Annotated in this window: 45 protein-coding genes and 1 pseudogene (2 of these 46 running past the window's edge); 14 read left to right on the forward strand and 32 right to left on the reverse strand. The window is 66.1% G+C overall.

Features of this window, described 5'->3' with window-relative positions; all coding sequences use genetic code 11:
- From rplF to rpsJ, 16 genes are all read right to left on the reverse strand, one after another.
- A protein-coding gene (rplF, locus tag ABTV68_RS17235; protein ID WP_433674911.1) for a 50S ribosomal protein L6 crosses the window boundary here: on the reverse strand, nucleotides 1-137 show its 5' portion. 400 nt of this gene lie to the left of the window's left edge; the window shows 137 of its 537 coding nt (coding positions 1-137); its start codon is at nucleotides 135-137; its stop codon lies beyond the left edge, outside the window.
- Between the two features lie 6 nt (nucleotides 138-143).
- Entirely contained in the window at nucleotides 144-542 is a 399-nt protein-coding gene (gene rpsH, locus ABTV68_RS17240) for a 30S ribosomal protein S8 (RefSeq protein WP_231091579.1), read from the reverse strand.
- Between the two features lie 156 nt (nucleotides 543-698).
- Nucleotides 699-1,265 (reverse strand): 50S ribosomal protein L5, encoded by a 567-nt coding sequence (gene rplE / locus ABTV68_RS17245; RefSeq protein ID WP_433674912.1) that lies wholly within the window; start codon nucleotides 1,263-1,265, stop codon nucleotides 699-701.
- The gene (gene rplX / locus ABTV68_RS17250; RefSeq protein ID WP_433674913.1) at nucleotides 1,265-1,624 is read right to left on the reverse strand and encodes a 50S ribosomal protein L24; all 360 of its coding nucleotides are present in this window, start codon (nucleotides 1,622-1,624) and stop codon (nucleotides 1,265-1,267) included. The genes rplE and rplX overlap by 1 nt, the downstream gene beginning before the upstream one ends.
- Nucleotides 1,625-1,626: 2 nt before the next feature.
- Nucleotides 1,627-1,995: a 50S ribosomal protein L14 gene (gene rplN / locus ABTV68_RS17255; protein WP_231091576.1), complete on the reverse strand. Its 369-nt coding sequence runs from the start codon at nucleotides 1,993-1,995 to the stop codon at nucleotides 1,627-1,629.
- 34 nt (nucleotides 1,996-2,029) lie between these two features.
- Nucleotides 2,030-2,320, reverse strand: a complete 291-nt coding sequence (rpsQ, locus tag ABTV68_RS17260; RefSeq protein WP_269143071.1) for a 30S ribosomal protein S17 — start codon at nucleotides 2,318-2,320, stop codon at nucleotides 2,030-2,032.
- Nucleotides 2,320-2,631: a 50S ribosomal protein L29 gene (rpmC, locus tag ABTV68_RS17265; protein WP_433674914.1), complete on the reverse strand. Its 312-nt coding sequence runs from the start codon at nucleotides 2,629-2,631 to the stop codon at nucleotides 2,320-2,322. Before rpmC ends, rpsQ begins: the two co-directional genes overlap by 1 nt.
- On the reverse strand, nucleotides 2,631-3,050 hold the full coding sequence (gene rplP / locus ABTV68_RS17270) for a 50S ribosomal protein L16 (protein WP_433674915.1): 420 nt from the start codon (nucleotides 3,048-3,050) through the stop codon (nucleotides 2,631-2,633). Before rplP ends, rpmC begins: the two co-directional genes overlap by 1 nt.
- Nucleotides 3,050-3,814: a 30S ribosomal protein S3 gene (gene rpsC, locus ABTV68_RS17275; RefSeq protein WP_433674916.1), complete on the reverse strand. Its 765-nt coding sequence runs from the start codon at nucleotides 3,812-3,814 to the stop codon at nucleotides 3,050-3,052. The genes rplP and rpsC overlap by 1 nt, the downstream gene beginning before the upstream one ends.
- A complete protein-coding gene (rplV, locus tag ABTV68_RS17280; RefSeq protein ID WP_231091572.1) occupies nucleotides 3,814-4,209 on the reverse strand; it encodes a 50S ribosomal protein L22 in 396 nt (131 codons plus the stop codon). The genes rpsC and rplV overlap by 1 nt, the downstream gene beginning before the upstream one ends.
- A gap of 21 nt (nucleotides 4,210-4,230) precedes the next feature.
- Nucleotides 4,231-4,512, reverse strand: a complete 282-nt coding sequence (gene rpsS / locus ABTV68_RS17285) for a 30S ribosomal protein S19 (RefSeq protein WP_040162977.1) — start codon at nucleotides 4,510-4,512, stop codon at nucleotides 4,231-4,233.
- A gap of 11 nt (nucleotides 4,513-4,523) precedes the next feature.
- Nucleotides 4,524-5,363 carry a 50S ribosomal protein L2 gene (rplB, locus tag ABTV68_RS17290; RefSeq protein ID WP_433674917.1) on the reverse strand — a complete coding sequence of 280 codons (840 nt, stop codon included), beginning with the start codon at nucleotides 5,361-5,363 and terminating at the stop codon, nucleotides 4,524-4,526.
- A 21-nt stretch (nucleotides 5,364-5,384) separates the two neighbouring features.
- The gene (gene rplW, locus ABTV68_RS17295) at nucleotides 5,385-5,684 is read right to left on the reverse strand and encodes a 50S ribosomal protein L23 (RefSeq protein ID WP_231091570.1); all 300 of its coding nucleotides are present in this window, start codon (nucleotides 5,682-5,684) and stop codon (nucleotides 5,385-5,387) included.
- Complete coding sequence (gene rplD, locus ABTV68_RS17300; RefSeq protein ID WP_231091569.1) at nucleotides 5,681-6,337, reverse strand: 50S ribosomal protein L4; 657 nt, start codon at nucleotides 6,335-6,337, stop codon at nucleotides 5,681-5,683. Before rplD ends, rplW begins: the two co-directional genes overlap by 4 nt.
- A 2-nt stretch (nucleotides 6,338-6,339) precedes the next feature.
- Complete coding sequence (gene rplC, locus ABTV68_RS17305) at nucleotides 6,340-6,999, reverse strand: 50S ribosomal protein L3 (protein WP_231091568.1); 660 nt, start codon at nucleotides 6,997-6,999, stop codon at nucleotides 6,340-6,342.
- Nucleotides 7,000-7,014: 15 nt separating this feature from the next.
- The gene (gene rpsJ, locus ABTV68_RS17310) at nucleotides 7,015-7,323 is read right to left on the reverse strand and encodes a 30S ribosomal protein S10 (RefSeq protein WP_040162964.1); all 309 of its coding nucleotides are present in this window, start codon (nucleotides 7,321-7,323) and stop codon (nucleotides 7,015-7,017) included.
- A gap of 1,669 nt (nucleotides 7,324-8,992) precedes the next feature.
- Here rpsJ and ABTV68_RS17315 point away from each other — a divergent pair.
- Nucleotides 8,993-9,499, forward strand: coding sequence for an endonuclease domain-containing protein (locus tag ABTV68_RS17315; RefSeq protein WP_433674918.1), 507 nt, complete (start codon nucleotides 8,993-8,995; stop codon nucleotides 9,497-9,499).
- Nucleotides 9,500-9,903: 404 nt separating this feature from the next.
- A complete protein-coding gene (locus ABTV68_RS17320) occupies nucleotides 9,904-10,287 on the forward strand; it encodes a hypothetical protein (protein ID WP_433674919.1) in 384 nt (127 codons plus the stop codon).
- 11 nt (nucleotides 10,288-10,298) lie between these two features.
- On the opposite strand, the gene ABTV68_RS17325 is transcribed toward ABTV68_RS17320, so the two are convergent.
- The 4 genes from ABTV68_RS17325 to ABTV68_RS17340 form a co-directional block, all read right to left on the reverse strand.
- The gene (locus ABTV68_RS17325; RefSeq protein ID WP_433674920.1) at nucleotides 10,299-22,031 is read right to left on the reverse strand and encodes a hypothetical protein; all 11,733 of its coding nucleotides are present in this window, start codon (nucleotides 22,029-22,031) and stop codon (nucleotides 10,299-10,301) included.
- Nucleotides 22,032-22,235: 204 nt separating this feature from the next.
- The gene (locus ABTV68_RS17330; RefSeq protein WP_433674921.1) at nucleotides 22,236-22,481 is read right to left on the reverse strand and encodes a hypothetical protein; all 246 of its coding nucleotides are present in this window, start codon (nucleotides 22,479-22,481) and stop codon (nucleotides 22,236-22,238) included.
- A gap of 110 nt (nucleotides 22,482-22,591) precedes the next feature.
- On the reverse strand, nucleotides 22,592-24,454 hold the full coding sequence (locus ABTV68_RS17335) for a DUF4012 domain-containing protein (protein ID WP_433674922.1): 1,863 nt from the start codon (nucleotides 24,452-24,454) through the stop codon (nucleotides 22,592-22,594).
- A gap of 276 nt (nucleotides 24,455-24,730) precedes the next feature.
- Complete coding sequence (locus ABTV68_RS17340; RefSeq protein ID WP_433674923.1) at nucleotides 24,731-26,407, reverse strand: hypothetical protein; 1,677 nt, start codon at nucleotides 26,405-26,407, stop codon at nucleotides 24,731-24,733.
- 688 nt (nucleotides 26,408-27,095) lie between these two features.
- Here ABTV68_RS17340 and ABTV68_RS17345 point away from each other — a divergent pair.
- Together ABTV68_RS17345 and ABTV68_RS17350 are read left to right on the forward strand one after the other, a co-directional pair.
- Nucleotides 27,096-28,211 (forward strand): glycosyltransferase, encoded by a 1,116-nt coding sequence (locus ABTV68_RS17345; protein WP_433674924.1) that lies wholly within the window; start codon nucleotides 27,096-27,098, stop codon nucleotides 28,209-28,211.
- A complete protein-coding gene (locus ABTV68_RS17350) occupies nucleotides 28,208-29,173 on the forward strand; it encodes a glycosyltransferase family 4 protein (protein ID WP_433674925.1) in 966 nt (321 codons plus the stop codon). The genes ABTV68_RS17345 and ABTV68_RS17350 overlap by 4 nt, the downstream gene beginning before the upstream one ends.
- Before the next feature lie 98 nt (nucleotides 29,174-29,271).
- Here the strand turns inward: ABTV68_RS17350 and ABTV68_RS17355 are convergent, their stop codons facing one another.
- The 4 genes from ABTV68_RS17355 to ABTV68_RS17370 form a co-directional block, all read right to left on the reverse strand.
- Nucleotides 29,272-30,339: a glycosyltransferase family protein gene (locus ABTV68_RS17355; protein ID WP_433674926.1), complete on the reverse strand. Its 1,068-nt coding sequence runs from the start codon at nucleotides 30,337-30,339 to the stop codon at nucleotides 29,272-29,274.
- Entirely contained in the window at nucleotides 30,336-31,421 is a 1,086-nt protein-coding gene (locus tag ABTV68_RS17360) for a hypothetical protein (protein WP_433674927.1), read from the reverse strand. The genes ABTV68_RS17355 and ABTV68_RS17360 overlap by 4 nt, the downstream gene beginning before the upstream one ends.
- A 211-nt stretch (nucleotides 31,422-31,632) precedes the next feature.
- Nucleotides 31,633-32,868 carry a glycosyltransferase gene (locus ABTV68_RS17365; RefSeq protein ID WP_433674928.1) on the reverse strand — a complete coding sequence of 412 codons (1,236 nt, stop codon included), beginning with the start codon at nucleotides 32,866-32,868 and terminating at the stop codon, nucleotides 31,633-31,635.
- A 381-nt stretch (nucleotides 32,869-33,249) separates the two neighbouring features.
- A complete protein-coding gene (locus tag ABTV68_RS17370) occupies nucleotides 33,250-33,678 on the reverse strand; it encodes a hypothetical protein (protein ID WP_433677675.1) in 429 nt (142 codons plus the stop codon).
- Between the two features lie 171 nt (nucleotides 33,679-33,849).
- Between ABTV68_RS17370 and ABTV68_RS17375 the strand changes: the two are divergent.
- A pseudogene (locus ABTV68_RS17375) lies at nucleotides 33,850-34,134 on the forward strand (glycosyltransferase); the annotation flags it as partial.
- Nucleotides 34,135-34,404: 270 nt separating this feature from the next.
- Entirely contained in the window at nucleotides 34,405-37,791 is a 3,387-nt protein-coding gene (locus ABTV68_RS17380; RefSeq protein ID WP_433677639.1) for a glycosyltransferase family 2 protein, read from the forward strand.
- A gap of 58 nt (nucleotides 37,792-37,849) precedes the next feature.
- On the opposite strand, the gene ABTV68_RS17385 is transcribed toward ABTV68_RS17380, so the two are convergent.
- The 3 genes from ABTV68_RS17385 to ABTV68_RS17395 all read right to left on the reverse strand — a co-directional run bounded on the left by ABTV68_RS17385 (nucleotide 37,850) and on the right by ABTV68_RS17395 (nucleotide 40,785).
- Complete coding sequence (locus ABTV68_RS17385; RefSeq protein ID WP_433674929.1) at nucleotides 37,850-38,767, reverse strand: hypothetical protein; 918 nt, start codon at nucleotides 38,765-38,767, stop codon at nucleotides 37,850-37,852.
- A gap of 69 nt (nucleotides 38,768-38,836) precedes the next feature.
- Nucleotides 38,837-39,565 carry a hypothetical protein gene (locus ABTV68_RS17390; RefSeq protein WP_433674930.1) on the reverse strand — a complete coding sequence of 243 codons (729 nt, stop codon included), beginning with the start codon at nucleotides 39,563-39,565 and terminating at the stop codon, nucleotides 38,837-38,839.
- Nucleotides 39,566-39,576: 11 nt separating this feature from the next.
- The gene (locus ABTV68_RS17395) at nucleotides 39,577-40,785 is read right to left on the reverse strand and encodes a hypothetical protein (protein WP_433674931.1); all 1,209 of its coding nucleotides are present in this window, start codon (nucleotides 40,783-40,785) and stop codon (nucleotides 39,577-39,579) included.
- A gap of 245 nt (nucleotides 40,786-41,030) precedes the next feature.
- Here ABTV68_RS17395 and ABTV68_RS17400 point away from each other — a divergent pair, with 245 nt between their 5' ends.
- The 3 genes from ABTV68_RS17400 to ABTV68_RS17410 all read left to right on the forward strand — a co-directional run bounded on the left by ABTV68_RS17400 (nucleotide 41,031) and on the right by ABTV68_RS17410 (nucleotide 44,362).
- Nucleotides 41,031-41,885, forward strand: a complete 855-nt coding sequence (locus ABTV68_RS17400) for an ABC transporter permease (protein ID WP_433674932.1) — start codon at nucleotides 41,031-41,033, stop codon at nucleotides 41,883-41,885.
- Nucleotides 41,886-42,006: 121 nt separating this feature from the next.
- Nucleotides 42,007-43,599 (forward strand): ATP-binding cassette domain-containing protein, encoded by a 1,593-nt coding sequence (locus ABTV68_RS17405; RefSeq protein ID WP_433674933.1) that lies wholly within the window; start codon nucleotides 42,007-42,009, stop codon nucleotides 43,597-43,599.
- A 61-nt stretch (nucleotides 43,600-43,660) separates the two neighbouring features.
- Nucleotides 43,661-44,362 (forward strand): acyltransferase, encoded by a 702-nt coding sequence (locus ABTV68_RS17410; RefSeq protein ID WP_433674934.1) that lies wholly within the window; start codon nucleotides 43,661-43,663, stop codon nucleotides 44,360-44,362.
- A 250-nt stretch (nucleotides 44,363-44,612) separates the two neighbouring features.
- On the opposite strand, the gene ABTV68_RS17415 is transcribed toward ABTV68_RS17410, so the two are convergent.
- Nucleotides 44,613-46,964, reverse strand: a complete 2,352-nt coding sequence (locus ABTV68_RS17415) for a glycosyltransferase (protein WP_433674935.1) — start codon at nucleotides 46,962-46,964, stop codon at nucleotides 44,613-44,615.
- Between the two features lie 363 nt (nucleotides 46,965-47,327).
- Here ABTV68_RS17415 and ABTV68_RS17420 point away from each other — a divergent pair, with 363 nt between their 5' ends.
- The 3 genes from ABTV68_RS17420 (at nucleotide 47,328) to ABTV68_RS17430 (ending at nucleotide 52,020) form a co-directional block, all read left to right on the forward strand.
- Complete coding sequence (locus tag ABTV68_RS17420; RefSeq protein WP_433674936.1) at nucleotides 47,328-48,884, forward strand: DUF222 domain-containing protein; 1,557 nt, start codon at nucleotides 47,328-47,330, stop codon at nucleotides 48,882-48,884.
- Nucleotides 48,885-49,276: 392 nt separating this feature from the next.
- A complete protein-coding gene (locus ABTV68_RS17425; protein WP_433674937.1) occupies nucleotides 49,277-50,443 on the forward strand; it encodes a nucleotide sugar dehydrogenase in 1,167 nt (388 codons plus the stop codon).
- 68 nt (nucleotides 50,444-50,511) lie between these two features.
- The gene (locus ABTV68_RS17430; protein ID WP_433674938.1) at nucleotides 50,512-52,020 is read left to right on the forward strand and encodes a sugar transferase; all 1,509 of its coding nucleotides are present in this window, start codon (nucleotides 50,512-50,514) and stop codon (nucleotides 52,018-52,020) included.
- 9 nt (nucleotides 52,021-52,029) lie between these two features.
- On the opposite strand, the gene ABTV68_RS17435 is transcribed toward ABTV68_RS17430, so the two are convergent.
- Together ABTV68_RS17435 and ABTV68_RS17440 are read right to left on the reverse strand one after the other, a co-directional pair.
- On the reverse strand, nucleotides 52,030-52,545 hold the full coding sequence (locus ABTV68_RS17435) for a VanZ family protein (protein WP_433674939.1): 516 nt from the start codon (nucleotides 52,543-52,545) through the stop codon (nucleotides 52,030-52,032).
- 180 nt (nucleotides 52,546-52,725) lie between these two features.
- On the reverse strand, nucleotides 52,726-53,265 hold the full coding sequence (locus ABTV68_RS17440; protein ID WP_433674940.1) for a VanZ family protein: 540 nt from the start codon (nucleotides 53,263-53,265) through the stop codon (nucleotides 52,726-52,728).
- A 133-nt stretch (nucleotides 53,266-53,398) separates the two neighbouring features.
- Here ABTV68_RS17440 and ABTV68_RS17445 point away from each other — a divergent pair, with 133 nt between their 5' ends.
- A complete protein-coding gene (locus ABTV68_RS17445; RefSeq protein ID WP_433674941.1) occupies nucleotides 53,399-55,447 on the forward strand; it encodes an acyltransferase family protein in 2,049 nt (682 codons plus the stop codon).
- Here ABTV68_RS17445 and ABTV68_RS17450 read toward each other — a convergent pair.
- Together ABTV68_RS17450 and ABTV68_RS17455 are read right to left on the reverse strand one after the other, a co-directional pair.
- Entirely contained in the window at nucleotides 55,444-56,247 is an 804-nt protein-coding gene (locus ABTV68_RS17450; RefSeq protein ID WP_433674942.1) for a PaaX family transcriptional regulator, read from the reverse strand. The genes ABTV68_RS17445 and ABTV68_RS17450 overlap by 4 nt on opposite strands.
- Nucleotides 56,244-56,726 (reverse strand): YqeB family protein, encoded by a 483-nt coding sequence (locus ABTV68_RS17455; RefSeq protein ID WP_433674943.1) that lies wholly within the window; start codon nucleotides 56,724-56,726, stop codon nucleotides 56,244-56,246. Before ABTV68_RS17455 ends, ABTV68_RS17450 begins: the two co-directional genes overlap by 4 nt.
- Before the next feature lie 69 nt (nucleotides 56,727-56,795).
- On the opposite strand from ABTV68_RS17455, the gene ABTV68_RS17460 reads away from it, so the two are divergent.
- A protein-coding gene (locus ABTV68_RS17460; RefSeq protein WP_433674944.1) for a GNAT family N-acetyltransferase crosses the window boundary here: on the forward strand, nucleotides 56,796-57,671 show its 5' portion. 186 nt of this gene lie beyond the right edge of the window; only the first 876 of its 1,062 coding nucleotides appear in the window; it begins with the start codon at nucleotides 56,796-56,798; its stop codon lies beyond the right edge, outside the window.

The raw sequence follows: 57,671 nt of genomic DNA on the forward strand, positions 1-57,671 counted from the left end.
TCGACCTTGACCTCGATCGGGCTGGCCACGGAGAGCGACAGCTCACCCTTGGGGCCCTTGACGGCGACCTCAGAGCCCTCGATGGTCACAGTGACGTTCGAGGGGATGTCGATGGGAAGACGACCGATACGAGACATCGCGGGTCACCACACGTAGGCGAGGACTTCCCCACCCACGCCCTTCTGGTCGGCCTGGCGGTCCGTAAGGAGGCCAGACGAGGTGGACAGGATCGCGATGCCCAGGCCGCCGAGAACGGTGGGCAGCTCGGTGGAGCGTGCGTACACGCGCAGACCGGGCTTCGACACGCGCTTGATGCCGGCGATGGAGCGCTCACGGTTGGGTCCGTACTTGAGCGAGAGGGTCAGCGTCTTGCCGACGCGTGCGTCCTCGACGTTCCATCCGGCGATGTAACCCTCCTTCTGGAGGATCTCGGCGATGTGCGTCTTCAGCTTGCTCGACGGCATCGACACGGAGTCGTGGTGCGCCGAGTTGGCGTTGCGCAGACGGGTCAGCATATCTGCGACCGGGTCTGTCATTGTCATATGAATTTTCCTTCGTTCACCAGGTTTCGACGCCGCTGGCAAGCGGGCCGACCTGTGGTGGAGATACCCAAAGATCGATCCTCTCATGCCGACTCCCCGCGCACAAAACGCAGGGAGTCGGCAGAGAGGTGATCTCAGGTGGGCGTTCCCGCCGGATTACGCCTGGGCGTCGTCCGACTTGAACGGGAACCCGAGCTGCTTGAGCAGCGCGCGTCCCTCGTCATCCGTCTTCGCGGTGGTGACGACGGTGATGTCGAAACCGCGAACGCGGTCGATCTTGTCCTGGTCGATCTCGTGGAAGACCGACTGCTCCTGCAGACCGAACGTGTAGTTTCCGTTGCCGTCGAACTGCTTGTCCGACAGGCCCCGGAAGTCGCGGATACGCGGCAGGGCGAGCGAGACCAGGCGGTCCATGAACTCCCAGGCGCGGTCACCGCGGAGGGTGACGTGCGCACCGATGGCCTGGCCCTCACGCAGCTTGAACTGCGCGATGGACTTGCGGGCCTTGGTGACGACCGGCTTCTGACCCGTGATCGCGGTGAGGTCTGCGACCGCACCCTCGATCACCTTGGAGTCACGAGCCGCCTCACCGACACCGGTGTTGACGACGATCTTGACCAGACCGGGGATCTGCATGACGTTCGGGTAGCCGAACTCCTTCTGCAGCGCCGGTGCGATCTCGGACTTGTACTTCGCCTTCAGGCGGGGCTCAGCCGTTGCCATCAGAGGTCCTTACCGCTCTTCTTCGCGTAGCGCACGCGAACGGTGCGCTTCACGCCGTCCTTCGTCTGCTCCTCGACGCGGTGACCGACCTTGGTCGGCTTCTTCGTCGAGGGGTCCACGAGGGCGACGTTCGAAATGTGGATGGGGGCCTCGATGGTCTCGATGCCACCCGTCTTGGTGCCGCGCTGCGACTGGCCGACGCGCGTGTGGCGCGTCGAGTAGTTCACACCCTCGACGACCACGCGGTTCGACTCGGACAGGACCGCGAGGACCTTGCCCTGCTTGCCGCGGTCGCCGCCCTTGTCCTGCTTGCGACCCGTGATGACCTGAACCAGGTCACCCTTCTTGATCTTCGCCATGATCAGATGACCTCCGGTGCCAGCGAGACGATCTTCATGAACTTCTTGTCACGAAGCTCGCGACCGACCGGTCCGAAGATACGGGTGCCGCGGGGCTCCCCGTCGCTCTTCAGGATGACGGCAGCGTTCTCGTCGAACTTGATGTACGAACCGTCAGGACGGCGCGTCTGCTTCTTCGTGCGGACGACGACGGCCTTGACCACGTCACCCTTCTTCACGTTTCCGCCCGGGATGGCGTCCTTGACGGTGGCCACGATGATGTCACCGAGACCCGCGTAGCGACGGCTGGAGCCACCGAGAACGCGGATGGTGAGCAGCTCCTTGGCACCGGTGTTGTCGGCGACCTTGAGGCGGGATTCAGTCTGAATCACTTGTTACTCCTTGGATTCCAAGCAAGCCGAGGGCTTACTTGGCCTTCTCGAGGATCTCGACCAGGCGCCAGCGCTTGGTGGCGCTCAGCGGACGGGTCTCGTTGATGAGAACCAGGTCGCCGATACCGGCGCTGTTGGTCTCGTCGTGCGCCTTGACCTTCGAGGTGCGGCGGATGACCTTGCCGTAGAGGGGGTGCTTAACGCGGTCCTCGACCTCGACGACGATGGTCTTGTCCATCTTGTCGCTGACGACGTAGCCACGACGAGCCTTGCGGTAACCGCGCTCGAGCTCGGGGGCCACCGTCTCGTCCTTCTTGTCAGCCATTACTCGGCCTCCTCCTTCGGCGCGTCAGCCTCAGACTTCTTCGCCTTCGTCGCCTTCTTGGCCTTGGGGGCCGCCTCGACGGGAGCGGGCGTGGCACGGATGCCGAGCTCGCGCTCACGGATCACGGTGTACAGACGCGCGATGTCGCGCTTGACGGCGCGGATGCGGCCGTGGCTCTCGAGCTGACCCGTTGCGGACTGGAAGCGCAGGTTGAACAGCTCTTCCTTGGCCTTACGGACCTCCTCGAGGAGGCGCTGGTCTTCGAAAGTGTCGAGCTCGCTCGTGGCGAGCTGCTTGGTACCGATCGCCATTATGCGTCGCCTTCCTCGCGCTTGATGATGCGTGCCTTCAGGGGCAGCTTGTGGATGGCACGGGTGAGGGCCTCGCGTGCGAGCTCCTCGTTCACACCCGCGACCTCGAAGAGGACGCGACCCGGCTTGACGTTGGCGACCCACCACTCGGGCGAACCCTTACCGGAACCCATGCGGGTTTCGGCCGGCTTCTTGGTCAGCGGACGGTCGGGGTAGATGTTGATCCACACCTTTCCGCCACGCTTGATGTGACGGGTCATCGCGATACGAGCTGCCTCGATCTGACGGTTGGTCACGTAGGCCGGGGTGAGCGCCTGGATGCCGAACTCACCGAACGACACCTTGGTGCCACCGGTGGCCTGGCCCGAGCGACCCGGGTGGTGCTGCTTACGGTACTTGACCTTGCGGGGGATGAGCATTACGCCGAAGCTCCTTCCGCGACCGGTGCCTCAGCGGCTGCGTTGTTACGCGGGCCACGACGGCGGTCGCCACGGTCGTCACGACGAGCCTTGGGCGCGTTGGCCTGCTCGCGTGCGAGTTCCTTGTTGGTGAGGTCGCCCTTGTAGATCCAGACCTTCACGCCGATGCGGCCGAAGGTGGTCTTCGCCTCGTAGAAGCCGTAGTCGATGTTCGCGCGCAGCGTGTGCAGCGGCACACGACCCTCGCGGTAGAACTCCGAACGGCTCATCTCGGCGCCGCCGAGGCGGCCGGAGACCTGGATGCGGATGCCCTTGGCGCCGGCGCGCTGAGCGCCCTGCAGCCCCTTGCGCATCGCGCGACGGAACGCCACACGAGCAGAGAGCTGCTCGGCGATGCCCTGCGCGACCAGCTGAGCGTCGGCCTCGGGGTTGCGCACCTCGAGGATGTTCAGCTGGATCTGCTTGCCGGTGAGCTTCTCGAGGTCAGCGCGGATGCGCTCGGCCTCAGCACCACGACGACCGATGACGATGCCCGGGCGCGCGGTGTGGATGTCCACACGCACGCGGTCGCGGGTGCGCTCGATCTCGATGTTGCTGACGCCGGCACGGTCCAGCTGCGTCTGCAGAAGCTTGCGGATGCGGATGTCCTCGGCGACGTAGTCGGCGTAACGCTGTCCCGGCTTCGTCGAGTCCGAGAACCAACGCGACACGTGGTCGGTCGTGATTCCGAGGCGGAAGCCGTACGGGTTGACCTTCTGTCCCATTACTTGCTCGCCTTCTTGCTGGAGCCGGCAGCCGTGTCAGCGGCCTCCGGCGTCGAGAGCACGACCGTGATGTGGCTCGTGCGCTTCTTGATCTGGAAGGCGCGACCCTGTGCACGGGGCTGGAAACGCTTGAGCGTCGTGCCCTCGTCGACGTACGCGTTCTTCACGTACAGATCGCGCTCGTCCAGGAACTCGCCGTTCTTGTCGGCGGTGACCCGTGCGTTGGCCATGGCCGACGCGACGAGCTTGTAGATCGGGTCAGAAGCCGACTGCGCTGCGAACTTGAGGATCGCCAGCGCCTCCTCGGCCTGCTTGCCCTTGATCAGTGCAACGACACGACGAGCCTTCTGAGGGGTCACGCGGATGTGTCGCACACGTGCGATGGACTCCACCATTTTTCTCTCCTCTGCGTCGCCTTAGCGGCGACGGCCCTTCTTGTCGTCCTTCACGTGACCGCGGAAGGTGCGGGTGGGCGCGAACTCGCCCAGCTTGTGGCCGACCATCGACTCGGTGACGAACACCGGGATGTGCTTGCGGCCGTCGTGCACGGCGATGGTGTGACCGAGCATGTTCGGCACAATCATCGAGCGGCGCGACCACGTCTTGATGACGTTCTTCGTCCCAGCTTCGTTCTGCGAGACAACCTTGCGAAGCAGGTGCTCGTCGACGAAGGGGCCCTTCTTAAGACTGCGAGGCATCTTCTTGACTCCTACTTACGCTTCTTGCCAGCATTGCGGCGACGGACGATGTACTTGTCACTTTCCTTGTTGGCGTGACGCGTACGGCCTTCCTTCTGACCCCACGGGGTCACAGGGTTACGTCCACCGGAGGTCTTACCCTCACCACCACCGTGCGGGTGGTCGACCGGGTTCATCGCGACACCACGCACGGTCGGGCGAACGCCCTTCCAGCGCATACGGCCGGCCTTACCCCAGTTGATGTTCGACTGCTCGGCGTTGCCGACCTCGCCGATCGTCGCGCGGCAGCGGACGTCGACGTTGCGGATCTCACCGGAGGGCATACGCAGCTGGGCGTAGGGGCCGTCCTTGGCGACGAGACGCACCGAGACACCAGCCGAACGCGCGATCTTCGCGCCGCCGCCGGGGCGGAGCTCGATGGCGTGGATGACCGTACCGGTGGGGATGTTCTTCAGCGGCAGGTTGTTGCCCGGCTTGATGTCAGCCGAGGGACCCGACTCGATGATGTCGCCCTGCTGGACCTTGTTCGGAGCCAGGATGTAGCGCTTGGTGCCGTCCACGTAGTGGAGCAGCGCGATACGAGCGGTGCGGTTGGGGTCGTACTCGATGTGAGCGACCTTGGCGTTCACGCCGTCCTTGTCATTGCGACGGAAGTCGATGACGCGGTACTGACGCTTGTGGCCACCACCGATGTGACGGGTCGTGATGCGGCCCTGGTTGTTACGGCCACCGGTCTTCGACAGCGGACGAAGCAGCGACTTCTCGGGCGTCGATCGCGTGATCTCAGCGAAGTCGGCCACCGACGAACCGCGACGACCCGGGGTCGTGGGCTTGTACTTGCGAATAGCCATGTTTCTCTACTCCTCCGGTCCTCAGCCGACAGCCGTGAAGATGTCGATGGTGCCGGACTTCAGGGTCACGATGGCGCGCTTGGTGTCCTTGCGCTTGCCCGTGCCGAAGCGGGTGCGACGGGCCTTGCCGACGCGGTTGAGCGTGTTGACCGACGCCACCTTGACCGAGAAGATCTTCTCGATGGCCAGCTTGATCTCGGTCTTCGACGCGCGGGGGTCCACCTCGAAGGTGTACTTGCCCTCGTCGATGAGTCCGTAGGACTTCTCCGAGACGACCGGCTTCAGGATGATGTCGCGCGGGTCCTTGTTGATCGCGGTCATGCCGAGACCTCCTCAGCGGCGGACTTCGAAGCGACGAACGCGTCGAAAGCGGCCTTGGTGAAGACGATGTCGTCGGAGACGAGCACGTCGTAAGCGTTGAGCTGGTCGAAGTACAGCGCGTGCAGGTTGGCGAGGTTGCGAACCGACAGGGCGCTGATCTCGTCGTCACGGGTGAGCACGACGAGCGTGTTCTTGCCCGGGAACGAAGCCAGCAGCGCGGCAGCCTTCTTGGTCGAGGGGGTGCCCTCGATGCCGAAGCTGTCGACGACGTGCACGCGCTCGCCACGAACACGGTCGCTCAGCGCACCCAGCAGGGCGGCGGCGATCATCTTCTTGGGGGTGCGCTGCGAGTAGTCGCGCGGCTTCGGTCCGTGGACGATGCCACCACCGGTCATGTGCGGAGCACGGATGGAGCCCTGACGAGCGTTACCCGTACCCTTCTGCTTGAACGGCTTGCGGCCGGCACCGGAGACCTCACCACGACGCTTGGTCGAGTGGGTGCCCTGACGCGCGGCAGCCTGCTGCGCGACGACGACCTGGTGGATCAGCGGAACGTTGGTCTTGACGTCGAAGAGCTCGGCGGGCAGGTCGACCGAACCGGCCTTCTTGCCTGCAGCGCTCTGAACGTCGAGCTTGAGAGTCGTGTCAGCCATGCTCACGCGCCCTTCACTGCGTTGCGGACGTAGACGATGCGGCCACGTGCACCGGGGACGGCGCCCTTGACGAGCATGAGTCCCTTCTCGGCGTCGATGGCGTGCACCGTGAGGTTGAGGACGGTCACGCGCTCGCCACCCATACGACCGGCCATGCGCATGCCCTTGAAGACACGGCTCGGGGTCGAGGAAGCACCGATGGAACCGGGCTTGCGGTGGTTGCGGTGAGCACCGTGTGATGCCGAAACGCCCTTGAAGTTGTGGCGCTTCATCACACCCGCGGTGCCCTTACCCTTGCTGGTGCCGACGACGTCGACCAGCTGGCCGGCCTCGAAGACGCCGTCAACGGTGAGCTCCTGACCGAGCGTGTACTCGGCAGCGTCAGCGGTGCGGATCTCCGTCACGTGGCGGCGCGGCGTGACGCCGGCAGCCTCGAAGTGACCGGTGAGGGGCTTGGTGACCTTACGCGGGTCGATCTGACCGGCGGCGATCTGAACGGCGTTGTAGCCGTCACGCTCGGCCGAGCGGACCTGGGTGACCACGTTGGGTGCGAGCTCGATCACGGTGACCGGGATGAGCTTGCCGTTCTCGTTCCAGACCTGGGTCATACCGAGCTTGGTGCCCAGCAGTCCCTTGGAAACCTTGGTGTTGATGTCAGTCATGTTCGATACCCGGCCTTACAGCTTGATCTCGATGTTGACATCGGCAGGCAGGTCGAGGCGCATCAGCGAGTCGACGGCCTTGGGCGTCGGGTCGATGATGTCGATGAGGCGCTTGTGGGTGCGCATCTCGAAGTGCTCGCGGCTGTCCTTGTACTTGTGGGGCGAGCGGATGACCGCCACCACGTTCTTCTCCGTGGGGAGTGGAACCGGACCCACGACGGTAGCGCCCGCCCGGGTCACGGTGTCGACGATCTTGCGCGCCGACGAGTCGATGACCTCGTGGTCATACGACTTCAGTCGGATGCGGATCTTCTGTCCCGCCATCTTTATCTCTCTTTCCGCGTCGTACCTCTGGGGCATTGGACGCACGGGGCGCGGGTTGCGCCTCTGGCACTCGCACACGACTCCTGGCCGTGCGATGCTGCACCACTGTTCTGCTGTCATCACCGGCGTGAGCCGGCTCCCGATGGCCGCACGAAAGCAGGGCCCTCATGCGAGTATCGGATTGCGTTCTGCTACCCGCGGCCCAGAACCTGACGCTCTCGCGCCGCCTGTGCACTGCCGTGGTAGTGATTCCGCGCTGTCATGAGGACATGACGGCACGCAGAAATGTGGAACCTCACTAGTTTGCCACCCCGGGAACGGTACTGCAAACCCGGGCGTGTCGCGCTCGGGCGATTCCCGGTTTCGGGTGCGTTTTCGGGGTTTCGGGGGTACTTGCGGCACCGGGCGGGGCGCAATCGCGGGTGCGGGTGCGGGTGCGGGTGCGGCTGCGGCGGCGGCGGCGGCGAGGGCGCCAAAGTAGGGCAGAGCATCGAAAGTAGGGCGCTGTCTGCATGAGAGCCCTACTTTCACGACCGACTCCTAGGCTCGTGCCGCTAGGCCCGCAGCGGGTGCGAGGCAGGTCGCGTTCGCCCGCCCGACCGCTTCGCGGGCATCCCGCGTCCGCACGCGAACCTGCAGGGCGGTCAACAGTGCATCCGTTAGCGAGCGCACACGGCGAAGCCGGCACCCACTCTCGACGACCGTCACGAGATGAGGACCATGACGCCGATGTAGGACCGGTGACCGCCCGCGATCCTAGATCTGCGACTCCGCCCTACATTGGCGAGAAGGCCGTCCCAGCACCGCGAGCACACCTTGCCGGCCAACCAGCATCAACGTGCGCCACACGTCGCGAGATGAGGACGATGAGGCCGGAATAGGACTGGTGAACGCCCGCGGCCCGAAATCCACGACGCTCCCCTCGGTTGGCGACAAGGCCGCCCGACACCACTGATCGCAACCGGCCCACCAACCAGCATCAACGGGCGCCACACGTCACCAGATGAGGACGAGGACGCCAATGTAGGACCGGCGACCACTCGCGCCCCGAAATCCACGGCTTTGCCCTGCATCGGCGACAGAGCCGCTCCGGCACCACGGAGCGCAACCTGCCTGCCGTCATCGAGGCACGCTTTGCATCAAATGTGCGCCGACATCAGACTCACGCGCCGCTCCGCCCCTCGATTCGCAGCGTCTCCTTCGGTGACGCAGTTACCTCGGCCACGCGCCACCCCTCACGGACAACGAGATCTCCCCAAGCCGGAGATCCCGACATCGACTCCCCAATCACGCCCCGGCGAGAGCATGGAGGAACGACCCCGGCGAGGATCCTGGGATGGAATTGGCAATCTGGCTTCGAAATCATGGCGGCATCGCGCACCGGCGGGTTACGAGTGCCGCGGGATTCCACCCGCGCCGTATCAAACGCGACGTCGATGCCGGCCTTGTCAGAACGATTGGCCGTAACTGGCTCGCAGTCGCCGGCGTGCACGAAGATCTCATCGCAGCAGCTCGCGTGAACGGGCGCGCAGCCTGTGTCACCGCGGCAGGACTCCGACGCTGGTGGCTGCCCGAGTCCGCACCGCGTGAACGGCACCTTCACATGGCGGCCAATTCACCCGTGCCTCCTCCCGACGCACGCATTCACCGCAGTCAACCGCTCGTTCCCATGGCGCGTGGCCAGCTGATCGAATCCGTTGAAGACACCTTGCAGCATGTCGCTCTCTGCTGCGATCTGACCACCGCGACCGTCATCTGGGAGTCCGCATGTCGCGTCGAAGGTGTCTCGCCAGAGACTCTGCACCAGATCGCTTGGACCTCGACGGCTGCCCGCTTGCTTGCGGCAACGGTGACTGGCCTGTCTGACTCCGGGCTGGAGACGCTTCTCATCCGCGGACTCGCGCATCTGAACTGCGAACTCCGAGCCCAGGCGTTCGTCGCCGGGCACCGAGTCGACCTGCTCATCGGAGATCGACTCGTGCTCCAGGTCGACGGTCAAGAGTTTCACTCCAGTGCCGCCGAGCGGACCCGTGATGCAGCGCACGATGCCGAACTGACGCTACGCGGTTACACCGTTCTGCGCTTCACCTACGCGCAGGTGATCCACGACTGGCCCAGGGTCCTGGCGACGGTCTCCCGAGCCGTCGCGCAGCGCCGCCATCTCCTGCCCCGTTGACCCGCCGCCGGGGCTCAGGTCCCGCATCGCCCACTCCCCGCAGTACCACCGCGCTGGACCGGGCTCCTCCCCTTCACCGTCCATGCCCCGCAGGATCAGTGAGCCGTATCGGTGCCCCTTTCTGCGGCGCACACGCCCCGCAGTCTTAGCGAGCCTTATCGGTGTGTCCCCCGCGCGCGGATTCGAGTCTCGACGCCGGACCGCGACCCGGGAAACAGTGGTCGGTCAACAGCCCAGAGCCAACCATTGCCCGCGAAACTTGCGTCTGTGGGCGAGAATCATCGCAATGCGGCGATTGTCGCCCACATAAGGAAGTCTCGCGGTGATCGCCACCGCCGAATATCCGACGGTGATGCCGCGTCGCGAATATCCGACGGTGATGCCGCGTCGCGAAACTCCGTGCGGTGATGCCGCTCGCGCGAACGTCCCGCGCCGGTCCCGCATTCGGGGACGTCGCCCCATTTGCGAACGTCTCCCCGTTCGCGGATGTCGTCCGCACACGCCATCGTCGTCTCCGCTCACAAGCACCGTGCACTCGAGGACCCAGCGCACCGCGGGCAGCGAAACGCAACGGCAACGGCAACGACAACGACAACGACAACGACAACGACAACGACAACGGCAACGGCAACGGCAACGGCAACGGCAACGGCAACGGCAACGGCAACGGCAACGGCAACGGCAACGGCAACGGCAACGGCATACCGTGGGGTGGCCCGGCGTCTCAAGACGCGGCGAAGCCCTCCGGAGCGGGGCTCCGGAGGGCTTCGCATTACTTCAGGTCGTGAAGCAGATCACCTCATCGTCGCGACTGCGCACGGCGGCGCAGCACGAGCAGCACGCCACCGGCGACCAGCAGCATCACGGCGATCGGCGCGGCGTAGCCGAGGGAGACACCGGTGACCGACAGGCCCTCGACCTTCACCGTGCCGCGCGCGGACGCGGTGGGCGCTTCGTCGTTGCTCATCGAGCCGGACGACACCGACGCGGTGTTCACCAGCTCGCCGCGAGCACCACTGTCGACCGTCGCGGTGACGGTGATCACGCGCTCCTCACCGACCGCGAGGCCGGGAAGCGCGCACGTGATCGTGCGGCCCTCGGCACCGCACGCGTCCGAGGCGCCGTCCACCGACACCGACGCGAACGTCAGCCCGGCGGGCAGCTCATCGATCACCGTGACCGGACCCGGATCCTCGGTCGGACCGCTGTTGCCGACCGTGATCTCGTACGTCGCCGTGCGACCGGTCACCAGCTGGCCGATGAGACGCTTCTCGATCGTCAGCGTGCTGAGGGCGGGCACCGGCGACGTCACCGTGGAGGTGTTGTCCCCCACCGTGCTCGGATCCTCCGGCGTGGCCGACGTCACCGTGGCGGTGTTCTCCACCGACGGATACGCGGCAGCCGACACGGTGGCCGAGACCGTCACCGTCGCGGTGGCACCGACAGCGAGCTCAGGCAGCTGGCACGTGACCACGCCGCCGTCGCCGACCACGCAGGTCCAGCCCTCGCCTGCAGCCGTGACGCCCGTGAGGGATGCCGGCACGGCGTCGGTCACGATCACACCGCGAGCGACGGACGGTCCCGCGTTGGTCACCTGCAGCGTGTAGGTGACGCTCTCGCCGATCATCGCCTCGGTCGCCGTCTTCACGATCGAGAGGTCCGCCACCTCGCCCACCGTTCCGGTGACCGTCGACGTGTTGTTCGACGGGTCGGAGTCGGGGGTGTCGGAGCCCACCACGGCGGTGTTGACGACGTCGCCACTCAGCGAAGCGGATGCCTGCACCGTGATCTCAATCACGGCCACCGCACCGCTCGCCAGTGTTCCGAGCGCGCAGGTGACAACCTGACCATCCGCATCGCACGAGCCGTCGGAGCTCACGAAGGTGAGGCCTGCGGGCAGCTCATCGGTGACGACCACGCCCATGGCGTCGGACGGACCGAGGTTCGTCACCGTGAACCGGTACGCCCCCTCCGTGCCCGCGGTGAAGCTCTGCGACACCGTCTTCACGATCGAGACGTCGGCAGCGGCGATCACCGGAGTGACGCTCGTGGACGAGTCCGGTCCCTCGTCGCCCTCGGGCTGCGGCGTGCGGCCCGGCGTGACGCTGGCGGTGTTGACGAGCTCGCCCACAACCCCCGACGCCACGTGACCCGTAATCGTGATCGGCGCGGCAGCACCGACCGGCAGATCGGTTACCAGCTGGCACACGACGGTGCCCTCAGCGCTCGCCTCGCAGGTCCAGCCGTCACCGATCGCCGAGACGAACGTCACGCCGGCAGGCAGCGCATCGGTCACGGTGATGGGGTGCTCCGCGTCGGCGTGCGACACGGAGGGGCCGTTGTTGGTGACCTGAACGGTCCACGAGAAGTCCGCACCGGCGGTCGCGGAGTCGGCATTCGCCGTCTTCACGATCGACAGGTCGGCCTCCGCGGAGACGGTCACGGTGTCCGTGCTCTCTCGCGGCTCCTCGTCGGGCAGCGGCGTGATTCCGGGAACCACCGACGCGGTGTTGACGATGTCGCCCTCCAGATCGCCGGCCAGCTGCACCGGAACGGTGAACGACACGGCATCACCCGACGCGAGAGTCGACGTGATGAGGCACGTGACGATCTGACGACCGTCCTGCTCGCCCGCGACGGCGCAGTCGGCTTCCGGTGCAAGCGTCACGCCCGCAGGCAGCACATCGGTCACCACGATCGGATGAGCCTCGGTGGCACGCGAGTCGCTCGGACCGTTGTTGGTCACCGTCAACGTCCACGCGAACGACTGACCCGCGACAGCGCGCAGCTCGGGAGCGTGCGACTTCACGATCTGCAGGTCCGCAACCTCCGCGACCGTTCCCGTCACCGTGGAGGTGTTGTCCGACGGGTCAGGATCGGTGGTGTCGGAACCGACGGTCGCCGTGTTGACGATGTCGCCGGTCACGGCCGCGGAGGCGCTGACGGTGATGTCCACCACGACCTCCGCACCCGCGGCGACCGTGCCCAGCACGCACGTCACGACCTGACCGTCGACCGAACAGTCAGCATCCGAGCCGACGAAGGTCAGACCCTCGGGCAGCTCGTCGGTGATGACCGCGTTCACCGCGTCGGAGGGACCAGCGTTTCGGACGACAAATCGGTACGTCCCCTCGACACCCGCGGTGAACGACTCACGCACGGTCTTCACGATCGACAGGTCGGCGATCGCCTGCACCGGCGTCGTGACCGTGGACGAGTCGGGCTGCGTGTTCTCCGCCGGCTGCGGGGTGAGGCCCGGCGCAACCACGGCCGTGTTCACGACATCAGCCGTCACGTCGCTCGTGACCAGACCCGTCACCGTGATCGGAGCAGCAGCCCCGACCGGCAGATCGGTGGACAGGTCACAGGCCAGCAGACCGAGGAGATCCACATCACAGCTCCACCCGTCACCCGACGCGGAGACGAACGAGACGCCGGCGGGAAGCAGATCGGTGATCGGGATCGGGTGCTCAGCATCCGCATGGGACACCGACGGACCGTGGTTGGTCACCGCGATGGTCCACGAGAACTCCTCACCCGCGGTCGCGGACTCGGCGTTCGCGGTCTTCACGACCGACAGGTCCGCCTGCGCAGACACCGTGACGATGTCCGTGCTCTCGCGCGGTTCCTCATCCGGCAACGGGGTGATCCCCGGCGTGACCGACGCGGTGTTCACCACGTCGCCCTCCAGATCCGCCGCCAGCAGTACCGGTACCTCGAACGACACCGAGTCGCCCGGAACCATCGTCGACGTGATCAGGCACGTCACGATCTGACGCCCATCCTGCTCACCCGTGACCGCACAGCCGACGGCACCCTCAGCGAGCGTGACCCCCGCAGGCAGCACGTCGGTCACCGTGATCGGGTGCTCCTCGGTCGCACGCGAGTCGCTCGGACCGTTGTTGGTGACGGTCAGCGTCCAGGCGAACGCCGTGCCGGCAACGGCCGACAGCTCCGCGGCGTGTGTCTTCACGATCCGCAGATCCGCGACCTCCGCGACCGTGCCGGTCACGGTCGAGGTGTTGTTCGACAGATCGGGATCCGTGGTCTCCGAACCCACCGTCGCCGTGTTCTCGACATCGCCCGCTGCATCGGCGGAGGCGGTCACCATGATGTCGACCACGACCTCCGCACTGGCCACGACCGTGCCGAGCACGCAGGTGACCAGCTGGCCTTCCGCCGTGCAGGAGGAGTCGGAGCCGACGAACGTCAGCCCCGCGGGCAGCTCATCCGTGATCACCGCGTTTACCGCATCCGACGGACCAGCGTTGTTCACGACGAAGCGATACGCACCCTCGGTGCCTGCGGTGAACGACTCGAGCACGGTCTTCACGATCGACACATCCGCCACCGCCACGGTGGGCGTGGTGGCCGTCGACGAGTCGGGCTGGGTGTTCTCCGCCGGCTGCGGGGTGAGACCCGGAGCGACCACGGCTGTGTTCACGACATCGGCCGTCACGTCACTGGCGACGAGGCCCGTCACCGTGATCGGCGCCGCAGCACCCACCGGCAGATCCGCCGTCAGCTGGCACACCAGCAGACCCACGAGGTTCACATCACAGGTCCAACCATCACCCGTCGCGGAGACGAACGAGACACCGGCGGGAAGCAGATCCGTGATCGTGATCGGGTGCTCGGCATCCGCATGCGACGCCGATGGACCGTGGTTCGTCACCTGGATCGTCCACGAGAACTCCTCGCCCGCGGTCGCGGACTCAGCGTTCGCCGTCTTCACGACCGACAGGTCGGCCAGCGCAGCAACCGTGACCGTATCCGTGCTCTCGCGCGGCTCCTCATCCGGCAGCGGAGTGATCCCGGGAGTGACCGACGCGGTGTTCACCACGTCGCCCGCCAGATCGGCGGCCAGCAGCACCGGCACCTCGAACGACACGGAGTCGCCCGGAGCCAGAGTCGAGGTGATCAGGCACGTGACGATCTGACGACCGTCCTGCTCGCCCGTGGCCGCGCAGCCCACGGCGCCATCGGCCAGCGTGACACCTGCAGGCAGCACATCCGTCACCGTGATCGGCGTCTCGGCGTCGGCACGCGACTCGCTGACGCCCTCGTTGCTCACCGTCAGCGTCCAGGCGAACGGCGTCCCGGCGACCACGGGGGCATCGACATCGTGCGTCTTGCTGATCCGCAGATCAGCGCGCGTGATCACCGTCACGTCGGCGGAGTCCTCGTCACCCGCGTCGCTCGGCGAGGTGACCACGGCGGTGTTGGTGATGGTCTGGGCATCCAGGCTCGGGGCCGTCGACGTCACCACGGTGAGGAAGGGGGCGCTGGTGTTCGCGGGCAGCGTCACCTGCTCGCCATCGACCCCCACGAGCACGCACGTGAGCGTGCCGTCCGTCACCTGGCAGTCCCAGGTGATGGGACCCGATCCGGAATCGGCGCGAACGAAGTCCATGCCGGCGGGAATCGCATCCGTGATCGTGAGCGGCAGTGCGGCATCCGACGGACCGTGGTTCTCCACCACGATCTCCCACGTCGCGTAATCGCCGGCGTCGATGGTCGGTGTGATGGCCTTCTTGTGGATCTCCAGGCCGCTGACCGCGTCAGTCACGATGGTCCCGCTGCCCGGGTAGGGCACGCGCTCACCGGTGGTCTCGTCCACAGACGAGCCCGTGGTGGCGACCGCGGTGTTCGTGATGCTGGTGGCATCCACGACCCCAGTGCCGACGTGAGTGGTCACGCGCACGGTGGCGGTGGCGTTCAGCGGGAGATCGGCGAACGAGACGGTCATGCTGTCGGCGTCGAAGCCGACGACGCGGCTGCCGGCCGGAGCGTCACCGAGCGTGACGTCCGTGATCGTCAGGCCCTGCGGCATCTGATCGACGAGCTGCGTGTCGTAGGCCGTCGACGGGCCGTCGTTCGTCACGACGATCGTCCACGTCACATCGGTCCCCGACACCACCGTGGTGGCGTCCGGCGTCTTCACGACGGACAGTGCTGCCTTCGGCGTGAGCTCGATCGGAGCGAACGACACGTTGTTGTCGAGCTTCGTGTCGTTCGAGGTGGAGACCTCGGCGCCGAGCTCGATGGTGCCGTTGACGTTCGGGGCCACCTGCAGCGTCAGGGTGAAGTCGTGCGACTCCCCCGGCGCGTAGGGCGTCGGACGCGTGAGCGTCTGCTTGCCGTCGACGGTGCTGACGGTCCAGCCGTCCACCACATCGCCGTCCTGAACCCCGCCCGCGAGCGTCGTGCCCGCAGGCAGCGTGATCACGGTGACACCGTCGTGCGAGGTGGACGGACCGGCGTTCGCGATGTTCAGCGTCGCCGGGAACGGGTCACCACCGGGGACGACCTTCGCCGGCACGTCGGTCCAGGAGACCGACATGTCGATCTTCGCCTGCACGCCGGCGGGCGCCTCGACGACGTTCGTGCGGTCGCCGTCGGAACGGGCCTGCGCCGCGTTGACGATCTTCGCCAGCGCCTCCGGGTCGGTGATGGTTCCCGTGGTGGCCGGATCGATGTCCACGACGTAGACCAACGTCGCGGACTCGCCCGCGGCGAGATCGCCGTACGTGAAGGTCACGTTGCGGCCGCTCGCAGACGCGGTCCAGTCATCCATGCCATCGCCGAGGCGGGCGAAGGTGGTGCCCTCCGGCAGCACGTCGGTCACCACCACGTTGCGCGAGTCGGACGGACCCTGCGCCTGCACGGTGACCTCGTAGGTCATCGTTTCGCCGGGGGTGACGGTCACGACGCCGTTCTCTGCGGCCGGGTCGACGATCTTCTTGCTGATGCTCAGCTTGTCCGCCGTGCCGATGACGACAGGCGCCGATCCCGAGTTGTTGTCGGTGTCGGGGTCTGTCGTGATCTCGGGAGTCACGGTCGCCGAGTTGGTGATCGTGGTACCTGAGACGACCGACGCGGCCACGCGCGTCTGCAGCGTGATCGTGATGGACTCGGTCGGAGCCAGGTCACGCTGGATCTCACACGTCAGGTCCGACGCGGTGAGAGAGCAGTCGACGCCGCTGCCGCTGGTCACCGCGACGCTCGCCCCGGACAGGCCCGCGGGAAGGACGTCGGTCACGACGATCGGCTTGTCCGCAGAGCCCCGAGACACCGACGGTCCCTGGTTGGTGACCGTGATGGTCCACGTGGTCAGCTGACCGGCCGTCGCGGAGCCCTGGCCCGACTTCACGATGGCGAGGTCCGCCTGCGTGCTGACGGTGCCGGTCGCCGAATCGGTGTTGTTATCCGGGTTCGGGTCGTACGGGTAGACGTCCGATCCGGGAGCAGCGGGCGTCGACACCGTGGCGGTGTTGCGCACGTCGGTGCCGTTCGCCACATCCGCGGCGATATCGGCGACGACCGTCAGCTTCCAACTCGCGCCACTGGCGAGCGCGGCGCCGTCGGTGCGGGTGCACGAGTACGTATTGCCGTTCAGCGTGCAGTTCCACCCCTGCGCCGCAGCGTCCGGAAGGCTGCGCAGCGCGACACCGGGCACGTCGTCCAGCGTGTCCTCCAGCAGAATGCCGCTCACTGCGTCCGGCCCGTTGTTCGTGACGGTGACGGTCCAGGTTCCGGTGCCGCCTGCGACGAAGTTGTTCGGCACGTCGGCGACATCCTTCGTCACCGACAGATCCGACTTCGGGACGCGAACACCGGCACTGCCGTCCGAACCGAGGTAGGAGTTGGCGTTGGAGCCGATGCGGTCGTACCCGCCGTTGTCCGTCACGGCGATCGGGCTCACCGTGTTGACGTGACGCACACCGAGTCCGAGGTTGTCCGCGTTGTTCGTCAACACGTCACGGACCGGCTTCGCCTGATAGGTGAACGACACCTGCTGTCCCGGGGCGAGGCGGCCGCCGGGCAGCGTGACGCTGTTCCAGGTGAGCGCCGTCGGAGTCACGGACGGCTCGCTCGCACCCTGGGTGGAGCCCGCGACGTACACCCAGCCGGAGGGCAGGAGATCCCGCGCTCCCGCGGTGAGGGCGTCGCCCGTTCCGGCGTTCGTGAGGGTCACGCGGAACGTGACCGGCTGGTTCAGCAGCGCGACGGAGTCCGCGCCCATCGTGGGAACCGGGTCGATGACAGCCTTGGTGGCGTTCACCTTCGGGGTGCGCGGGGTGACGTCGACCGTCTTCGTGGCGGTCGACGTGTAGGTGTAGCCGTCCGTGCCCGGCAGCGACTTCCACGACGGAGCCGACACCGCGTTGCGGATCGCCGCGGTGGTGATGTCGGTGGACGGCGCCAGCTTCACATAGAAGGTGCGGGTCGTGCTGGTCTGCGGGGCGATCGTCGCGATGTTCCACGTGATCGTCGACCCACTGACCTGACCAGCCTGCTCGCCCGCATTCGGGCTCGCCGTGGTGCCGCCCGTGATCGGGCTCCCATCCGCGTTCACGAGCACGACGCCCGCAGGCAGTGTGTCCTGAAGCACGACGTCGTAAGCCGGGACGGAACCCGTCGAGGTCGCGGTCACAGTGTACGTGAACACCTCACCCGGCTGCGGGGTGGCCGTGCTCACCGACTTAGCGACGGCGACGGCCGGCGCGCGGAAGGTGGTGGTCGCCGAGGCGGGTGCACTGGTGTCGCGGTTCGGACCGGAGACGGTCTTCGGCGTCAGGTTCCACGCGATCGTGGCGTTGTTGGCGAGGCTCGTGCCGTCGGCGAGGGTCGCGTTCTTCGGGATCGTCGTGCGCACGGTCACCGTGACGACGCGAACCTGGCTGGACGGCGCGACGTGACCCGACGGGTCGATGCCACGCAGTTCGACGATGCTCGCCGCGCCGCTGGTGGAGGTGTTGCCCAGCGTGAAGCCGCACGGAAGCGATGCACCGGTGGCCTGCGAGGTGCACGAGAGGCTGTCCGCGTCCCACGTCACACCGGCAGCGCCGCCGAGACCGCTCGCCGCGGTGTCGGTGAGGATCGCGTCATACAGCCAGGCGTTGGCGGGAATCGTGGCGGTCAAGGTCCAGGCGACGGTCTCGCCGGCGACCACGTTCTTCTGGGTGGTGCTCTTGGTGAGCGATGCGGGATCCACGCGCACGACGGCCTGCACCGGCCCGGCGTCACGCTTCGCGCGATCGGCGGTGTTGGTCGGGTGCGTGTAGCCGCTGATCGTGGCGGTGTTGACGTAGGACGAACCTGCGGCGGCCGTGTTCGGGATCTTCAGCGTGTACTCGGCGCTCACCGACGCGCCTGCCGCGAGCCGGCCCTCGCCCTTCCAGGTGTAGGCCGTGGTGCCGGCGGCACAGGTCCCCTCGGCGACGAAGGTGCCGGATCCCGTGGTGGTGAAGCCCATCGGAGTGCCGAGCTCGACGGGGATGCAGTCCACGACGCTCCAGTCGTAGAGCACCGAGCCCGTGGTGTTCGAGGCCTTCAGCGTGTACGTGGCGGTCTCCCCCGGTGACACGGCACCGTCCGCGGGGCTCTTCAGCGTCTTCTCGATCTTCGGCGTCGGGCGGACCACGCTGATGCTGGCGGCTGACCGACCGATCTCGACGGCGGTTCCGCCCTCGGCCGGAGCGGCGGAGAGGGTTGCCGTGTTGTTCTGGGTGCCGGTGGCCGTGCTCCGCACGATGGCGAAGTACGTGACAACGAAGGTGGCCGGGGCGTTGGAGGTGTTCCGCCACGTGGCGGGGAACTTCAGCGCACCGTTCGCGCACAGGGTGACGTCGACGACGGCACCGGTGCAAGTGGAGTTCGGCTGCACGGCCAGGACCGTGTTCTCCGGCCCGGTGGCGCTGACCGGACGCGTCTCGTCCTGGCGCAGACCCGCACCGAGGATGTCCGCGGTGGAACCGCCGAAGATCGTCGTCTGCGCGGGGACGGTGACGGTGTACTTGTACTGCACCCACTCGCCGTTGGTGGCCTGGGACTGGGCGTTGTTGCCGGTCTCGGTGAGGCCCGTGGCCACGCGCTCCTTGATGATCGTCGCCTTCGGCGTGGTGATCGTGGCGCTGTCGTTGGCCGCCGGAGCGTTGGGGGTGTAGCCGGAGCCCGCGAACGGGTTGCCCTGCGGGAACATCTGCTCCTGCGTCGTGTCACTGTCCGTGCTGTCCACGAAGTACGACGTCACACCGGCGGTGTTCGTGTGGCTGGTTCCCTGGCCCACCGTGGCGGGCATGGTCATGTCGTAGGAGATGCGTGTGGTCGCGCCGGGAGCGAGGGGTCCGGGGATGACCCACGTGATGATCGTCTGGCCGGCGAACGGGGAGCCCGCGGGTGCCACCTCGGAGACGTAGGCCCCCGGGGTCACGGCGGTCACGTTGTCGATGGTGACCCCCGGCGGCAGCGCGTCGCGCACGGTGATCTTGCTGACCGGCTGGTCGGTGGCGTTGGCCGCCGTGCCTTCGTTCTTCACGTCGATCGTGTAGCGGAACGCCTTGCCTTGCGTGGCGTCGGCGTTGCCCGTGACCGGGGTCACGTTCTTGTCGAGACTCAGCGGCACGACGGGGGCGATGGAGAAGTCGGCGGATGCGCGCGCGGAGAACACCTCGCCGTCGGTGTTCTGGTAGCGCAGCTTCGCGAGGTTGCCGAGCACGTCCGGCTTGGTGGTGAGGTTCGTCTCCGTGATCTTCGCGACCACGAGGAGTTCGAGGTGGGCACCCGGCTTCACGTAGGAGGCGCCGCCGCTCGGGGTGCCCAGCAGCCAGCTGAGGCTGTCGCCCTGCTGCCAGGTGGTGTTCGTGACGCCGGGCACGGCCACGTTGTTCGCGGCAGCGGGAACCACTTCGACGGCGGTGGTGCGCGGCGGGATGAAGTCGGTCAGGCGCGCGTTGCGGGTGTCGACTCCCGCGGGGAAGTCGATCGAGATGCGGAAGCAGATGAGGTCGCCGAAGCGGGCGACCGGGCCGCCCGTGGACGACCAGTTGGCGGCGTCGCTCAGGTTGCAGTCGCTCGCGCCGCCGATCGGGGCGCGGTTCGGGTTGGTCCACGCTTCCTTGACGACCGTGACCTGCTCCGTCTCGAGCGTGTGCGACGACGTGTTGGTCGAATCGATCGGGCCCTGGTCCACCGTGTTCTCAGCGATGGGCGTCGTGGTGCCGTCCACCCGCACGTTGTTGGTGAAGGAGTCACCGGCGACCGTGGGAAGCGTGTTGCGCGCGTTGCTGCCGTAATCGGTGCGCTGCACCACGCGGTAGCTGAAGGTGGTCTCCGACGACGCCGCCATGTCGGACACGGCGAAGGTCAGCACGAAGAGACCGTCCGCGTTGGTGGTGACGGACGTCAGGGTGACACCTGCGGGCAGCGTGTATGGTGCGGCGTCGTTGTCGCAGGACGCCGGCAGGCTCACCGCGGGGCCACCCGTGGGGATGACGGGGCAGAGACCGTCAGGGAGGGTGTCGGTCACCGTGATGCCGCCGGCGCTGACGTACTCGCTCGTGCGCACGGTCAGGGTGTACGCCCGAACCGCGCCCTCCTGGAACACGCCGCTGTCGCCGCCCTTGAGGATGCTGAGATCCAGCACCTGCACGCTGTGGCTGTCCTGCACGTCCACCGTGCGCGAGGCCTCGTCCTTGACGTTGCCCAGGTAGCGACCGGTGGCATGCGCGGTGTTCTCGCTCCAGTAGCCGTCAACCGGCTCCGTTCCGACCGGACGCGTGGCGCTTCCCGTGAGGCTGCCGTCCGCGGCGACGTGGTTGAGGTCGACGTGTGCGACGTACTTCAGCACCAGCTCGTCGCCGGCGTCGAGAGTGCCGAGATTCCACGTGATCTGCGTGAAGACCTGACCGTTCTCCTCGATGATCGCGGTGGTGCACGGGTACTGGGGGTCGCAGCTGTCAAGCGTCATGACGCCCGGAAGCTTGTCGACGACGACCACGTTCTCGGTTCCCGCGTTGGCGGCGGCGTTGCGCACGGTGAGCTCGTAGTCGATCGGCTGGCCACGCAGCGCTTCGCTCTCCGGCGTGTTCGTGGTGGTCTTGGTGAGCTTCAGCGGAACCACCATGATCGGCTGGTCCTTGACGCCGCTGCTGGTGGCACCGGTCACCGTCGGCGCACCCACGGCGGGAACCTGCACCGCGGGAACGGTGCGCTCATTGGCGTTGGCGTACACCCCGACGCCGACGTTGAACTCGGACCCGACCGGGTGCTGCGCGTCGTTGGCGGAGACATCGAACGAGACGGTGAGGCTCGACCCGGTGACCAGATCGGAGATGTTCGGCCACGTCAGCACCACACCGCACGAGGCGGGGTCGTTTGCGACCGCGCACCACGGGGTCGACGTGGGCGCGGGCAGTTGCTTGCCCTGTCCGTCCACCGCTGGTCCCACGAAGCTCACGCCGGGAGGCAGCACCGCCACGACGGTGGCGTTGTACTGATCGGGGCCTGCGGAGTTGGTCGCGGTGACCTTCACATTGGCTGTCTCACCAGCGAGCAGCTGGTCGCTCTCCACGGTGAGCCCCAGGGTGGTCGGTGTCGACCCAGCGGGAACCGTCACGGGTACCGTCGCGAGGGCGGCGGGGGCGACGGCGAGTCCCGCCACGAGTGTGGCGACCACCACGATCACCAGTCGCGCGAACCAGGATCGCAGGGTTGTCGGGGCAGCGTGATGCGAGCGCACAAAAGACACGGGTATATCTCCGGGGGAGGAGTCCTCGAGTCGGAATCGGGACTCTGGCTTGGGGGTAAAGCGCATCGGCCTCGGGTGGCCTCATCCCAACCTAGCCCGACACGCCCGGCCCCTACCCAGGTGCTTCCCAGGTTCGCGAGGACGGCTCACAAAAGCCGAACGCCCGGCCCCTGAGGGGCCGGGCGTTCGTCGGAGTCGAGTGGATTACTCGTTGCCGACCTGCTTGTCCACGTTGTCGCGGATCTCATCGATCTTGTCGGCGGAACCCGGAGCGACCTTCTTGGCGAGGTTCGCGACACCGTCCAGGACCGAGTCACTGATGCCCTCGGCCTGCTCCGAGTGGAGGGCCTCGTCGACCTTGTCCTTGTTCTGCTCGTAGAGCTCCTTGGCCTTGTCAACGCCTTCGCTGAAGGCTTCCTTGCCCTTGTTCACCACGTCATCGATACCCATGGGTGCTCCCCTTCGGATTGGTTTCCCGGCCCATGTGAGCCGCGTTCATTCTGCTACGTCTACGGTGTCGAGCAACAGAGCCGAAACCGTGGGACTTAGTCAGTTCACAGTCAGCCCGCCGGAACCGTGGTTCCGGGGAACATCGACATGCAGCTCTCCTCGATGGTGACCGGGGTCTTCGAGGTGGTCGGCGTCCACCGCACGCTCAGCGGAGTGGTGGCGTCTGCCGGCACCGACGAGGTGAACGAGAACGTGCGCGTCTCCCCCTGGCCGATGGCTGCCGTCAGGCTCTGCGTCTGGCGTCCGTTGTAGACCCCGGAGCGGTCTTCATAGCTGATGTCGCCTTCGCCGGGATCGGTGCCGACCAGCTCGCCGCCGGGGATCGCCATGCCGATCACGTCCAGCGTGATCGTGTTGTTGGCGTAGCCCCACTGGGTGTTGCGGCGACCCAGCGTGTACGTGCTGCCGATCGAGTCGGGGATGGTGTTGGTCATCGAGACGCTTGTGGTGACGGTGCGGGCGTCGGCGTTGCAGCTGACGGCCATCGTGGTGCCCAGCCAGTACTCGAGCTTCGAGTACGACGTGTCGTTGAGGTAGATGCCCGTCTGCACGGTCTGCGAGTTGTCGCTGGTGATTTCGCCGTCGAGATCCAGCTCGTGCGACATCGCCTGGGAGGCCTCGTCCGGGAACCAGAGGTAGATGCGCTGCTCCGCCGCGGCCGCCTTCAGCTGGTCCAGCATGGCGAGGGGATCCCACCCGCCGGCGGAGACCTTGTCGAAGACGGCGGATGCGGCCTTGCCGAAGTACCAGCTGGCGGCGAGGCCGTCCGCACCGAAGCGCTCGTAGGTGTCGCTGAGCAAAAGCTTGACCGCGTTGTCGGCAGTGATCTGCTCGTCCTCGCCGTCCACCGTGACCGGTCCGGTCACGCGGAGCATGTAGGACAACGCCACGGGGTCGAGGCTGATGATGCCCTGGATCGGAGTGTCGCTGACATCCGTCCACAGTTGCGACACCACGTTCGCCGTGTCGCGGAAGTCGGGGTAGCGACTGAAGTTCTGGCTGTTGTTCCAGGTGTCGTTCTCGAAGAGCTGGGCCTTCTCGGCGGGCTCGATCGGAGCGAAGCCGGTGCCTGCCAGTCCGCGCGCGATGAAGGCTTCAGTCTCCCAGTCCTCGCGCATTTCGATCTTGCCGTTGTCGACGTGCAGCACCGCGGCATTCGAGGGGTTGCCACCGGTGGAGCGGATCTCCGCGTTGTTCTGGAACAGCAGGATGTAGTCGCGCGGGCCGTCTGCACCGAGCATCGCGAGCATCGTGGGCAGGTACTGCTCAGCCAGATCAAACGCCGGCGACGCCTCGTCGATGATGTCGACGAGCTGGCCGATGTTGTCCTTCACGAACGGGAGGATGGCGTCCTGGTCGATCTTGTCGACGTGCGATTTCGCCTCCGCGAACGTCGCCGCGAGTGCCGGGATCTGCGGCTGAGCGTCGCGGAACGGCTGCAGGTTGAAGCCGCCGCCCTGCAGCGTCAGGTTCTTGAGGTCGAGCGCCGCGATCAGGTTGAGACCCGTGGGCAGGGCGTCGCGTACGAGGATGTGCGTGGCCTGGGTGGTCTCGCTGACCGCGGCGACGTTTGCACCGACCACGGGCACCTTGGCGGCGAAGTCCCAGAGCTCTCCCTGGACGATGCCGTCGGCTTCCTTCGTGAGCGCGAGTACCTCTTCGGCGATCGGCTGGATCTGCGCGATGTCCCCCGACTGCACCAGCGGCATCACCGCGGTGACCTTCTCCTTGGTCTGCTCCAGGAGGTCGCGGACCTTGATGGCTTCCTTCACGAACATCGCCGCGAACACCGCTCCCGCGATCAGCACGATCAGCAGGGGGAACACCACCCAGGGCCACCAGCGCCGGCGCCGCCGCTTCGCCGGCGGACGCTCGCTGCCGGAGCCACCGGACGACACCGGTCGCGTCGCCACGGTGGTGTCGTCGACGACGGCACCCAGCTTCTCGGTGGGTTCTCCGGACTGACTCAGCTCGCGTGCTTCGCGGCGGCTGCGGGGCGCGTGGGGGTCGATGACGATCTCCTTAGGTCGTCGGAGATCATAACGTTCGAGTCTGAGGAGCAGCAGCTACCGAACCGTCGCGTCCGCTGCAGAGGAGCACGCGGCGAATCGATGACCGCTTCGCCGCATGCTCGCTCATCGCCGTGCCGCGGTCCTCGGTTGCGCCCTCGAAGACGCGGGCGACGACTGTCATCGTGCCGCGATGGCCACCGATGCGGAGGTCTTCGACACGCTCGTGTACCCGGTCTTGGAACCTGTCACCGTCACGGTGATCTTGTGGCCCTTGTCAGCCGTGGTCAGCCGATATGTCTGCGCCGTGGCGCCGGAGATCGCGACTCCGTCCCGCCTCCACTGGTACTTGAGCGTGACCGGTGACGGCTTCCACGTCCCCGGCGTGGCCGTCAACGTGCTTCCCGCCTTCGCCGTGCCGCTCACCGTCGGCGTCGGTGTTGCCGAGAGCTTCAGCTTGGGTACGGTCGCGGTAGCGGCCGACGTCTTCGACACGCTCTTGTATCCGCTCTTGGAGCCCGTCACTGTCACGGTGATCTTGTGACCCGCGTCGGCCGCGGTCAACCGATAGGTCTGCGCCGTGGCACCCGAGATCGCGACCCCATCGCGCTTCCACTGATACTTCAGCGTCACGGGCGACGGCTTCCACGTGCCCGGCACCGCCGTCAGCGTGCTCCCGACCTTCACTGACCCGCTCACCGTCGGCGTCGGCGTCGCGGTGAGGAGTTGGTCGACACGCAGGGTGTATTGCGCACCCCACGATGGCTGGTAGCTGTAGCCCCGCACCTGCAGGTAGAACGTGCCCGCGGTGAGGTTCACCGTGCTGGGCATGCCGGCGCCGTTGCCCGTGATGTTCCAGCTGCCCAGTCGCGAACCGTTCACGTCGGTCAAGACCACGTCGTATGCCGACCCGGTTCCCAGCCCCGAGGCCACCCCCAGAGAGATCGCGTATTTCGCTGTCCTCGGCGCGGTGATGCGGAAGTAGTCGGAATCGGAACTGCTCGCACCGAACGTCGAACCCTTGACCGGCTTCCCGAACGCGACGGTGTCCGCCTGTGCGGACGTGTTGTTCCGCTCGGTCTCCACCACTCCCGGCGTCACACCGACCTTCAACGAATACGGCGCACCCCACGACGCGTCGTAGCTGTACCCCTTCACACGGATGAAATAGTCACCAGCCGCGAGGAACATCGCATACTTCGACGCCCACGCACCCGAATAGTCGCCGCCCTTCAGGGTGAAGACATACAGATCGTTCCCCGAAGCATCAAGCACAGAGAGCAGATACGCAGCCCCCGTCCCCAGGTTGCTCGGGAACGAGAAACCGAGCGATAGCTGCCCGTCCTTCGGAGCCGTGAACCGGAAGAAATCACTATCAGAACTAGCCGTCCCCAGTGCGGAACCCTTCACCGCCGTTCCAAGCACGAGGGCATCCGCCCGCGAAGAAGTGTTGTTCCCCTCGGTCTCCACCACTCCCGGCGTCACACCGACCTTCAACGAATACGGCGCACCCCACGACGCGTCGTAGCTGTACCCCTTCACACGGATGAAATAGTCACCAGCCGCGAGGAACATCGCATACTTCGACGCCCACGCACCCGAATAGTCGCCGCCCTTCAGGGTGAAGACATACAGATCGTTCCCCGAAGCATCAAGCACAGAGAGCAGATACGCAGCCCCCGTCCCCAGGTTGCTCGGGAACGAGAAACCGAGCGATAGCTGCCCGTCCTTCGGAGCCGTGAACCGGAAGAAATCACTATCAGAACTAGCCGTACCGGATGTGGATCCGCCGATCGTGGTGCCCAGGGCCAACGGGTCCGCCTGAGCGGTGGTGCCGTTGGGTTCTGTTTCATACACCGAGGCGATGAGCGCCCGCGTCGACAACCGCGCCTGCGGCGAGGCCTCGGTGGACGAAGAGGCAGAGGGCGACGGAGCGGGTGCGCTGGATGGTGCCGCCGGGGACGGAGTCGCGCTGTCTCGTGGCGCTGGCAGCTCGGACGCGCTCGGAGCGGGCGAGCTTGTTGCGGTCGGGGCGCCGGTGGGGCCGGTCGCCGGGCCCGCGGACACGGAGACAGCAGGAGACGGTGCCGACGACGGAGCCGGGGACACCGAGGGAGTGACGGCAGGTGCAGCGGGAGACTCGGGCCGAGGCGTCACGTTCGGGGCGAGCGATGGACTGCTCGACGCGGAAGGCGTCGGTGACGGTGCGGGAGCAGCGTGGGCTGCAGAAACGGGGAGCAGCGCCAGGGACGCTACGAGCACCGAGGCGATGATGCCCCCACCCGCTGTTCGAGCAAGACGAGTGAAGCCGGCCATAGCTGCCCCCAGATCTTCGGCGCGCTTTACCGTGCGTTACCACCCTCTGAGCACGCGAATCATTAGAATCGTTTCATATATACCATGCTGTGAATCTGCTGTGCACGGCTGTTTCGGTGAACGTCGACACACTGTTTCGGTACAGCAGTTGTCAGTCCCGGCCGTCCAGATCATCGTCCGCGGCCCCTGATAGCGTTGCAGGGGTCGGAACACGCGGGGGAGGTGCCAGGTGTCGGGCATTCTGGTACACGAGTGGCTCGCCCGCCACGGCGGTTCGGAGAACGTCTTCGAGGTGCTTTCCGACGTCTTCCCGTCGGCCGAACGCTTCTGCCTGTGGAACGACAGCGACGGACGGTTCGCCGATGTCGAGGAGACGATGCTTGCGCGCACGCCCCTGCGTCGCAGCAAGGCCGCCGCACTCCCCTTCATGCCGTTCGCCTGGCGTCGCCTGCCGGCGCGCGAGGCCGACTGGATTCTGTGCAGCAGTCACGTGTTCGCGCACCAGGCGCGGTTCGCCGGGCCTGCGCGCGAAGCCCCGAAACTCGTCTACGCCCACACCCCCGCGCGCTACGTCTGGACGCCGGAGCTCGACGGGCGCGGATCCGGCGCTGCCGCTCGACTCGTGTCGAGCATCCTGAAGCCGCAGGATCGTCGCCGCGCCGCCGAGCCGGTTGCGATCGCCGCCAACAGCGCGTTCATCGCCGATCGCATCGCACACACCTGGGAGCGAGAGGCGACGGTGATCCACCCTCCCGTGGACGTCGCCGCGTTCGCATCTTCCCCGCAGGCCTCGGAGGATGAGATGGCACGCATCGACGCCCTTCCCACTCCCTTCCTGCTCGGGGTCTCCCGATTCGTCCCGTACAAGCGTCTCGATCGGGTGATCGACGCCGGGATCGCCGCCGATCTCCCCGTCGTACTCGCCGGCGGAGGCCCCGATGAGGACCGTCTTCGCGCGCACGCCAAGGCTCATCGCGCGCGGGTGAAATTCGTTCACAACCCGTCGACCGCGATGCTCGCCGAGCTGTATCGCCGCGCGCTGGCCCTCGTCTTCCCCGCCATCGAGGACTTCGGCATCATGCCGGTGGAGGCGATGGCAACCGGAACCCCGGTGGTGGCAAGTGCCATCGGCGGCACCGCGGAGACCGTCGTGGACGGCGTGACGGGAGCGCTGGTGCACGACTGGACCGGTGACGAACTGCGCACAGCCGTCGAGCGTGCGGCTGCCGCGGATCCCGCCGCCTGCGCGGCACGCGCGTACGAGTTCGATACCGCCGTGTTCTCCGAGCGCATCGCGGAATGGGTGGCGAGCACGACCGGTTCACGTGCCGTCGGGGCGGCATGAGCACCCTCTACGTCGACGACCGCTATCGCGGCGCACACGGCATCGGTCGCTACGCCCGCGAGGTGCTCGCGCGACTCGAGCCCGAATGGCGACCTCTGGGCCTGACCGGTACGCCGTACTCCCCGACCGACGCTTTTCGGGGACTGCCCGGTGTGGGCGAACGCGATGTGGTGTACTCCCCCGGCTACGGCGCGCTCGTGCGCGCACCCCGCCAGATTCTGACGGTGCACGACCTGATTCAGCTGCGATCGCCGTGGCCCGGGCGGGCGAAGTTCGCCGCCTACTACGCGGGCCCGGTGCGTCACGCAATCCGTCGCGCGGGCGTGGTGCTCACAGTGTCGGAGACGTCCGCTCGCGATATCCGAGCGTGGCTGCGCGACGACAACGTGCGTGTCGTCAACGCGGGCAACGGGTGCTCCGCGGCGTTCCGTTCCGACGGCCCCGTGCATCAGGACACCGAGCCGTACGTCATGTATGTCGGCAACACCCGCCGCCACAAGAACCTCGAGGTCGTCGTGCGCGCTCTCGCGCTCGTACCTGACCTGACGCTTCGCGCGGTTCTCCCGGAGTCCGAGATCGAAACCGCCACGGTGTGGGCGGAGGCCGCAGGCGTCGCATCGCGTGTGGATCTCCTGCACGGGGTGAGCGATGACCGGCTCGCCGAGCTGTACCGGGGCGCCGTCGCGACCGTGCAGCCGTCGACCGACGAGGGCTTCGGACTTCCTGCTCTCGAGTCGGTCTCCTGCGGCGTTCCCGTCATTTTCTGGCCCGGATGCGAGTCGGTGGCCGAGATCGTGGGTGATCGGGGCTGGGCCGTGCCCGAGGCACACGATGCATCCGCGTGGGCCGCCGCTCTGTCCGCCGCGGTCGATGCCCGCCGCCGTGTTCAGCCGCCCACCGGCTATGACTGGGACCGCACCGCCGCTGTCATCTCGGATGAGCTTCGGCAGGCTCTGGCCTGAGTTCCCACGGGGCTGAGAAGCCGGCCTCGTCTGGACCCTCAACGCCGCGAGACGAAGCGGCCCGATGAGTCAGGGCTGGCACGCCCCGACCGATTGCCTCACCGCGGCGCGAGCCCCAACGCGAACCGCTGGAGCTGCGCCGTCTTCGCGCCCCATCCCTCATACGCGGCCCGTCGCACGCCAGCGGCATTCGGCGACGGATGCGCCAGCGCACTCCGCAGTGCCGCGTCTGCGTCACCGGTGTCCCGATACGTGTACACCCCGGACTCCGCATCGGCATGAAGCACCGGAGTCTCCCGGGTCACCACGGCGGTTCCGGCCGCGAGGTATTCGTAGAGCTTCATCGGGCTGCGTCCCTCATTGAGGGGATCGTCCGAGAGCGGCAGCAACCCCACGCGGGCCCGGTGCAACAACGCCGGCAGCTGGTCATACGCGATGGCACCGAGCATCTCGACATTCGACGGAAGCACCGCCGGTGCCGCTCCGGGCCCCGCGACGACGAAACGCACGTCTGGGTGTCCTCGTCCCCACGCGCCCAGCTGCTCCCAGTCGAATCGGCCGTCGAGCGCGCCGACGTACACGCATAGCGCCTCGCGCACCCCGTTCCCCTGCGGGGCGGCGAACCGATCCGCGTCCACTCCGTTCTCGATCACCAGGGTCGGTACGCGGAGGTCGCCCAGCGCATCCAGCACGGCAGACGACGTTGCGAGAACCCCGTCCGCCGCGGCGATGATGCGCTCCTGCAACCCGTGTTTGACGCCGTCGGGGTACATGTCCGTCGGGCGGTACACGAGTCGCTCCGTCAGCGAGCGCACCGAGTCATGCCAGAGCAGCGGCTGGTCGATCAGTACCGCATCGAACCGCTCCGCGATCCCGTGCCGCCGCAGTGCTCGGTCAACACGGAACCGTCCGTACGGCACAGGCACGAGGGTTCGAGGGACCAGGTGCGTCACGCCCGCCGCATCGCGCACCGGCCCGCGTGGCAGCGTCGCGAGCGTGGCCCTGTCGATGCGCCCCGTCACCCGATGCGCCGCTGACACCGGAGTCGACAGGTGCACCACGTCGGCCCCGGATTCCGCGAGCGTACGTGCATAGTGGTGGCTCCCTACGCGAAACGGACCGAACGCGTGGCTGTGGGACAACAGCAGGATGCGCGGCGCGCTCATCGCCGCGCCCGCCGAACGGCTTCCCGCATGCGTGACTCGACGTGCGCGACTCTGTCCGCCGCACCGGCGACGGCAGCGACGACCTCGTCCCGTCGCCCCAGCTGCTCATTCAGTACGTGCGTCAGTTCAGCGGCGTCCACGTGAGAGGAGTCATGGCTGACGCCGTGCAGCCCGATCACCGCGAACGCCGCCGTGATCTTCCCCGTGGGCGAGGGCACCAGCTCGATCGGCACCGCGCCGCTCAGCGCTGCGAGGACGAGGACGTGCATCCGATCGCTGATCACGATGCGCGCATTGTCATATCGGTCGCGCAGCACGCACTCCTGCGTCACCGCGTCGATGTCCCCCCAGGCGTCGAACTCGCCGCCGAGTGCGTCCGCCAGCTCCCGCGAGCGCTCTTCGTCTTCCCGCACCTGGACGACCGTACGGATGCGCAGGCCCTGCGCGTCGGCGAACGAACGGACCGCGTCAATCCAGGCCGGCGACGGCATCGGCCGCGCACCGCGCAGGCTGATGATGAGCTCGTCGCGTGCGGCCCAGGGAGATCCGGGGCGAACCCCGGCCGCGAAGCCGATATCGGGAACCACCTGCTTACTGCCCGCGAGCGCGGCACTTTTCTCGTCCCGCCACAGGGCCACCTGCGACAGCCGGGCCGCGAGCGCATGCAGCCAGAGCGCCGGGTTCGAGGGAGCGCGGATGCCCCGCGGCGGCCGCACCACGACGCCCCGTTTGAGCCGAACGATCAGCGTCTCGGCGAGGAAGACGAGCTCGCGCAGCCCGTTGCCGCGATCCAACGGCACCTCTCCCGCCTCCAGCACCAGCACTGGTCGTCCTGGAGCCGTTGTCAGGAGCCACAGCCACCGCGGGACGCTGCGCTTGGTCCGCAAGACGATGGTTCCTGCGGGAACGCCCAGCTGATGCAGCCACACGTCGGGTGCTTCGCCCACGTACGCGACCAGTTCGTCGGAGGTCCCCCGTGCCCAGCTCAGGGTCTCCCGGCGGATCAGCGCGTCACCGATGTTCCCCGCCGGCCCCGTGAGGGACACGAACGTGCGGGTGGGACGACGACGGGAAGGGCTCACGTCTTCAGGCTATTGCACGTGATTTGCGCGGGGAGATACGACGACCCCCTCACCGGGCCGGAGCCCAGGCAAGGGGGTCATCTGCGTGGGTTGTGAAGGGCCACACGGTTCAAGTGTCGCCTGCAGGCAACGCCGAGTCCAGCCGCAGCCCACGCAGCGTCACAGAGACTCCGGCAACAGCGACGTCGGATTGCATCGGGCGGTCTCGAGGTCAGCGGGCGCGGAACTTCTTCAACGCGAAGAACGCGAGCTGCGCATCCGGGCGCCCGTCGAGGGCCTTCACCTCGGCCAGCTCGGACGGCGTCAGCGAGGCGACTTTCTTGGACGCACCGTCGAAGACGCCGTAGACGACCTCCGCGATCATGTCGGTGACCTCGGGCGGGAACTCACGATCCTGGATCTCACGGACCATCGCCACGTAGCTGAGGAAATAGCCGATCACCGACCGTGCGTCATGCAGTGTGGTGATCGTGGAGCCGGGCCGGATGCGCCGTGCGTAGATGTCAGCGTCCGTGTGAGCGACTCGTTCCGCGTTCAGCAGGAGGGCGAACGTGTACGGGTTGTCTTGGTGAATGATGCCCGGAATGAAGCGCGAGGCACTCTCTCGTACGAAGGCGGTCCGCGCGATGTACATTCCGACGTGCGGGCGGTAGTCGCGATTGCGTCGCATGTCCGCGATCATCTGAGGTCCGGGACGGACCTCACTGTAGGCATGCGAGCGCTGGTAGTAGGTTGAGTACCGCTTCCAGGTAGCCGCCGCCACTGTTCCGTCGAGGAACGCGTAGCAGTCGAACATCAACACGTCGAGGTTCTGTTCGTCGGCGCGACGAACGAGACCGGCGAGAGTGTCATCCGGCCAGAAGTCATCGCTGTCGAGATAGATGAGATAGCGTCCCGCCGCGGCGTCCAGGCCGGCGTTGCGTCCGACCGACTGGCCCTGGTTGGGCTGGTCGATGATGCGGACTCGAGCGTCCTGATCCGCAAAACGCTGCAGCACGGCGCGCGAATCATCGGTGGATCCGTCGTTGACGCAGATGACCTCGAGCGAGACCCCGGTCTGAGCGAGCACGCTGGAGATGCAGTCGTCCAGCCAGGCCTCTGAGTTGTACACCGGGATGACCACGGTGACGTCCGGGTCCGCAATACGGGCCGGCGGAGTGGTTCCCTCCGGCGCACGGAACGGGGTCGGCTGTGTATCGCCGGAGACCAGCGGACCGCCATCGGGTCGCGCCCCTTTTCTTCCTCCTGACGTCAACCGCCGCCGCGCGCCCTTCACCTTGCGAGGAAGCCATGCGAGTCTGCTGCCCAGCCGGTACGCCGCGGAACCCTCGAGGTCACGCGTTGCCCGACGCGCCGCGTCGCGTTGGGCGCGTGCCAGATCGAGTTCCTGTTCGAGTCGTTCGACGAGCGCGTCCGAGGCGCCGGCGTCGGACTCAGAACTGGCCACGGCTGCGGGGGGAGGTCGGGAATGCGGGCATCCTTGATTGTTTCATGAACGCGCGGTGCATCGCTGACGCCTGGAGGCGCATCGACGCTGACCCACCGCGACACCATGTTTCGCGAGAGGAATCCCCCCGTGATCCGGCTGATTCCTGTCGGGTAAGCTCATTCTGTGAACCAGCCCTCTCCGAAGCCCGCATCCCGGATCTGGCATACCGACGACCTTCTCATTCGTCTGGTGGAAGGCGAGAGTGTGGGCTCGGGTGATGCGCTCACGTCTCCACGCTTCGCCGAGGTTCCCAACGCGACTGATGTCGAGTACGGACGGGCGACGCTCACTCTCGTCGCGAACGATCCTGATCGCTTTGAGCGCTACTCCGTCTTGCGCTCAAACGCCTTCAAGGATGATGATCTGATCCCCTTTGGTGCACGCGCGCGATCGCTCTGGGCTCTGAACGCCCTCGTCGGGCGCAAGACCAACAAGAGCCACGATTGGCCGTCCTTTCGCGCTGCGGTCTTGGAGGACGAGAGCGCCGTGACCTCCCCTGACGAGGTACTCACGAAGGTCCCGGTTGACGGACTGTGGAGCATCTGCACGCTCATCCACGAACGAAACCTTGCTCCAGACGTGGAATTCAGGTTGCTGCGTGCCATGGCTGCGCGAGTTATCGCGGGCGAGAGCATCCGCAAGCAGACAATCCCGCTCCTGGTGGAACGGCTCCTTCAGGCTGACCTTGTCGAGGAAGCACGTGCTCTGCTTCCACGAGTTACCGAAGCAAGCTGGCTGCGACACGCCTTCACGGTGGAGCTTCGCCACCCGAGGTTCGGCGGAACATACGACTCGATGTTGCGAGCTCTTAACGAACCGTATCGGCAGCTCGCGATCGAAGAGGTGTCTCTGTCTGGCGACACAAACGTGCCGCCGTTCCATCAGTTGAGCTCGACGCCTGAGTCCACCTCGGGATCTGGCCCACTCGTGACGATCATCATGACGTGCTGGAACCCTGGCGTCGAGATCTTCACCGCCGTTCGGTCGATCATCGACCAGACCTACCAGAACTGGGAACTCATCGTCACAGACGACGCGTCTCCGAACGACGTCGACGCTGTGCTCGCAGAAGTCGCAGCTCTTGACTCCAGGATTCGAGTCGTCCGCAATGACGTAAATGCGGGGACCTACGTCCGGCGGAACGAAGCGATCGATCTCGCCAGGGGTGAGTTCGTGACGATGCAAGATTCCGACGACTGGGCACACCCTCGCAGACTCGAGATCCAGGCGAACGATCTCTCTCGCAACCCGCTTCGCCTCGCCAACGTGGTGAGTGCTGCACGTATGACAGAGAACCTGTCGCTGGTTAGTCGCCGAGGAGCGAAGCTGTTCCTGGCCGAACCAGCCCTGATGTTCCGTCGCGAGGCTGTCACGAGCGCCATCGGGTACTACGACTCCATCCGTAAGAGCGCGGACACTGAGTTCCGCAAGCGGCTGGAATCCGTCACCAAGCGTCCTATCCCCACTCTCCTACCCGGAGTTCCGCTCCAGTTCATGCTCGCTGACGAGGCGAGCCTCTCCGGCGCGGACTTCGGCACAAACATCTGGAACCACCCCGACCGCCTCATCTATTGGAGTGCTACACGGCGGTTCCTGTCGCGCATCGAGTCGGGGCAACAGGATCCATTCATCCCGTTCCCCCAGACTTCCCGCGCATTCCACGCCCCGCGACGGTGGATCTCCAGCAGCAGCGAACGGCTCACGTTCGACCTCGTCGTCGTTCTGGATGGACGCGACTCTGCGCGCCTGTCGAGCTTCCACACGACCGTCGCAGAAGAGCTGAAGGTCGCGGCCAATTCTGGCCTGCGCATTGGGATTCTCCAGTCCGATTCCCTGCAGGGCCCGCGAGGAATGGCGTTCTTCCCCCTTGAGCTGCAGGCGCTCGTCGACTCAGGGGCAGTAGACCGAATTGGCTTCGACGACCCCGCCGACGCAGGTTTGGTCGTCGTACGCCATGCGGTCGCTGCACAGGGCCATCCGCAGGAACGATCCGGAATCACCGCACGCCGCGTCGTCGTCGTCGAAGACGCATCAGCAGGGGATGTGAGAGGCTCCACGATCGCCAAGCCCGACGTGGTGGACACCGTGGCGAGCTGGTTCGGGGTAGCCCCTGAATGGGACGTTGCTCCTCCCACCTTGCCGGTACCTGCCGTCACGGCCTTTGCCACAAGCGGTGACGACGTGACTTTGACGATCAGCACCGAGGCGCCTTCGATCGTTCGACAGGTGCGTCTCGTTGCCTCGGAGTCCGATATTCAGCTCACGCTCGCCGCCGTGAGCACGCTGGAGCTCACGTGCACGACCACGCTGAAGCCAGATGCGGGCAGTGAGTGGACGGTTTGCGTCGACTACGACGCCGGCGATGATCGAGTCGTGACTCGCACGGCCGCGACCTCGCCCAGAACTGTCTTCTGGAACCAGAGCGATCGACTGGCACTTCGCACAGACGCTGGTGGATTCCGAGTTCTCTCTCAGACCGCAACTGCAGATCAGCCCGCGAGCCGACAGTTCGCACGGGAGTATGCATCTGCTGCTATCTCCAGAGCGGCTGTGGTCGCGGAGCAGATCGAGCTGACGATCTCCGAGGCCCACACTTCATCGATTGCCGCCGTGTACGCACTGCGGAAAGTCGACGATTCGGTCATCCGGCGCCGCGATTTCGCCATCTCCACGAGTGCTGATGGAGCTCGGATCTGGCAGCGGCCGTTGACGAAGTTCGCCGACTCGCGGTGGCAGATCTTCGGCTCCTTCCGCACTCCCCTGGGCCTCGTCGATTTTCCGATCAGCTTCGAACCAGAGGCCACGCTGTCCGGCACGGGTGATTGGCAGCCCCAGATGTTGTCCGGCGGCCGTCTCCTGGTTGCCTCGCCCCAGCCGTCCAAAGCCGTGCGTGTAGGGAAGAGGCTCAGCCGCGAGATCCAGAGCCGCCTTCGAAACCTCCCGCGCCTGCCGTTGCGTGCAGGGGGGAGTGCGGCCCACGCCCCTGCACATCGTGAGCGTCAGCACTTCGGCCCCAGCTTTGGTCTGCCACGCGTCGAATCCGCGCCCGTCGTGTCGGTCATCATGCCGGTCTATAACGTCGAGCCTTATCTCGACGCCGCAATCAGCTCGGTCCTCGAACAGGACTTCACCGATATCGAGCTCATCCTGATCGATGACGCGTCCACTGACAACGGGCGCCGCATCATCGCAAAGTACTGGAAGAAGGATCCGCGAGTGCGAGTGTTCGCGCTCGATCACAACACCTTGGGAGGAGCAGGTGTCCCCAGCAATGTTGGCATCCGCGCCGCCCGAGGTGAGTACGTGGCGTTTGCGGACAGTGACGACTACGTCACCAAGTCTGGCTTGGCACGGATGGTACAGCTAGCCGAGACCCATGACGCTGAATTGATCATCGGCGACTTCCAGACCTTCTCTGACAAGCTCAAGGAAGGCGGCCGGGCATATGATCACGCGGTGTGGAATGAGTTCCCGCTCAACACACCCATTTCGGCCTTCACTCATCCTGATCTGTTCCGTCTCTCGCCCGTCCCGTGGCGCAAGCTCTACCGTCGGAGTTTCCTGCAAGCAAACGGGATCCTGTACCCCGAGGGCGACTACTTCTATGAGGACAATCCTCTGCACTGGTTTGTGCTTTCGCGCGCACAGCGGGTAGTCGCTTGTGATGAGGTCATCAGCTTCCACCGTCAAGAGCGCGAAGGCCAGACGATGGGAGCACAGGCCTACAAGCTCGGTTCCTTCGTCAACCACGCGAACACTGTCTTGAACTTCATCACGGAGAGCACCGACGAACGACGCGACGTTCTCTTCGAGGCTTTCTTCAGCTATCTCGACCGGAGCAACTGGACGGTCAAGAGCCAGACACAGGCATCTGCGGCCGCTTTGATCCGCCGCGGCCTCGGCGATATCTATGAGCGAGCGATCGCCGCAGCTCCGAACGTGGTGGTGCCTCCGCTCATTCGGTCTCGTCTGGTCACGTATCGCTCGGCATACCCCGACATCGATTTGACCATCGTGATCCCGGTCTTCAACAGCGCCGATCTGCTCCGAGAGACGCTGGACTCCGTGCTTGCGCTGAGTGGGCTGCGATTCAACGTGCTGGCAGTGGACGACGGGTCGACAGACGACTCGCTCAACGTGCTCAAAGAGTATGAAGCCAGCCACACGAACGTGCACGTTTTCGCGCAGGGCAACCGGGGGGCCGGCCGAGCGCGGAACTCCATCATTCCGCTCTGCACAGGCCGTTACACCTTCTTCCTCGACGCCGACGACGTGATCGACGCCGATGCCTTGGCCGCTGCAGTTACTCAGGCCGATACCGAATCGGCGGACCTTCTGTTCGTGAAGTATCGGATCGATTTCGTCGACGAGGGCCGCTCTCAGGCGATGTTCAACAGCGATCGGGAGCTCTGGGCGCAGCTGCCCGAAGCAACCCGAAACGATCAGCGGCGAGCCATCTTGGCTCAAGTGATCAACTATCCGTGGAATCGCATCATCCGGACGTCGCTGCTGCACGACGCGAACATCTTCTTCGGTGCCACGGTCGTACATAACGACGTCCTCTATCACTGGCACTCCGTCGTCGGCGCGCAGAGCATCAGCTATCTGGATGTAGAGGTGTGCGCGCACCGCAAGTTCGCGACGCGCAGTCAGGTCACGAACATCAGCGACTCCCGGCGGCTCGCCGTCCTCGAGGCCCTTCGCAGCACTCACGAGCGTATCTCGACACTCGAGGCATTCCCGGAGGTCCAGGACCAGTGGCGAGCGTTCGCGCTTCACCTCCTGGAGTGGGCTCGCGATCGCGTTCCCGCAGAGCTACAGGAGACCTACGACCGACGCCGTCACGAGCTGATTCCTCTCCTCACCCGCGAGACATCCTGACGCCAGCGGACGCGGAAAGGGCCCCTCGGCATCTGCCGAGGGGCCCTTTCCGTCTCACCTACGCCAGACGCCTGAAGTGTCGCGAAGGGAGAACCCTGATCATCGGATACTGGCGGCCGCGAAAGCGAACATCCTGGAGGAGCGTGTAGTCTTCCCGCACAACGACTTCCCCTGCAACGACTACGCCGCCCTTGGGAACCGGAACCAGAAGCTCCTCAGGCATCCGAGCAGAATGCGCTGAGAACCCCTTGAGGAACGTGTCGCGATTCGCCATCCAGTGAACTTCCGCGGCAGGCGCGGGTGCATGTTCCAGGTGGGGAAGGAGCCGCCGAGCCCAGTACGCCGCCGCCAGCGGCACATGCATGTGATGATCTTCCGCCTTCGGGTTCCGAAGGCGATTGCTGACGACTCCGGTTGTCGGGTCGAGCACGTCCTCCGAGATGTCGACGAAGGACAAACCACGTGCGGAGGCCCGTGCAGCAAGAGCACGGTTGTACTCCAGCGTCAGTTGAGTGCGCTCGATCATGGATGCTGTGATCGAGCTACGTGCCAGCACCACCTCGCCCACCTGGTCGTCATCTGTGATGGTGGGGAGAGTGGCACCCGTGATGATAATTCGGGAGAACCCCGCCGCGAGCAATTCGTCGACGAATTCGAAGTAAGCGTCGAGAGACTCTCTCATCTGAGTCTCAACGGGCTCCTGATATCGCTCGGACCGATACCAGATGACGTAACCGCAATCCACTTCGCCGAGATGCAGCAGAACTTCTGAGTCGCGGTCTTTGTCGGACACCCAGCGGCGAAACCTGCCGATCGCGTCAGTCTTGGAGTTCGGGTTCCGCATGCCCACGGCGGTCGCGCCACCGACTTCGAGACTGTCCGTCTGATAGGGGTAGAGCAGGTCGTAGGCAGCAGCCTTCGCGAAGTAGCGAATATGGCTGTCTCCCATCAACAGGAGGGACGGCGCGCTAGTCATGACGAAATCGTAACTGACGCCAATCGACCCGCTCGTGCAGCAGTATGCAGCAGATCGATCGCGCGGCGATCAGCGGTCGACTGCCGCAACCCACTGGTCGCGGAGCGCCTTGTACCTATCGAAGTACCGCTGGAGGTTCTCTTCGGTCTTCGGTCCGCCATGGTTGTAGAAGTGAGGACCGTAGATCCAGCTCCGGTCGATTCCCTTCAGCGTGTACGGGGACATCGCAAGCCAGTACGACAGCAGCGACTGATCGTAGACCGGCCAGCGCACCAGCATCCCATCTCGGGTCCAGTGCCGCCCCACGTCGACCTGCATGTCCGCAACGTCAAGGACGCCCCGCAGATACTGCCGGAATTCTCGCGACATCAGCAGAATGGCACCATTGGCGTAGCTCTTCAGGTAGCGTTGCGGGTCAGGAAACTCCGACTTCAGCCAGCCGTCGGTGAGCCGCAGCTTATCCTGCGAATGGTTCTGGTTGTTCGCGGCAACCACCGCACCCGCGTATTCCTCGAAGATGTTGGGAGCGTCCGCAGAGATCAGAATATCCGTGTCGAGATACAACACGTAGTCGTAGACGTCGTACTTCTCGTCCAGCAGCTGAAAGCGCTCGATAGCAGGCCCGCCGTGGTAGCCCTCGGACCACCAACGCGAGTGCGAGGCGATCTGATACTCCGCACCGTGCTTCATCGCGTAGAGCGTGGCAAGCTCAGCTGAGGCCATCGCCATCTTCTTGCGATCGGGGCCGTCGTACGTGCGGTTGGCGTCGACATGGTACTGCCAGATGAGATTAGTCACTTGTCTCTGCCTTACTTTGCTTCAGCTTCGAGTCGCTCACGAGCGACGAGAAGGTCGTCCGCGACCTCGCGCGCATAGAGCTCACGGACCGCCTCGGGAGATTCGCCGCTCAAGATCGCGTCAATGAGCACTCGCATGATCCCGGAGATGCGTTCCCGCATCTTGTCGCGTGGAGGTTCGTTCTCGCCGATCAGCCCCACGAACCGCCGGTCCTTCGGATCGCGAGGCTGCCATTCGATCACGAGACCGCACGATTCAGCAGGCAACGCCGTGTGCAGCCGCGAAGTGACGATGCGCGAGAAATCATTGCGGTAGCGGTTCATCCGGTCGATCGCCTGCGTCATCGACTGCGCCAGAGGGCGCGTGCGCAGACCATCATCCAGGTTCTTCAACCGAACGATGCCCGTGGCCCCTTCCGGGGCATTCGCGTCCACATAGGCGACAGGCTTCGACGGATCGATTTCTACAGCGGGGAAAAGACCGCCCACAGTGGTCGTCATGCAGCCAGAGAAGTAAGCGGGGATGCCCTTGTCGTGCAGCAGACGGACAGTGTGCCAGTCGCGACAGCCCACGGGCGCGTTCGCCTTGAGGTACTCGACAGCAGCAGGAGTGAGGAAGCGAGCGTGGCTGATGTGGAACGAGATGAAGAGTGGGATGATGCGATCGTTCAGCGGGAACTGGTCGCGACCGCCGTAAACCTGCTTCATGTACCACCCGAACACGAAGGTCCACGTGTGCTCGGGCAAAGAGTCGTAGAGGGTCGCATCGCGGTTGACTTCCACCAAGTGGAGTCGCCCAGCTGGTCCCGCCAATTTGTTCTCGTCCGGCACATTGTCCTGAACCTCACCGAGAACGCGCACGAGATCTTCGTCGCCGGCGAGCTCGATCGCGGGACGGCGAAGCACATGCGACATCATCGACAGTGTCTGCACCCAGTCGCCGATGTTGCGCGACGTCTGAATGGGATCAGGGGTGTGGTAACCCATCACGCCGAACGCGATGTCACCCGACGCCACCTCTGGGGTGGGTGCCGGCGCGGCGTTCGGACCGACCCAGGGCGCGAGTTTAACAAAAGCTGCTCGCTGAGCCGGAGTCCACTCCGGACGGTTCACAAGTCGCTGGTACAGGGCCCCGGCAAGCGGCGAGCGCACTGAGACGAGGTTCGCCAATGCTGTCAGCCATGCCTCGGGTACGCCGGTCTCCACTGCGCTGTTGTCCACGATCTACACTTCCGTCGGGTCGGGGCGGTTGACGCTGCAGTGAATGTGTTCGAGAGTTCGGCACTCACGTCGAGATTGCGCGCATTCTGAGTGCCCGCTGTCAGCCTGCAGCCCGACCCAAGCCTACTATGCGATGCGGGCATCATGTGACCGCTCGGACATGACGCGCTACCCCCGGGGGTAGAATCGTGCGGGTGCTCCGCATCCCTGGCGCGGAGCGCTCAACTCAAGGAGACAACCAACCGATGGCCGAAGCACACGCAGCGCCCGTCCCGGGCGACCTGTACGAGGTGGGGCAACGGCCGCCCTTTCGGACCTACATCGCAGAAGCATGGCGCCGTCGGGGTTTCGCCCTACGTCATGCAAGCTACCATCTCGTCGGCGGCCTCCTAGAAAACAGGCTCGGTATCCTGTGGATCGTGTTGAAGCCGCTGTTCACCGCGGTGATCTACGGCACGATTTTCGGCGCGGTGCTCGCGAGTTCCGCGAAGCCCGCTGACTGGGTGCCGTACCTTCTGACGGGCGTGTTCACGTTCGAGTTCTTCACGGGGTCGTTCATGAACGGCTCACGCGCCATCACAGGAAACGCGAAGCTCGTGCAGAGTTTGGGGTTCCCTCGCATCCTCCTGCCGGTGTCAGTCGTGATCGAGCAGACGATCCGCATGATCCCGATGGTTGTGCTGATGGCGGTCCTCCTCCTTGTCTTCGGGATACCCGCAAGCTGGTCCTGGTTGCTCGTCATCCCGGTACTCGCTCTGATGGCCGTGTTCAATCTCGGTGTGGCACTCATCGTGGCGCGCATGTCCGTATGGCTTCGCGACGTCCAGCAGTTCATCCCCGTGATCAATCGCGTCCTCTTCTACGGAAGCTCGATCTTCTTCCAGCTCGATGTCGTTTTCGCCGACAAGCCGGTGATCCTGACCATCGCGCATCTCATCCCGACCTATGACTTCATCGCGCTGGTGCGCGGTGTGATGCTCGAATCGCACCCGGCTCCGACCCTCGCTGTGATCGCGGCACCCATCTGGGCGATCAGCGCCTTGGTCATCGGAGTCATCTACTTCTGGCGGGCGGAGGCGCGGTATGGCCTCGGTGATTGAGCCGGGTACTGGCGTCTCTGTGGCGCCCCTGGCAACCGCTCCCAGACCCATGATGGTCGTCGACGATGCACACGTCACGTATCGGGTTTTCGCATCAGGCAAGCGGCTGAGCGCTCGAGACATGATGCTCAATCTTCGCTCCTTCCGTGGCGGACGTGAGATCAAGACGGTGCCCGCTCTGCGAGGCGTCTCCTTCACGGCGAACGAGGGCGAAACGATCGGCGTCGTCGGCCACAACGGATCGGGCAAGTCGACGCTTTTCCGCGCAATGAGTGGCCTCCTGCCGACCTCGTCGGGGAGCATCTGGGCGGCGGACCGTCCCGTACTCCTGGGAGTCAATGCAGCTTTGATGCCTCAGCTGTCCGGCGAGAACAACATCAAGCTGGGCCTGCTCGCGATGGGATTCACCGCACAGGAAGCCGCAGATCGTGTCGACGAGATCGCCGATTTCGCTGAGCTGAACGACTTCATCACCCACCCCATGCGCACCTATTCGTCTGGAATGGGTGCGCGATTGAGATTCGCGATCGCGTCGTCGAAGGCGCACTCCATCCTCCTTGTCGATGAGGCACTGGCTGTCGGCGATCGACGCTTCAAATTGAAGAGCGAAGAGCGCATCCGCGGACTGCGAGACAGCGCCGGTCTCGTGATGATCGTGAGCCACTCCGTGGGGTCTCTGAAAGACACTTGCGAGCGCTCACTCTGGATACACAAGGGTGAACTGCGTGCCGATGGGCCCACAAAGGATGTGGTCGCCGAGTACACGAAGTGGACGAAGAACCCGGCCAGCGTCGCAGTTGGAGCAGCTCTTCAGCCCAAGCCGATCAAACCTCCGCTGGTCGACAAGCTGCGGGACTCCGTGTCTGCGAAACCGAAGATCGCAGGTGAGATCACGGCCCCCGTGTCGACTGCCGGTCTCAAGGAGAGTGCTCGCGATAAGGCCCGACGCGAACGCTATCTTGAGGCGACACGACAGAAGAAGCGTCGCAAGGTCATCGCCGCCGTGGTTACCGGCACAGCAGTGATCGCCGCTGTCGGCGCGGGAGCAGCGATCGCGCTCGTGTCGAACGAAGCTGAGAGAACCGAGCTCACCGAGTTGCGAGCTGTCGTGTCGGCGGCACCCACTCCAACGCCCCTCCCGACTCCCGTGCTACCTGTCATCGCAAGCTTCGCGCCACTCGCAGCAACCGTGTTCTGCGAGTCCGTAGATGGGTCGGGCGAAGCGCAGCTGAGCTGGGAGGTGAGCGGCGCAACGCGCGTCAGCCTGACTGGTTCTCCCGACGAGGCCAACCCTGCCGGCGTCCCACTTCTGACGGATCTTCCCCCATCTTCTGCCGGCCAGGGACTGCCGTTTGCGTGCAGCGTTGAAACTCAGACCTACACGCTCGTCGTGGAAAACGCCGCAGGCCAGCAGGTGAGTTCTGCGGTCAGTGTGAGCCGGGAGCTGCCGCCAGAACCCGAGATCACTGTGCCGGATGAGACCGAGACCGAGACTGATACCCCGGTTGAGCCTGAGCCCGATCCTCAACCTCAGCCCGAGCAGCCGACCGAACCTTCGATTCCCGACCCGACAGGTGGGCCGGCTGAGCCGACGCCCGATCCCACCCAAACGCCTGACCCCCAGCCCACGGACGGTGAACCGAGCCCCGAGCCGACGTCGGAGAATCCCGCCACCCCTCCGCCGACCGACGGTGCTACCACCCCAGCGCCCTGACGCGCAGTTCGCAGCAACAAGTTGCATGACAAGGCCGCGCCTCGATCGATAGTCTGACCACATGCACGATGCAGCCCCCGAGAACCCCTACGAGGCCAATGAAATCTGGCTGGACAGCGAACGAATTACGGAAGCGGAAGGGCTCCCACGAGGCGTCACAGTCACATTCAAACCGACGAGTGTTGGCAACGTTGTCCAGCTGTCTTCCGCCGGCCGCTATCAGAATGTGCAGATCGACCTCGGGTCGGCAGCGAACTGCGTTGTCTCACTCGGCTCGATCAGAGTCGCCTTCGGCGGACTGAAGATCTCCTTCGTGCTGAACAACGGCCGAGTGTCGTCAGGTGCGGCTGTCTCCGTTGGCGACGGTACCGTTTTCAACGGCGCGACGCACATCATCGGCGCGCTTTCCGATGGCGTGGCTGTGACGATCGGTCGAGACTGCCTCTTTGCCTCAAACGTGTCTGTGCGCGGCTCCAGCCACCACGGCCTCTGGGACATGGACTCGGGCGAACTACTGAACCCCGAGGTTGGCATCACCGTGGGTGATCATGTTTGGGTCGGCAATCAGGTGATCTTGCTCAACAAGGCGGAAATCGGATCAGGTTCGGTCGTGGCCGCGCGAAGTATCGTCAACAAGCGGTTCGTGGAGCAGAACGCACTTCTAGCTGGAACCCCAGCTGCAATTCGACGATCACGGGTTGAGTGGACGAACGGCTTCCCGAAGGACAACGGCGCTCAGCCCCGCAACGTTCCGAACCGCTAAGAACCTGAACCCAAGCCAGCAGATCACTCACTCCGTCGCAGCGCTCATTCTCACGACGGTGGCGCACCCGGGCTTCGTCTCAGTGACACGAGCCGTGAGCTTCTTCCAGCATCTGACGTCGTGAGCGCGTGGGTTGTTGCCGTGGTGCCCGTGATGGCAGTGCCGTCGCGGTACCACTGGTGCTTCAGCGTCACCGGACAGCGAGTCCTGGCGCCGGCCCGTAGGCTGAGCAGGCTTCCCGCCTTCGCGGTCAGCGCGCCCGGAGCCAGCCCTTCGCGCGATGCGCCAGGGGCCGAAGGCCCGGAACCCGCGCCAACGTCGCGCGCCCGAGCGGTGCCGCCGACTGCCATACCCGCACACCGAGTGACGACTGATCCACCGTCCCCTGCGACGTCCCCTCACGGCCGCGGCGCGGGGCGCGCTCGGCGAAGAAGACCATGAGCCCGAGGAGCTGCTGAGCGTCCTCCATCGTCGGAGCCGGAGAGAACTCTGCGGGCAGCGACCCCTCCACCACACTGGTGTAGAGCGCGGCGAAGTCGTAGTCGAGAGCGCGCGCAGCGGCCGTCAACGACGCGTCGGAGAGCTCCCGATAGCGATCGGCGTCTCCGAGCACCTCGCTGATCTGACGCGCCAGCCCTGCCGCGTCCCCCTGCGCCACGGCCACAACTCCGTTGTTGTCCTGCACCAGGGTCAGCCACGGCAGCTCGTACATGAACACCGGCAGACCGCGCGCCTGTGCCTCCGCAATCGTGAGCTGATACCCCTCGATGATGCTCGTGGACACGAACGCATCGGCGGCATCGATTGCGGCGATCAGGTCATCACCGCGCCGTGGACCGATCGCCACCACCTGGTCGCCGACACGACGCCGCCGCGCCTCCGCATTGAACTTCTTTGCGGTGAGCGTGTCCCAGTCGGGTCCGATCACCGTAAGTCGGAAGTCGACAGACAGCTTGCGCAGTTGCACACCGATCTCGATCAGTTCGGTCACCTGCTTGGTGCGCTGCTCGAGGCGTCCCCACCACACCAGCTCGATATGCCCAGCCGGCGGCACCTTCGTCACGTGCTGCGTGACCGAGGCCTGCAGCATCGGAGACGGCGGATTCGGCACAAATGCCGCGTGATCCACGCCCCGCAGCTTGAAGTACGCCACGTCCAGCGGTGAGAGGGTGATGAGCTGCGCGAGTGTGTTGCTGCACTGCTCGATCAGCGATAGCCGATCATTCCCGTCGTAGATGGGTCGACCCACGAAGTTGTGCAGCCAGCCGACCGTTGCTGCCCCCTCGGAGCGCGCCATCAGGGCGAACTCGGGCCAGTACCTCGTGTAAAGCACTTGGTGATCGATGACCACGTCGATCTCGTGCTCACGGCAGATTCCCGCCCACTCCTGCATGCGGTCCACGAGTTCGCGGGACTCGAGCTCGACGAACTCGACTCCCGGCGGAACGGCCTGCGGGTCGCTGCCCTTGCTCCGAGCCACCACCGTCACGCGATAGCCGGCCTCGCGCAGGTAGTGAGCCTGGGAGGCGAGAACAGCCGAGACACCGCCGGTGCGCAGCGTCGACGTGGCGAGCAGCACGCTGCGTACGGGACGATCGCCGATTGGCTGCCACGGGGTGTGGAACTTCAGCACCGTCAGCACGCGGGGGTAGAACTGTGCCGCGCCTTGAATGATGTCGTGAGCGGACGCCACCTCATGCAGGTGAGCCAGCGCGGCATCGAGCACCGTGCTGTCGCTGCGATCGATCAGTTGCGACGTGACGTAGCCCACGATCGACAGCCGAGCCGACTCGTATGCTTCCGTGAGCGCCTGCGGCTCCTCATGGCTCGCGGCGAGTGTCTCGACAGCCGAGCGGATGCTTTCGATCGACCGGATCGCCGAGACGTAGAACTCGGCACGTTCAATGCTGTCGACCACCTGGCCGCTGCCTCCGCGACCGAAGTGGTAGCGGTACAGCTTCTCCTCGATCGACACATAGCGAGTCGCGAGCGCCGCAACCAGGAACATCAGGGGCAGGTCATTGACGCGGGGCAGGGCGAGGTCGTCGGGAAGCTCGGCATACGCATCGCGCAGGACGCGCGTGCGGAAGAGGAAGCGCCAGAGCTGTCCCTGGGCAGGTTTTCCGACCGGGAAGAGTCCCTCGAGGACGGCAGCCGGTCCATCGAGTCGCTCATGACGCGGCTGCAGGCGCCGCTCATACGAGCCGCCCGTGTGGCCGTTCTTGTCGATGACCGTGACCCCGAAACCGACCAGCTCCGCGTCACTCTCGCGCGCCACTTCGACTGCCCGCTGCGCGGCGTTGGGAACCAGCTCATCATCGCCATCGAGGAACAGCACGTACTCGGCCGCAGCGGCGAGGATCCCGACGCGACGCGCCTGGAACGCCGAGAGGTTGCGCTCCTGTCGAATCAGACGCACACGCGGATCGCGCGCGGCGAAGCTCTCGACGACGGCGGCGGTTCCGTCGGTGGATGCGTCGTCGACGCAGATGATCTCGATATCGGCGAGGGTCTGCGCCAGCGCGCTCTCGATCGACGCCGCGAGCGTCAGCTCGTCGTCGAACACCGGCATCACGATGGAGACAGCAGGAACCGGGGTCACCACACCGATTGTAGGCTGTGCGGCCCCCGCCGCCTCGGCACGGGGCGAGCTCGCGGCGCAACCGCGACGCATCGCACCGAACCTGCTCTCGTGCCGGCGTTCGCCGTTGTCGCTCTCCGCGCTTCTGCTGCAGTCGGCCTCGCCTCGGTCAGCTTCCGCGGCGAAGGCGCGCGTCGGCGGCGGCCGGGCCGCCAGGCGTTCCATGCACGATGCCCACGCTGAGTTATCCACAATCGCGCCAATCTCGTACATTTGTTCTATTGTTGGCGGCAGACTTTGTGTATGACATTCGTAGGTGAAGCCCGAAGGCCCCCCTCCAGTACTGCCCACGACGGCGCATACGGAGATGCGGATGTCGCGGTCATGCGTGCGTACGTGGATGCTCTGGTGGCGCTGTCCCGGTCGCGCGCGGCGACGGACGCATTGGAGGCCGTGCTGCTCGCGGATCTCGTGACGTTGTCGGGCGCGTCCGGACGCTCGTCGGATGCAGACCTCATGTTGCGCTCGTTTGCGGCGGAGGTAGGCGCCGCTTTGCGCGTCAGCGACCGCACGATCCAACGGCAGATGTCCGACGCCCTTCAGCTCGTCGAGAGCTTCCCCGCCGTACATGAAGCGCTGTCTCACGGCGAGATCAGCATCGCGCATGTTGGGGCGATTCTGCAGCACGGGCTGCCGGTGGAGGAAGGCCCCGCCCGGGACGCGTTCGTCGAGCGTGCGCTGGAGTTGGCGCGGGTGGAGTCTGCGAATCGTCTGCGTCACCTGCTGGGCCCTGTCGCGGAACAGGTCCGTGACGTCTCGATCACGGAGCGCCATCGTGAGGCCCGCCGCGCCCGTACCGTCTGGGTCACTGACGACCTGGACGGCATGGCTACCCTGCACGCCCTGCTCCCGTCGGTGCTGGCGCACGGGGTGAAGGACCGGTTGGATCAGATGGCCCACGCCCTCCGCGCCAGCAACAAAGCAGCCAGAAACGCCGGTGCAGGTACTGGTACTGGTGCTGGCGCTGGCGCTGGCGCTGGCGCTGGGAAAACCTTCGGCCCGGGTGCTCGTGTAGGCTCCGGCGGAGACGTCTGGATCTCCACCGACACCGGCGCGGACATCGAACCCGGCGCAGCGTCGCGCATTGACACGAACGGCGACGCCGACGATGAAGCCAGCATCAACCCAGGAGCGGGAGCGGGTGCCGGCACCCGCGCAGGTGCCGCCACTGCTGGCGCTGGTGACGCCGCCGCTGACGCAGGTGCTGCGGAGTTCCGTGATGTGCGGACGGTGGATCAGATCCGCGCCGACATCCTCGCCGACCTGCTCCTGACCACCACCCCCACCAGCGTTGACACCGCGATCGGATCCATCCACGCCACCGTCGCCGTCACTATCCCGGTCCTCACCCTCCTCGAACAAGACGACACCGGCGCCGAGTTGGATGGCATCACCCCCATCGACGCGGACACCGCCCGCGCCCTCGCCGGAAACCAACCCGGCTTGGACCGCATCCTCACCCACCCCATCACCGGCGCCATCCTCGCCACCGACCGGTACCGGCCGACCTCGGACATGAAACGCTTCCTCACCCACCGCGACCAACACTGCCGACACCCCGGCTGCCGCGTCCCCATCCGCTACACCGACATCGACCACAACCACGACTGGGCGAACGGCGGCAAGACCGACATCACCAACCTCGCCCCACTCTGCCGCCGACACCACACGCTCAAGACCAGTGCCGACTGGAAGATCACGCCCCACCCCGACAAGGACGGCACCGTCATCTTCCACACACCCGCCGGATACCGCCACACCGAAAACCCACCACCCCGTGCCGTCACCTTCACACCCACAGGTGAGCACGAACACGAACACGAACACGGCAGCAACGGCCCAGGTGGCGAGAACTCTGGTGACGGCGAACCACCATGGTGAGAATCCATGCCCGTCTTCCGTGTCCGCTCAGCGCCAACTTGTGATCAGCACGTGATTTCCACACGATCACGACACGGCGCGGCTCGACGCCGTCGTGCACCGGCGCGCTCCTCACGGTTCCGTGTCCGCGCGCGGCAATCGACATCGTCCCGTGCTGAAAGAGAGCGGTATCCCCCAGCCCGATGCACGGCGCCCGACACCTTCCGCACCGGCAGAGGGCAGCCTGACGCCTCTCTCGCCAGGGTGCTGCACTCCGCGCCTCGCCCACCCGGGCACACAGCACTCGACACATCCCAGCGCCATCACACCACCCAATACCTTCGGGCCAGCGCTCGACGGATATCGCTTGCCCAAAAGTGGGAACTGCCCCGGGCGCGTCTATCCTGGAAGTTATGAAGATTGCGATCGCCGGCACGGGTTACGTCGGACTCTCGAATGCCGTCGTCCTCGCACAGCACCACGAGGTCATCGCGGTCGATGTCAACGAGCACAAGGTGGACCTGCTGAACAAGCGGATCTCCCCCATCGTGGACGCGGAGCTGACCGAGTACCTCGCCACCCGCGAACTCAACCTCACGGCGACATTGGACGCGACCGCCGCCTATCACGATGCCGAGTTCGTCATCGTCGCGACGCCGACCAACTACGACGAGGTGACCAAGTTCTTCGACACGTCGTCCGTCGAGTCCGTCATCGACCAGGTGCTCGCCATCAACCCTGACGCTGCGATCATCATCAAGTCGACCATTCCCGTCGGCTTCACCGAGCGCATGACGACGGAGCACCCCGGCGCCACGATCATCTTCTCCCCCGAGTTCCTGCGGGAGGGCCGCGCCCTCTACGACAACCTGCACCCGTCGCGCATCGTGGTGGGCGACCGCGGACCCGTCGGCCGCCGCTTCGCGGACCTGCTGGTCGAGGGAGCGATCGACGAGAACGTGCCCGTGCTCCTCACCGGTGCCACCGAGGCGGAGGCCATCAAGCTCTTCGCCAACACCTACCTGGCTCTGCGCGTGGCGTACTTCAACGAGCTAGACACCTACGCCGCCGTGCACGGCCTGTCCAGCCCGGAGATCATCGAGGGTGTGGGACTCGATCCCCGCATCGGATCGCATTACAACAACCCGTCCTTCGGCTACGGCGGCTACTGCCTCCCCAAGGACACCAAGCAGCTGCTAGCGAACTACTCCGAGGTGCCGCAGAACCTCATCACGGCCATCGTCGACGCCAACCGCACCCGCAAGGACTTCGTGGCCGAGGACATCCTGTCCCGCGGACCTCGTACCGTGGGTGTGTACCGGCTCGTGATGAAGGCCGGGTCCGACAACTTCCGGACCTCGTCGATCCAGGGCATCATGAAGCGGATCAAGGCGAAGGGTGTGGAAGTCATCGTCTACGAGCCCACGCTCGAGGACTCCGAGTTCTTCCACTCCGAGGTGGTCGCCGACCTGGAGGAGTTCAAGAAGCGCGCCGACGTGATCGTCGCCAACCGCTCCAGCGACGTGCTCGACGACGTCGCAGAGAAGGTCTACACCCGCGACATCTACGGTCGCGACTGACGACAGAGCCCGATGACGACCGCCCCGCATCTCCCTGGCAGCCGGCAGCGCACGCCGTTGCTGCAGCGGTGCTGTCCGTGCCGCCGGGGGCGCTCGTGACCAAGGGCCCCGAAGACGCGAACGCGGTCGCCGCGACAGCCGCGCGGCCGCTGACGCAGCGACGCGCCACGAAATGGGCGATGCGCTACGCCCGGCGCCTTCTCGCCACCGACGTGCTCGTCATCACCCTCCTGCTCGCAGGGTTCGGACTCTTCTGGCTCCGCAACAGCACGCTCGCCTGGCCGGGCGGACCGCAGGTGTCCTATGCGGTCCCCCTCCTCATCGTCGGTGTGCTGTGGGTGGTGTGCCTCGAAGCGTTCGAAACGCGCGACCGGCACATCATCGGCGACGGCGTCGTCGAATACCGACGCATCATCAGCGCCACGGTCTTCGTATTCGCCGTGGTGATCTCCCTGGCGTTCTTCCTCCGTATCGACGTGACGCGCGCGCTGTTCGTAGTCGTGCTCCCCGCCGGCCTCCTCGGCCTCCTGCTCAGCCGCTGGCTGTGGCGTCAGTGGCTGCGCAAGCGCCAGTGGAAGGGCACGTTCGTCTTCCGCGCCGTGCTGCTCGGCGAGAAGGCGAAAATCCAGCACATCGCCCGCCAGATCCACCGCGCCAAGATCAGCGGGTACGTGATCGTCGGCGCGATCACCCCGGACGGAACACCGTCGAAGATCGGTGATGTGCCCGTGCTCGGTGCGCTCAAGGACACGGTCAACGCCATCGACGCCACAGGAGCGGACACGCTGATCGTCGGTGGAAGCGACGAGCTCGACCCGGGAGCAATGCGCCGCCTCGGGTGGGCGATGGCCGACCGCGACGTGAACTGGGTCGTGGCACCCGCACTCACCGATGTGGCCGGTCCCCGCATCCACGCGCGCCCCGTTGCCGGGCTCCCGCTGGTGCACGTCGACTTCCCGCGCCTGGAGGGTTACCGCCGCGTTGTGAAGCGGGCCTTCGACATCGTCGCCGGCAGCATCATGCTCGTCTTCGCGATCGTGCCGATGCTCGTCACCGCGGCCGTCATCCGCATGGAGGGCCCCGGACCCGTCATCTTCGCGCAGGAGCGGGTCGGACGCCACGGCAAGATCTTTCGCGTGCTCAAATTCCGCTCCATGGTCCCGGGTGCCGATGAGCAGCTTGCTGGGCTCCTGGACCAGCAGGGAACTGCCGGCAAGCCCTTCTTCAAGGTGGCTGACGACCCCCGCATCACCAAGGTCGGCAAGTTCATCCGTCGTCACTCCATCGACGAGCTCCCGCAGCTGTTCAACGTCCTCCGCGGCAACATGAGCCTGGTCGGCCCGCGTCCGCAGGTCGCTTCTGAAGTGGCCCTCTACGAGGACGGCGTGGAGCGGCGCCTCCTGGTCAAGCCCGGCATGAGCGGCCTCTGGCAGGTGAGCGGCCGCTCGAAGCTGTCCGCCGAGGACTCCATCCGCTTCGACCTCTACTACGTCGAGAACTGGTCCTTCGCCCAGGACCTGCAGATCCTGTTCCGCACGTTCAAGGCGGTCGTCGCGCCCGGCAAGACCGCGCACTGACGCTGATTCTCAGCCGCGGTCGGCGAAGAAGAACGCCCGCGAGACGACACGCCTGTCACGGGCGTGGATCAGCGCGACGAGCACGACGGCGAGCGCAAGCCCCAGCCAGCCGCCGAGGGTGTTCGAGAGCACATCGCCGAGGTTGCCGGAGCGCTTCTCCAGAAACAGACTCTGGGACAGCTCCAGGGCGCCGGAGAACGCGGGCACGGCCAGCACGACGAGCCAGCGCAAGCGGGCGGGCAGCACGAGGGCGAGGAGGAAGCCGAAGGGCACGAACATCACGATGTTCGCGGTGAACTCGAGCGCGTGGTAGTTGAACGTGTCGGGTACTCCCGCGTCGTGCGCCACCGAGAGCACACGGTCGATCCCGCCCATGTTGCCCTCCGTCACCGGGGTCGGGCGCAGCGTGAGGATGAGGATCACGCAGGCACACGCCGCCAACAGCACCGCAGCGATGATGACGCGGAGCCGGCTCACCGGAGGCGCGCTCGCGACGTCGGCCGTCGCTCGGACGTGATCGGACACGTATGGCTCCCCCTGCTTCCGCGCCGCCCGAGCGCTTCTCAGCGTGTACCGGCCCGAAACGGCAGCATATGTAGGCTACCGGCGCCGCTCGCACCGGTCCACCGCGGCGAGACGCTCAGCGCTGCGTACCGTAGCGCGCATCCCACAGCGCGCGGCAGTGCGGGCTTCGACACGAGACGCTCAGCGCCGCGTACCGTAGCGCGCATCCCACAGCGCGCGGGCGATCACCTTCCGATCCCGCGAGTGCACCATCCCCACGATGATCGCCGCACACAGCAGACCGATCCAACCGCCGATGGAGTTCGCCACCACATCCTGCAGTGTGGCGAACCGGGCGGACAGGAAGGTCGCCTGAAACCACTCGAGCCCCGCCGAGAGCGCCGGCAGCAGCAGGATGCCGAGCCACATCACCCGACCGAGGGCGAGGCCCAGCAGCAGGCCCAGGGGCACGAACATCGCCACGTTGGCGGTGAACTCCAGCTCGCGATAGTCGAACCAGTCCGGCACACCGTTGCGGTGCAGCACGGCGAGGAACTTGTCGATCGAGCTCTCGTAGCCCTGATCCAGCGGAGTCGGAGACATCGTGGCGGCCAGCACCACGCCGAGGCATGCCAGAAGCAGCACGATCGCGATCCCGGCACGCAGATGGCTGCGCGGGGGACGCTGCACGACCTCGCGCACGGTTCCGCGATCGAGCAACTCGGTCACTGCATCGGACACGGAGCCTCCTGGGGGGTCGGGATGACCATGCTACGTGCGCCACCTCCACACCGCCCGAGCAAGCCCATGGACCATCCTGAGTCCAGATGCAACCCCCTGCCGAAGCGGAGCGTGCCGGGCTATCGTGAAACGGATGCGGCAACGTCGAGACATTCAGGGTCTCCGGGCGCTCGCCGTGGGACTGGTGGTCATCTTCCACCTCTTCCCCAGCGCGCTGACCGGAGGTTACATCGGCGTCGATGTCTTCTTCGTCATCTCGGGCTACCTCATCACGGGACACCTCGACCGGGAGCTCGAGCGACACGGACGCATCCGTTTCGGAGAGTTCTGGGCCCGGCGGATTCGGCGGCTGCTTCCGGCCGCCCTCGTCGTGATGGTGGTCTCGACGATCGGCGCGCTGCTGCTTGTCCCCCGAACCCTCCTGCCCCAGAACCTCACGGAGATCGCCGCGGCGGCGGGCTACGTGCTCAACTGGGTGCTGGCGGCCTCCTCCGTCGACTATCTCGCCAGTGACGCACCCGCATCGGTCGCCCAGCACTACTGGTCGCTGTCCGTGGAGGAGCAGTTCTACATCGTGTGGCCGCTGCTGCTGACGGCGGCGGTCGTGATCGGAGTCCGCTTCCTCGGGCGAGACCGCCGAACCGCGCTCATCGCGGCCATCGGGGTGGTCTTCGTCGCGTCCCTGGCAACGTCCGTCATCCAGACGGCCCTCTCCCCCGCTCCGGCCTATTTCGTCACCACCACGCGCGCGTGGGAGTTCGCCGCCGGTGCCCTGGTGGCGCTCCTGCCCGCCGGTGGCGAGCGACTCCGCACCCGCGTTCGACTCACCGCATCGTGGGTGTCCCTGGGCGCCGTCCTCGCCTGCGGGGTGTTGTTCACGGAGGAGACGCCGTTTCCGGGAGGCATCGCGCTCATCCCGGTGGCGGCCACCGCCCTGCTGCTGTGGCTGGGCGACGATGATCACACCCTCGCCCCGCAGCGCCTGTCCCACCCGGTGGCCGTCCAGTTCGTCGGGGATGCGAGCTATTCGATATACCTCTGGCACTGGCCGATCATCGTGCTGGCGGGCGCGGCGATCGGCGGGCCGCTGGATCCTCTCCTCGCCCTTGCCGCCGGCGCCCTCACGGTGGTGCTGGCGTGGGCGACGATGCGATGGATCGAGCAACCCGTGCGTCGCGCACCGGGTCTCCTGGCACGCCGGCTCCCGACCTATGCCGGCGCTGCTGTCGCGATGGCTGCGGTGATCACACTGGCGCTGACGCCGCTGGGCGTGCTGCGCGCCGAGGACGAGGCCGCTGCCGCCACCATCGCCGAGCTCGAGCGGGATCCCGGCGGGTGCTTCGGCGCCTATGCGCTGCTGAACGAATGTGACGACCCGTACGCACTGACCGACACGGTGAACCCCACGCTCACGCAGGCAGGCGGATTCGGGCTGCGCGCCGGCGACGGCGAGGACTGCGACTGGGCCACCATCGCCGACCGCTCCGAGATGAGCTGCGAGCTCGGCCTGCCCGCCGAGAAGGCAGCGGCACGTCTGGCGTTCATCGGCGATTCCCACGCCGACCAGTACGCCCTTCCCCTGGCGCTCGCCGCTCGCGCACACGACTGGAGCGTGCTGGTACGCACTCGCGGATCGTGCACCCCGCTCGCACCTGTCGGGGTCGCAGCCGAGGACGCCACCGCGTCTCAGGCCGAGGCGTGCGATCGATGGACCGTGGACGTGCTCGACCAGGTGATCTCGGATACCAGCATCGACACCGTCATCGTCGCCGGGCGGTACGAGCTCCAGCCGGACAGCACCGAGAACGCCCACGAGGTGATGAAGCGGCTGCAGGATGCCGGGAAGTCGGTGATATTCATCGCCGATCTCCCCGGCACGGAACACGAGTGGGGCGCTCGCGACACGATGGAGAGCGCCCCGAGCTGCGTGGAGCGCGAGTGGCGGGACGACGCCTGCGCCTGGGCACCCGTCCCTCACCTCGACTGGGCGCAGACAGCGGCGTACGAGGCCGGTGCCACCATCATCGATCCGTCGACGCTGTTGTGTCAGGAGGGTCGCTGTCACATCCTCGTGGGCGGGACGATCGTGTTCTCCGACGCGCACCACATCTCCCGCGCCTTCGCCCGGACTCTCACCGGCTGGTTCGGCGATCAGATCTCCGCCGCCCTGGCGCGGCATTAGTTCAGGGCGTGAAGCTCCTCCGTGTCCTGTTGCAGCGCGGACCATGCGGAGAGGAAGCGACGACGAAGCTCGATGGGCGGCCACGGCGAGGCCCGCAGGTCGGCCGGCAGAAGCGGATCCGCAGCGAGCGCCTGACCGAACGCCTCACGAAGACGAATGGCCGCAGCCAGAACGGCGACCCGGTCGCTCGGTGGCGGGACGACGAGCTCCGAGAGCTCGCGCTCCAGGGGTCGATAGGCATCGAGGGTCGTGGCCGCCGGCCAGAGGCTCTCTGCGACCCGCTGTGGCTCATCGACGCCACCGACACTGATGCGGTCGGCACTCGCAACGATCATGCGGCCCGCCGCGTCCTCGCCGGGAACGATCGTCGACAACTCCTCCCCCAGGTCATGAGGCGAGACGTATAGGCCCGGAATCAGGATCGCAGCGCCGAGGCGCAGCAGAGCAGCACGGAGGCTGTCGCGCTCGGAACGCGCGGACTCCGGAACGGAGAACCCGTACAGCCGCCACCGTCCGTCCCACGGCGCATCCCCACTGTCCTGTGCGAAGGCGAATCCCAGCAGAGCGTCATCGAAGCGAGCGCTCGCGGCCGCAGCAGCCGTCCGTTCCACTCGCCCCCGCCGGCCGCGACCGATCTGCTCCACCTCACCGGCAGCTTGCATCCGGCGGATCGCAAGTCGGACGGTCTGCTCCGCGAGCCCCAGAGCGAGCCCCACGTCGTACACCAGATCCAGCGGAGCCGTACCGTCGACGTCCAAGCACCCCTCGACCAGCGTGCGTGGCGCAACCGCGATGCTCATGACTGTGCGATGCCTTCCCAGGGGTAGCCGTGACGGGTGAAGGCTGCGGCGATGGCACGCCGTCCACCCTCCACATCATCATCGAACAGCACGCGGCCTTCTGGCGATTCGATGCGGACCTTGCCGCCGTGTCGATACACCCCGCCGACTTGCGCTCGTCCCACCACGCGGGCGTCATCGCCCTCGCGAATGACGATCTGCTCATCACTGATCGTCAGCCGGGCGCTGTGGTACGTGAGGATGAAGGCCACCACCAATCCGACGATTCCGAGCACGACGGGCCGGCCCACGACTATGAGGGGCGCATCGAACGAGCCGAGGAACTTCAGATACTCGATGAACGGAATGGGCCACGACGAGGCGACCTGCAGCAGGCCAGGGAGCACCCAGCCGAGCCCCACCCCGGCCGCGCCACAGACGACCCAGATCACCACCTTCGTGCCGAGCGTCATCTCGAGCACCGACTCTTGCTTGTTCATGCGGTTCTCAGCTTCCCCTATCTATCGTTTGAGCTACGAGCGTAGCAGGTTCGATAGTTAGGAGTGATCATGACCACACGAGAACCGCTCAACAAGCGCGTTCCCGCTCCCGCCGTTGTTCCAGCATTGCCGGACGCAGCTGCGGGTGTGCCGCTCACCTGGCGCGCAGCGCGACGTGATGATGCCACCGGCCTCCACCGCCTGATCAGTGCCGCGGAACGCTGGGACAGCCCGGACGAGCACACCGGCGCCGAGGCGGTGAGCCTGGCGCTCACCGCCGAGAACCTTGACCTCGTACGAGACGCGGTTGTCGGGCTGGACGCCGGCGGCACCCCCATCGCCTATGGCACCGCGCGTCTGTCATCCGCCCCCGTGCCCGTGACGGACGGCCGTGCCGTCGAGGTCGCACTCGACGGAGTCGTGCACCCCCGCCTGAGGCGGAGAGGGATCGGCACGCGACTGCTGCGCTGGCAACAGGCTCGTGGCCTTCAGATCCTCGCCGGCTCACCGCTCCCGCTCTCGGCGATGCTGACCACCAGCACGCGCGCCACCAACGTCGGAGATCTCGCCCTGTACCGTCAGGAGGGGTTCCGCCCCGTGCGGCGATGGTTGAAGCTCGACCGCAGCCTGGAGGTCCCGATACCGCACCGCCTCGCCCCGACTCGCGTGCGGGTGACGCGGCTGAAGCGCGGACTCTCGGAACCCACGCGGGTCGCCCTCAACGCGGCGTTCGAGACTCACTGGGGGTTCGCTCCGCTGGAACGGAGCGAATGGCGGGCAGCCGGACGTCTGCCCGAGAACGCCCCTCGCCTGTCCCGTGTGGCCGTCGCGGGGAGCGGGCGACGCTCCGACCCGCGACGTGTCGTCGGGTTCGTCCTCACGGAGACGAGTGCCACCGTGGACGGAACGCGAATCGGACGCCTGGGCGCGGTCGGCGTGATTCCG

It is taken from the genome of Microbacterium gorillae (assembly GCF_050990725.1).
Lineage (GTDB): Bacteria > Actinomycetota > Actinomycetes > Actinomycetales > Microbacteriaceae > Microbacterium > Microbacterium gorillae_A.

What these genes read in the sequence shown, in the direction of transcription:
- rpsH (WP_231091579.1), bottom strand. Translation starts at nt 542, where the DNA reads ATGACAATGACAGACCCGGTCGCAGATATGCTGACCCGTCTGCGCAAC.
- ABTV68_RS17355 (WP_433674926.1), bottom strand. Translation starts at nt 30,339, where the DNA reads ATGAGCGCGCCGCGCATCCTGCTGTTGTCCCACAGCCACGCGTTCGGT.
- ABTV68_RS17425 (WP_433674937.1), top strand. Translation starts at nt 49,277, where the DNA reads ATGAAGATTGCGATCGCCGGCACGGGTTACGTCGGACTCTCGAATGCC.
- ABTV68_RS17380 (WP_433677639.1), top strand. Translation starts at nt 34,405, where the DNA reads ATGCTCGCTGACGAGGCGAGCCTCTCCGGCGCGGACTTCGGCACAAAC.
- rpsS (WP_040162977.1), bottom strand. Translation starts at nt 4,512, where the DNA reads ATGCCTCGCAGTCTTAAGAAGGGCCCCTTCGTCGACGAGCACCTGCTT.
- rplV (WP_231091572.1), bottom strand. Translation starts at nt 4,209, where the DNA reads ATGGTGGAGTCCATCGCACGTGTGCGACACATCCGCGTGACCCCTCAG.
- ABTV68_RS17400 (WP_433674932.1), top strand. Translation starts at nt 41,031, where the DNA reads ATGGCCGAAGCACACGCAGCGCCCGTCCCGGGCGACCTGTACGAGGTG.
- ABTV68_RS17315 (WP_433674918.1), top strand. Translation starts at nt 8,993, where the DNA reads ATGGCGCGTGGCCAGCTGATCGAATCCGTTGAAGACACCTTGCAGCAT.
- ABTV68_RS17410 (WP_433674934.1), top strand. Translation starts at nt 43,661, where the DNA reads ATGCACGATGCAGCCCCCGAGAACCCCTACGAGGCCAATGAAATCTGG.
- ABTV68_RS17330 (WP_433674921.1), bottom strand. Translation starts at nt 22,481, where the DNA reads ATGGGTATCGATGACGTGGTGAACAAGGGCAAGGAAGCCTTCAGCGAA.
- rplB (WP_433674917.1), bottom strand. Translation starts at nt 5,363, where the DNA reads ATGGCTATTCGCAAGTACAAGCCCACGACCCCGGGTCGTCGCGGTTCG.
- rpmC (WP_433674914.1), bottom strand. Translation starts at nt 2,631, where the DNA reads ATGGCGATCGGTACCAAGCAGCTCGCCACGAGCGAGCTCGACACTTTC.
- ABTV68_RS17450 (WP_433674942.1), bottom strand. Translation starts at nt 56,247, where the DNA reads ATGAGCATCGCGGTTGCGCCACGCACGCTGGTCGAGGGGTGCTTGGAC.
- ABTV68_RS17350 (WP_433674925.1), top strand. Translation starts at nt 28,208, where the DNA reads ATGAGCACCCTCTACGTCGACGACCGCTATCGCGGCGCACACGGCATC.
- ABTV68_RS17405 (WP_433674933.1), top strand. Translation starts at nt 42,007, where the DNA reads ATGATGCTCAATCTTCGCTCCTTCCGTGGCGGACGTGAGATCAAGACG.
- ABTV68_RS17385 (WP_433674929.1), bottom strand. Translation starts at nt 38,767, where the DNA reads ATGACTAGCGCGCCGTCCCTCCTGTTGATGGGAGACAGCCATATTCGC.
- rpsQ (WP_269143071.1), bottom strand. Translation starts at nt 2,320, where the DNA reads ATGGCTGACAAGAAGGACGAGACGGTGGCCCCCGAGCTCGAGCGCGGT.
- ABTV68_RS17455 (WP_433674943.1), bottom strand. Translation starts at nt 56,726, where the DNA reads ATGAACAAGCAAGAGTCGGTGCTCGAGATGACGCTCGGCACGAAGGTG.
- ABTV68_RS17420 (WP_433674936.1), top strand. Translation starts at nt 47,328, where the DNA reads ATGCGTGCGTACGTGGATGCTCTGGTGGCGCTGTCCCGGTCGCGCGCG.
- rpsC (WP_433674916.1), bottom strand. Translation starts at nt 3,814, where the DNA reads ATGGGACAGAAGGTCAACCCGTACGGCTTCCGCCTCGGAATCACGACC.
- rpsJ (WP_040162964.1), bottom strand. Translation starts at nt 7,323, where the DNA reads ATGGCGGGACAGAAGATCCGCATCCGACTGAAGTCGTATGACCACGAG.
- rplE (WP_433674912.1), bottom strand. Translation starts at nt 1,265, where the DNA reads ATGGCAACGGCTGAGCCCCGCCTGAAGGCGAAGTACAAGTCCGAGATC.
- rplP (WP_433674915.1), bottom strand. Translation starts at nt 3,050, where the DNA reads ATGCTCATCCCCCGCAAGGTCAAGTACCGTAAGCAGCACCACCCGGGT.
- rplD (WP_231091569.1), bottom strand. Translation starts at nt 6,337, where the DNA reads ATGGCTGACACGACTCTCAAGCTCGACGTTCAGAGCGCTGCAGGCAAG.
- ABTV68_RS17445 (WP_433674941.1), top strand. Translation starts at nt 53,399, where the DNA reads ATGCGGCAACGTCGAGACATTCAGGGTCTCCGGGCGCTCGCCGTGGGA.
- rplX (WP_433674913.1), bottom strand. Translation starts at nt 1,624, where the DNA reads ATGGCGAAGATCAAGAAGGGTGACCTGGTTCAGGTCATCACGGGTCGC.
- rplC (WP_231091568.1), bottom strand. Translation starts at nt 6,999, where the DNA reads ATGACTGACATCAACACCAAGGTTTCCAAGGGACTGCTGGGCACCAAG.
- rplW (WP_231091570.1), bottom strand. Translation starts at nt 5,684, where the DNA reads ATGACCGCGATCAACAAGGACCCGCGCGACATCATCCTGAAGCCGGTC.